The sequence below is a fragment of the Streptomyces longisporoflavus genome, from assembly GCF_014649775.1.
GTDB lineage: Bacteria > Actinomycetota > Actinomycetes > Streptomycetales > Streptomycetaceae > Streptomyces > Streptomyces longisporoflavus.
In genome coordinates this window covers 1-57,671 of sequence record NZ_BMTR01000033.1, presented here as the reverse complement: position 1 = coordinate 57,671, position 57,671 = coordinate 1, and the positions used below count along the sequence as shown (strand labels likewise).

Here is a 57,671-nt window from a genome sequence, read left to right as displayed (position 1 = left end):
GCGTGCGCTGGGGCACGAGCGCTTCGCCCTCGCCGGACACGACCGCGGGGCCCTGGTGGCGTTCCGCACCGGGCTCGACCACCCCGGCACGATCACGCATCTGGCCTGCCTCGACGTGCTGCCCACCCTGGACATGTGGGACGTGATGCACGGCGTCACGGCCGCCGTCGGTTTCCACCTCTATCTGATGGCCCAGCCGCCCGGTCTGCCGGAAAAGATGATCGCCGCGTCGCCCGACGCGTTCTTCGGTCACTTCCTCGACATCTGGACGAACGACACGGGGGCCATCCCCTCCGACGTACGGGCCGCCTATCTGGACGCCTGTCGGGCCGCCGTGCCCTCGATCGTGGCCGACTACCGCGCCTCCGCGGGCATCGACGTCGACCACGACCGCGCCGACAAGGACGCCGGAAACCGCCTTGCGATGCCGGTCGCCGTGCTCCAGCAGGACTGGGGCGCCGCGCTCGGTTTCGACGCGGCGGCCCTGTGGCGCGCCTGGGCGCCTGACCTGCGGCACACGTCCGTCAGCTGCGGCCACTTCATGGCCGAGGAAGCGCCCGCCGAGATCGCCGGGGCGCTGCGGGACCTGCTCGCCCGCTGAAGCCCGGCGTCCGCCCCTTCGCCTCGCGCCCCCTTCACCGGTCGGAGCAGTGGAAGTGCGCACCAACGGCGCATATCCGGTAAGCCGGATAGGCGGGCATACGCGCCTTCGTCTCTGACCGGGTGCGTATGCTCGCCGCAGATTTCCGTTCGCGGATTTCTGTTATCGCCGAGCGCTCACGCGGTCTCCCAGGTGTAAGGCCAGAACGTGCCGACGACGAAAGCGAGTGAGGCAGTCCATGATCGGTGAACACGATCCTCTGGTGACGGCGGCGCAGACCGGGGACCAGCAGGCGCAGGACGACCTGGTGGCCGGATACCTGCCGCTGGTCTACAACATCGTCGGACGGGCGCTCGACGGCCACGCCGACGTCGACGACGTGGTGCAGGAAACCATGCTGCGGGCGCTCGCGGGCCTGTCCTCGCTCCGCGAACCGGCCAGTTTCCGGTCCTGGCTCGTGGCCATCGCCATGAACGAGATACGCAGGCACTGGCAACAGCGCGCGTCCGGGCAGAAGAACCCGAGCCCGCTCCACGAGGAGCACGACGTCGTGGACCCCGGCGCCGATTTCGTCGACCTGACCATCATCCGGCTGGGCCTGGTGGGACAGCGCCGGGAGGTCGCGGAGGCCACCCGCTGGCTGGACACCGACGACCGCGCGCTCCTGTCGCTGTGGTGGCTCGAGGTCTCCGGGGAGCTGACCCGCGCCGAGGTCGCCGCCGCCATGGAGCTGCCGACGCAGCACGCCACGGTCCGGGTGCAGCGGATGAAGACCCAGCTGGAGACGGCCCGGATCGTGGTCCGCGCCCTTGCCGCGGAGCCCCGGTGTCCGTACCTGAGCGACGTGGCGGCCACGTGGGACGGCGCTCCTTCCTCCCTCTGGCGCAAGCGCCTGGCACGGCACGTCCGTGACTGCGCGATGTGCTCGGGGCACGGCGCGGGCCTGGTGCTCGCCGAGCGGCTGCTCGTGGGCGTGGCCCTGGTGCCGCCGACCGCCGCGCTCGCCGCCCCGGGCGCGATACGCGCGGCGAGCGCGGCCGACGCGCACCACCTGGCCGGCTCACCGCACATATCGCCCGACGCGCACACCGCGGCCGGGAACGACGCGCTCACCACGGCCGGGAACACGTACGAGATATCCGGCGCCCGCAGCGCCCCGGCCAGACATGCCGCGCAGCGCCACCACCGGATGCCGCGCAAGGGCCGTACGGTCGCCGCCGGACTTGCCGTGCTCGTCGTCGCGACCGGGGTCATCTACTCGGCCACACGCCCCTCGGACGGCGAAGAGACCGAAGCGAAGACGCTCACCGCGTCGCAGCCGCCCTCCCCGGCCGCTCCCACCACGACGGCGTCCAAGCCGAGCAAGTCACCCTCCGCGTCGCCCGGCAAGACCCAAAAGCCCTCCCCCAAGGCCACGCCGTCGAAGACCAAGTCGAAGGCGCCGAAGCCGAAGGCGACCCCGAAGCCCACCCGCACCAGCAGCCCGCCCCAGGCCCCGCAGGCACCGGCAGGCAACAGCTCGTTCAGCCAAGAGGTCACCCGGCTCGTGAACGCCGAGCGCGCCAAGAGCGGCTGCGGCGCGGTGACCCTCAACAGCAAGCTGAACGACGCGGCTCAGGGCCACTCCGAGGACATGGCGGAGCGCGACTTCTTCGACCACACCAACCCCGACGGCAAGGACCCCGGCGACCGGGTCACGGCGGCCGGCTACCGGTGGTCCACCTACGGGGAGAACATCGCCGCGGGTCAGCGCACCCCGGCGGCCGTGATGGACTCCTGGATGAACAGCTCCGGCCACAAGGTCAACATCCTCAACTGCTCCTTCAAGGAGATCGGCATCGGCTACCGGCAGGGCAGCGGCGGCCCCTGGTGGACGCAGAACTTCGGCGCGCGGTGAGCAAGGCGTTCGCATAGCGTGCAATCAACAGGAACCCCTCATGAGGAGGCCCTCGCGATGTCCGCGTACCCGGAAGGCACGCCCTGCTGGGCGGACGCGATGTTTCCTGACGTGGAGGCCGCGAAGAGCTTCTACGGCGAACTGCTCGGCTGGACGTTCGACTCCGGCTCGGAGGAGTTCGGCGGCTACACGCAGGCGCGCTCGGACGGCAGGGCCGTGGCCGCGGTCGTCCCGCGGATGCAGGGCGTGGAGGGGCCCGCCGCCTGGAATCTCTACTTCGCCGCGGCCGACGCCGCCGCGACGGCCGCGAAGATCCGGGAGAACGGCGCAACCCTCGCCGTGGAGCCGACTCAGGTGGGCGAGTTCGGCACCATGATGACGGCCAGGGAGCCCAGCGGCGCGTACTTCAGCGTCTGGGAGGCCGGTGCCCATGAGGGTTTCGAGAAGACGGGCGAGACCGGCGCGTACTGCTGGGCGGAGCTGACCACCCGGGACCCCGCGGCGGCGGACGCGTTCCTGCCCGCCGTGTTCCCCTTCGAGGTGCGGACGATGGACGTCGACGACGTGGACTACCGCGTCTTCCGGGTCGGCGGCCGACCGGTGCTCGGCCGCCTCGGGATGACCGACGAGTACCCGCCGGACATGCCGCCGTACCTCAACGTGCACTTCGCGGTGGACAACTGCGATGCCGCGATCGTCACCGTCACCAAGCTCGGCGGTCGGCTGCTCTCCGGCCCGATGGACAGCCCCTTCGGCCGCTTCGCCACGGTCGCCGACCAGCAGGACGCCGTCTTCAGCGTCGTCGACCTGTCGACAACCGAAGGCGAGATGCCCTCGTTCGCCTGAGGCGCTCCGTGGTTACGGAGCCCTCACAGCTTCCGCCAGCGCGCCGAGGCGAAGGAGAAGACTCCGAAGAGCACGAGTCCGGCCGCGACGGCGGCAAGCAGCCACGGTCCCGCGGGGGTCTGCGCGAAGCTGCGGAGTGTCGCGTCCACGCCCTTGGCCTCGTCGGGGTCGGCCTGGAGCGCCGCCGTCAGGATGAAGACGCCCGCCGCGGCGAACACGGCGCCGCGCGCGACACCGCCGGTCACGCCCAGGATGGTGACAATCTTCCGCGTACGGCCCTTGAGGGCGCGGAGGTCGAGCCGGCGCAAGAAGCGGCGCATCAACGCACGTACGGCCAGGACCACGCCGACGCCGATCAGCACACAGCCGGCGGCGCCCACCAGGTGTCGGCCGTAGGGCAGTTCGAGCGTGGTCGCCGTCCAGCCCTGCGACTGGGCGTCACCGCTGGAACCCTGGCTTCCGCCGGCGGCGTACACGGCGGTAGCCCAGCAGACGAAGGCGTAGAAGACCGCCCTGCCGCCATCGAGGGCCCGCGATGCCCGCTTGTGGCGCCGGCCCCGCCTCCCCAGCGCGCCGGCGCCGCGCCACAACGCCATGCAGCCGAAGCCGACGACCAGCGCCCACAGCATCGCCCCGCCGAAGGGCTGCTCGGCGACCCGGGCCAACGCGCCCTGCCGGTCGGCCTGTTCGCCACTGCCGCCGAAGGCGATCTGGAGGGCGAGCGCGCCGATCAGGACGTAGACGACGCCTCGGGCGACGAAGCCCGCCCGGCCTGCCGCCGTCAGCGATTCGTGCTCCGCCGAGCGCCGGGCCGCGCTCTTGCCGGTACGGCCTCGTGAGTGCACCCAAGACAGCGCCATCGTGTCCTCCCCGGAAACTTGGCCTCGCGGTACGCGCCGGACCTCCGAGTGCCCCCGTCAACGGCCGGTCATTCCTGGCGGCTCTCGTCCCCGGTGCCTCAGATGACGCCGGAGAGCGTGAGGCCTGCCGCCAACAAGCCGAAACCCACCGGTGCGATCACGAGGAGCCCGAGCAGCGGAACCCAGCCGATCAGTCCCTCGCGGATGGCGCGCCCCGGCTTGAGGCGGCCGTGCGGGCGGCGCACTTCCGTCCGCAGGTCGAGGCGTTCGGCGGCCCGGTCCGACACGACCACGCCCGCGCCCGGCGGCCTGCGCCGCAGAGCCCTGAGCACCAGGGCGTCGACCGTCTGGTCGCTGCCCGCGAGCTTGTCGAGGATGAGCCGCACGCCGTGCGCGTCGGTGAGGATCAGCCGGTCGTCGGTCCGGGTCTGGCCCGGCACCTCCAGGCGGCCGACCTTGGTGAGCCGGGCGAGATCGACGGTGCGCCGCCCGGTCAGGGTGCGGGCGGAGAGCAGATCGTCTCCGTGCAGGCGGGCCCGCCAGCCCATCGGGGCATACGACGCCACCAGGGCGCTGATGATCAGCGAGACCAGATTGAGGAAGAGGAATCCGTCGTCGATCAACCGGGCCCGGACCAGCAGAACCGGCACCACGAAGAGCAGGGCCGGTGTCAGGATCGCGACGGAGTCGGCGATGCGCTGCGCGGTACGCCCTTGTCCGCGAAACACCTCGGCCTGTCCGGCGGGTTGGGCCTGTCCGGCGGGGTCGGTCTGTCCTGCCGGTTCGGTCTGTCCTGCCGGGTCTGCGGTGGTCCCACGGGCGTTGATCGTCACGGCCGTGACGCTATCGCGTGCGGATCGCCCGGCGACAGACAGCTCGGCCCCTTGGCACCCTCCTTGGCCGTCTCAGAGCAGGACCCCGCCCGTTCTGGGCCCCGGCCCCGGTGGCTGAGCGGTGATGTGGGGGCATCCCTCTGCTCCCGGCACGAAGTCCATGCCCGTCTCCTCCGCCATCGCGGCGAAGAACTTGCGGCCCTCGGACGACTGCCGGGAGGTGGACCACGCGTATGTGGGCCAGGGGTCCGCGGCGCGGTGGAGTGCCTCGCGTCCCAGGCCCATGCCCTGCCAGGGTCCTGCGATCGCGATCGTGTTGACGTGGGCGGCGCCGCAGGGATGGCACACCTGGTAGTCGACGTGCCCGATGTCGCGGCCCCTGCCGTCCAGGAGCGTGATGACCTGACAGCCCGCCGCGGTTGCCGCCGGGGCCCATCGGTAGGTGACCGCCCGCGGGCAGGGTGGAGGCGGTCTCCGGAACTTCACGGCGCCGCACTCTCGCGTGCGGGGTGACGGGGCGTGACCGCGTCGGCACGGGGCATGGCGAGCACAGTAGCCACAGGACCCGACACCCGTACATCCCCGTCACGGGTGCTTCTTCGTGCCCCGAGGGGCGCACCGGGGGCCATCAGGCGGGCTGCCGCGGTTCCATCAGGCGGGCAAGCAGGTCGTCCAGGCTGACCAGGCCGGTGAGGCGGCCCGATTCGTCACAGAGCACGGCGAGGGAGGCGCGGCGGCGGCGCAGTTCCTCGACGGCGTGGGCCACGGTGTCGTCGGCGGCCAGTTCCGGGACGGGCCGCGCCAGTTCGCGGGCGGTCAGGGCGCGGCCGCGGGCGCGCGCCACCAGGGCGTCGCGCGCGTGCACCGAGCCGAGGACGGTGGCGCCGTCCCTGACGAGCAGCCGGGTGCGGTCGCTCGCCGCGGCCACCGCGAGGACCTCGTCGATGCCCGCGTCGGCCGGTACGGACGTGATCTGCGCGGCGGCGGTCCGGAGGTCACCGACCGCGGTCAGCGGCGCGGTGAGCGAGGTGGTGATGAGGCCGGAGTCGGTCTCGCTGATGAGTCCGAGCCGCCACGACTCCTGGACCAGGTGCGTGAGTTGCTCGCGGTTGTGGACCGAGGTGAGCTCGTCGCGCGGGGTGACCTTGCACAGGCGCACGAGGGCGTTGCTGACCTTGTTGAGGACGGTGAGCAGCGGCCGTACGACTTTGACCACCGCGCGGAAGGGCGGGGTGAGCAGCATCGCCGAGCGCTCGGGGTGGGCAATGGCCCAGGACTTGGGGGCCATCTCGCCGACGATCATGTGCAGGAACACCACGACGATCATGGCGAGCGCGAAGGCGATGCCGTAGCTGAGCCCGGCGGGCAGGCCGAGCTTGGCCAGGAGCGGATCGAGTTCGTGGGAGATGGCGGGCTTGGAGACCGAGCCGAGGCCTAACGTACAGACGGTGATGCCCAGTTGGGCTCCGGCGAGCATCAGGGACAGTTCGCGCATGCCCGCGAGCGCCGACTTGGCACCGCGCCGCCCTGCGGCGACCGCGCGCTCCATGCGGTGGCGTTTGGCGGCGACCAGGGCGAACTCCGCGGCGACGAAGAACCCGCTGGCGATCAGCAGCAGGACGGTGACGAAGAGTGCCTGCGGGAAGCTCATGCCGTGGTCTCCTCGGCGGTCGGCACGTCCGCGCCGGGCAGGCGCTCGATCCGTACGCGTTCGGGCACGTGCCGGTCGAGGCCGAGCACGACGATGGCGACGGGGCTGCCGTCGGACAGCCGCACGGTCAGGCGGTCGCCGATGGCCGGGAAGCGGCCGAGCCGGTCCACGATGAGCCCGGCCACGGTGTCGTAGTCGTCCTCCTCGGGCAAGTCGATGCCGGTCGCGTCGGCCACCTCGTCCAGGCGGCGGCCCGCGTCGACGAACCATCCCGCGCCGTCCGCGACCGCGAGTTCGACGACGGTGTCGGACTCGTCGGCGATGTCCCCGACGAGTTCCTCGGCGATGTCCTCGTACGTCACGATGCCCGCCACGCCCCCGTGCTCGTCGAGGACGACGGCGAACTCGTCGTCGCGCTCGCGCATCTGCGCCACCGCTCCCGGCAGCGGCAGGGTGTCGGGCAGCAGCAGGGGCCTGCGGGCCTGTTCGCCGGCCGTGGTGCGGTCGAGGCGGTCGGCGGGCAGCCGCATCAGCTCGCGGACCCCGAGGACGCCGGCGACGTCGTCGGGATGGTCGCCCATGACGGGGTAGTTCGAGTGCCCGTGTCCGGCGATGAGCCGGACCGCCTCGTGCGCGGTGGCGTCCTTGCGTACGAACGTGACGTCCGCCCGCGGCACGAGGACCTCGCCCAGCGTGCGTTCGGAGAACTCCAGGGCGTGGTCGAGGAGTTCGGCGCTCTCGCGCGGGAGCTGGCCGTGTTCGCGGGACTCGCCGATGAGGTGGCTGAGTTCTTCGAGGGTGGCGCCGTGATGCAGTTCCTCGACGGGTTCGATGCCGAACCTGCGAAGGAGTCGGTCGGCGGCGCCGTCGAAGACGCGGACGACGGGTCCGACGACCTTCAGGTACGTCAGCGTGGAGGCGGCCAGGGACTTCGCGAGCCGTTCGGGGACGGCCAGCGCGAAGTTCTTGGGGGCGAGTTCGCCCACGACCATCTGGAGCACGGTCGCGACGACGAAGCCGAGGACCACGGAGAGCGTGGAGACCACGCCGTCCGAGAGGCCGGTGCCGTCCAGTGCGGGCTTGAGCAGCCCGGAGACGGACGGCTCGGCGAGGAAGCCGACGACCAGACCGGTGACGGTGATGCCGAGCTGAGCGCCCGACAGCATGAACGAGAGCCGCCCGAGCACCTGCACGGCACGGGCCGCCCGCCGGTCGCCCGCTGCCGCCTCGCGGGCGAGCGCCAGGCGGTCCGCGGCCACGTACGCGAACTCCTGGGCGACGAAGTATCCGGTGCCCGCGGTGAGGACGAGGACGGCGAGCAGACCGAGCACGGCGGACAGCAACAGCGGCTCCGTTCCGATGAAGGGGCGTGCCCGTCATTCTCGGTGCGGCCGGGATGTCCCGCCACGCCGGACGGGACGACCCGGTACCGCACAACGACAGTGGGTGTAGAAGTATGGCTAACTTCTACACCCACTGTAAAAGAATCGCAAAGTGCCGGCTGCTGGCTGCTACGCGGACGGGGTTCCGAGGGCCCGCAGGAGGCCCGGCAGGGAGTGGCGCAGCTCCCTGCTCCAGTACGGCGGGGAATGGGTTCCCGCGTAGAAGTGCGTGGTCACCGGGGTGCCTGCCGCCGTCAGGCGGGCGGCGAGGGTCCGCGACTCCTCGCCCATGATCGCTTCGGTCGGGGAGACGACGTCCTCGGGGAAGGGGTCGGCCGGGTCTTCGAGACCCGGCACATGCGGGTCCGGTTCCGCCCCAGGCGGGTCGAGGGCACCCGCGGTGCCGTCGCCGCTCGACAGATGGACGGGAGTGCCGCGGAGGCGTTCCGCGAGGTAGTAGGGATCGTGCGCCTGCCAGTTGGCGCGTTGCGCGACGGGATCGCCCCAGAGGGCGCGCCAGTCCATGCCCATGTAGTCAAGGCCGGCCTTGACCGCGTGGGGGTGCTGGAGCGGATGGACGTAGCCGCTGTAGCTGGCCACGGCCCGGAACAGACCCCGGTGGCGTGCGGCGTAGGACAGGGCCCCGAAGCCGCCCTGGGACTCCCCCGCGGCCACGCGGCGGGTTCCGGCGCCGTAACGACGTTCGAGGAGCGGGCGCACTTCCTTCAGGTGGAAGGACTCCACGCCGGGCGGGCCGCCCTCACCGTGGTTCCACCAGTCGCTGTAGAAGCCGAACACCGGCATCTCCGGCATCACCACGAGGACATCACGCAGTCGGGGCAACTCGTGCACCGCGTAATCCTGGGTCCAGGCCTCGGGATCGCCGTGGCCGCCGGCGAGCAGATAGAGCACCGGCCAGCGATCGCCGGGCGCCCGCCGCTCCCAGCCGTCGGGGGTGAGCAGGCGCACCTTGGCTTCGCGCCCTAACGCGGCTGAATGCAGGGTGAGTTCGACCAATCGGGGGGCGAGCCGTTTCTCGCGGATCACCTCGGGTGGGCTGCCGCCCGAGTCGTCCACGGCTGCCGCTGCCTGCTGGGGAGCGAGGAGGGCCGTCGTGAACACCGTGGTGAGGGCGAGAAGCAGGCGTGAGAAGAGGGGGCGTGAGAGAAGCGGGCGGGAAAACGGCCGTCGTGGGGTCTGCATGATGTTCCTCCGTGGGGTGTCGTCCATCCGGGCCCCTGGGCCTGGCCCCGGGCCGGTATGTCATGCGTCGCGCCGCCGCAGGCGCCACGCGGCCACGCCGAGCAGCAGCACGGTGTATGCGGCTACCAGGCCGAGCGAGGGCCAGGCGCCGAGGCTGCCTACCGTTTCGGGGCTCGCGTCCGAGGTCTGCGTCAGTTTCTCCAGGGCGGCGGTCGGCACCGCCCCCGCGACCCAGCGCCGTAGATCGCCGAGCAGCGGGCCGAACAGGGACGGCAGCAGCAGGACGCCGACCACGGTGACGACGGCCCCCGCAGAGTGCCTCATGAGGGTGCCGACCGCCAGGCCGAGCAGCCCGACGAGCGCGAAGAGACCGGCGATGCCGAACAGCGCGGGCAGCGGCTCGCCCCCGGCGTACTTGCCGTCCTCCAGGACCGCGCCGCCGACGAGATACGCCGCCGCGCAGGAGACGAGCCCGGTGGCGTACAGCAGGCCGGTGAGCAGCGCCGCCTTCGCCGCGAGCACCCTGCCGCGGCGCGGTACGGCGGTGAGGGTGGCGGCGATGGTGCCGCTCGCGTACTCGCCGCACACGGTCAGCGCGCCCAGCGCGCCCGCGACCATCAGCGAGACGACGCCGAGCGTGAGGCTGCCGCCGAGCACCGTGTCGTCGGGCTGCAGACTGCCGCTCAGGCCGACGAACACCGCGCCGACGACGGTGAGCAGGCCGGTAGCCAGGAGGGTCCAGCGGGTGGAGCGCAGTCCGGCGAATTTGGTCCACTCGAAGGCGAGGGCTTCGCGGAAGCCGGGGGCGGCCGGGGCGGTTGCCGCAGCCGTGCCCGCCGTGGCTGTCGTGCCTGCCTTGGCTGTCGTGCCTGCCGTGGACGCTGCTGTCTTCATCGGACCGGCTCCTTCTCCTCTGCCTCGGCTTCGTACGTCGTCGTGCCCGTGGTCGTGGCCGTGCCCCGGTACTCCACCGAGGCCCGCGTCATGTCGGTGTAGACCTCCTCCAGGGAGGAGAAGACCGGGGTGAGCTCATGGATCGCCAGGCCATGGGTGCGGGCCAGCTCGCCGATCTCCGTGGGTGACAGACCGCCGACCCGCCAGCCGCCGCGCGCGTCGAGACGTACGGACGCTCCCGCCGCGTCGAGAAAGACCCGCATGCGTTGCGCCTCGGAGTCGGGCGTACGCAGGAGGGTGACGCCGCGGGAGTTGCTCTCGATGAAGTCCCTCATGTCCGTGTCCGCGAGGAGCCGGCCGCGGCCGATCACGATCAGGTGATCGGCGGTCAGTTCCATCTCGCTCATGAGGTGGCTGGAGAGGAACACGGTCCTGCCGTCGGCGGCGAGGGATGTGAGCAGGTCGCGGATCCAGCGGATGCCTTCGGTGTCCAGGCCGTTGACCGGCTCGTCGAGGATGAGGACGCCGGGGTCGCCGAGTAGCGCGGCCGCGATGCCCAGACGCTGGCCCATGCCCAGGGACAGTGCCTTGGCCCGCTGTCCGGCGACCTCCGTGAGGCCCACCGCTTCGAGGACCTCGTCGACCCGGCCTCCGGCGATTTTGTTGCTGCGGGCCAAGCCGAGCAGGTGCTGTCGTACGGTGCGTCCGCCGTGCACCGCCCTGGCGTCCAGGAGGGAGCCGACCTCGCGAAGGGGGGCGGCGAGACGGTCGTAGCGCAGTCCGTTGACCGTGACCGCGCCGCCGGTGGGTTCGTCGAGGCCGAGGATCATGCGCATGGTGGTCGACTTTCCGGCGCCGTTCGGGCCGAGGAAGCCGGTGACGCGGCCGGGGCGGACGGTGAAAGAGAGCCGGTCGACGGCGGTCCTGCCGCCGTACCTCTTGGTGAGTTCCCGTGCTTCGATCATGCGGTCGACGCTACGGAGAGCGGGCATCCCGGACATCTGCCGAGGGGAGTCGGCCGCTACTCCGCCGGGAGTAGCCGGCCGCCCGCCGCCGGGTCAGCTCTCGCCCGCCCGGACAAGGCCCGTCTCGTACGCGAGCACCACCAACTGCGCCCTGTCCCGCGCCCCGAGCTTCGTCATCGCCCGGCTGACGTGCGTCTTCGCGGTCAGCGGCGACATGAGGAGACGCGCGCCGATCTCGTCGTTCGCCAGCCCGCGGCCCACCAGCGCGAGCACCTCGCGCTCCCGGTCGGTCAGCGGGTCGAGCAGGCGCAGCGCCTCGGCCTCGGGCGCTTTGAGCCGGGCGAACTCCTCGATCACCCGGCGGGTGACGCCGGGGGCCAGGAGGCTCTGCCCGGCGGCGACGGTGCGGATCGCGGTGCGCAGGTCGTCCGGTTCGATGTCCTTGAGCAGGAAACCGGCGGCGCCTGCGCGCAGGGCCTCGAAGACGTACTCGTCGGCTTCGTAGGTCGTCAGGACAAGGACGCGTACGGCATCGAGGCCCCGGTCGGCGACGATGCGGCGGGTGGCTTCGAGACCGTCGGCCCGCGGCATGCGGACGTCCATCAGGACGACGTCGGGACGGGTGGTGCGGGTCAGCTCCACGGCCGCGATGCCGTCCGCCGCCTCGCCCACGACGGCCAGGTCGTCGGTGAGGTCGAGCAGAGCACGAAACCCCGCGCGTACGACGGTCTGGTCATCAGCCAGCAACACCCGGATCCGCCGCTCACTCATGCCCCCGCCCCCGCCCCTCATACCGCCCCTCCCCGACCGGCAGCACCGCCCGCACCCGCCATCCTCCGCCCATCAGGGGGCCCGCTTCGAGTCCGCCTCCTACCGCCGTGGCGCGCTCGCGCATGCCGATGAGGCCGTAGCCCACGCCCGGCGCCATGGCTGTCGTGTCTGCCGTGTCTGTAGTGGAGCCGTCGTCGGTGATCTCCACCGTGAGGCCGGCGGTCGTCGCGGTGATCGACACCGCCGCGTGCCGGGCCCCCGCATGTTTGATCACGTTGGTCAGCGCCTCCTGGACGATCCGGTACGCCGCCAACTCCACCAGCTGCGGCAGCTCCCGGCCACCGGTGCCGGTGGGCGGGGAGGTGGGCAGGGAGGTGTGCAGAGACACCCGCAGGCCGGTGCCACGCACCCCCTCCACCAGGTCGTCCAGCTGCGCGAGACGGGGCGCCGGGTCCATGGAGGCAGCCCGCTGCCCCTCCCTCAACACACCCACCGTGGCCCGCAGCTCGCGCACGGCCTCCTTGCCCGACGTCCGCACCTGCCGCATCGCCGTCCGTGCCACCTCAGGCCTGCTGTCGAGGGCGTCCAGGGCGAGGCCCGCCTGCACGGTCATCGCCGACACCGTGTGGGCGATCACGTCGTGCAGTTCGCGCGCGATGCGCACCCTTTCCTGGTCGACCTTGCGCCGCGCCTCCCGCTCCCGGTCGGCCTCCGCGCGCTCGGCCCGGTCCGCGTACTCCTCCAGCAACTCCCGCCGCCCGCGCACCACTTCACCGAGCAGCAGCGGCACCAGGGGCCAGAGCATCTCCAGGAGCGGGGCACCTTGGGGCTGCGCCACATCCTTGCCCGCGATGACCGACACCACCCCCGAGACGAGCCCAGCGACCACGGCGGTACGCAGCGTGCGGCGCCGGCCACCCTGCACGGCGAGGGCGTACAGCGCGACCATCACCGGCAGATTGAGCAGCTCCCCGATGTGCCCGTAGAGCGCCCACCCCGCGCAGGCCGCCCCGGTGACGAGGGTGACGGCGACGGGCCACCGGCTGCGCACCAGGAGGGCCGCGACGGACACGGCGTACAGCAGCCAGGTCAGCCAGTCGGCCTGCCGGTGCCCCGCGTCGTTGACCGCTGCGTCCAGACCCGTGAGGAGCGCGACGACCGCGGCCGCGGCCAGGTCCGTGAGCTGTGGCGACAGGGGCCACGCGAGGCGCTGCTGCCGGGAGCGGGAGGCAAGGGGCACGGAACTCACGATAGGAGCCGCGTGCGGAGTGTGCGTACGACAGCGGGAGTACCCCCGAGGGGGTGTCCTTAGCGGACCCCGGGCCGCTGGTTCCCCGGACAGGGAACTCGCCTGAGCAACCCGCTCGGAGTGCCGGGGCCGCCCGCTCGGAGTACCCGCGCCGCCCGCGCCGCCCGCGCATCAAGCGGCCCCGGCGCTCTTCTCCCCCCTCCGCAGGTCGAGGACGCCGAGAACCGTCCGCTCCACCGCGAGCAGCAGGGCAAGAGCAATGGCGGCGACCAGGCCCCACCCCACGTCGGGCAGCCACAGCAGCGCCATCGGGAGCGTGCCGCCGAGAACTGACGGCAGCCACCACAAGAAGGCCGCGACGGCCAGCGAGGCACCTGCCGACGCGAGGCTGGTGACGACGATCCTGCGCCGGGAACGCCCCCGGACCGCGGCACGCCGTCGGGGCAGTCGACGCAGGGCCGGCGCGGCCACGCTCAGGAGCAGCACCGCGCCGAGGGCGGCCGTGACCCACGGCAGGGCGACCGCGAACCCGTCGACCGGAGTGGTGCGGGGAACGGCGCCGGACAGCAGCTGCGCCGTCCCGATCGCGGCATCGGCGAACTCCTTGGCCCGCAACTGGTGGTAGGCGTTCTGCAGGACGATCACGGCGCGGTCGCTGTCCGGCAGCATGACCACCATCGCCTGGTGACCGGGCAGCGCACCGTCGTGCCAGACCATGCGTTCGCCCGTGCCTTCAAGCGTGCCGACCGACCACCCGAGGCCGTAGCGGTCGGCGCTGCTGTCGACGTGGCCGCGCTGGGTGTCGGCGACCCCCTTCGCCGAAAGGACCCGGCGGCCGCCCAAGGCGCCTCCGCCCAGTTCGGCGCTGACGAACCGCGCCAAGTCCCTTACGCTGCCGCCCACATGGCCGTACGGCACCCCCGAGGTGTCGTAAGGCGCGTCGAACCGGACAGGGGTGCCGAAGACGGAGCGGTGACCGGGCGCCACCCGCTCGCGCGTGAAGTCCCGCTCCGTGGCGACGGCGTGTTCCATGCCGAGCGGGTCGAGGATCTTCTCGTGCAGGTATGTGCCGAAGGGCCGCCCCGACACCTTCTCCACCAGCGCGCCGAGTACGGCGTAACCGGCGCTGGAGTAGGCGTAGGAGCCGCCGGGCCGGCCGACTGGCTCGATACGCGCGAGGTCGCGGGCCGCGTCGGCGAGAGCGCCGGGAGCGTTGTCGTAGCGGTCCCCGATCTCGCCGGACGCCGAGGTGGGGATGCCGCTGGTGTGGGTCAGCAGATGCCGGACGGTGATGCGGTCGGACACATCCGGGCCGGAGAGACGGAACCACGGCAGGTACCTGCGCACGGGCGCGTCGAGCTTCACGCGGCCCGCCTCCACCTGCTGCATCACGGCAAGGCCGGTGACCGGCTTGGACAGCGAGCCCCACAGGAAGGGGGTGTCGGGCGTGATGGCCCGGCCCCGGCCGTCCTCGCCGAAGCCCCGCTGGTGCACCACGTGGCCGTCCTCGATCACGGCGAGCGCGGCGCCGGGCGTGCCCGTCGCGTCCAGCCGGCCGCGGACGAACGCGTCGACCTCGGACCAGTCCGGCGCAACGGCGGCCGCGGCGGTCGGCGCGGTGCCCGACACCACACCGGCGACGAGCACCAGGACAAGCGTCAACTTCCTCAAGGGTGCGCGCCATTGGCGCCATCGCGCCCTTACTGCCCCTGCGTTCACCGCAGCCCTCCCCTGATCGGCGTCCCACGTTTTTACCATATGAACATATGGTAAAAACGTTCCGCAAGGTCGGCGGCGGCCACGCGGCGGATACCCTGACGGCATGCCGAAGGTCGTCGATCACCGAGCAAGGCGCATCCAGGTCGCCGACGCCGTACAGAAGTTGGTCACCGAAGAGGGGCTCGACCGGGTCACCGTGGCGCGGACCGCCGCGACGGCGGGCTTCTCGGTCGGCCACGTGCAGCACTACTTCCCGACCAAGGACGAGATGCTGCTGTTCACCCACGAACGCGTCGTCCGGAAGATCCTCGACCGGGTCTCCGCCCTGGGAGAACGTGCCACCCGGCAGCAGCTGCCGATCCGGGACGTGGTCGTCGAGGGGCTGGGTGAATGGCTCCCGGTGGACGCGCGCCGCCGCTCGGCTCACCGGGTGGTGCTCGCCTTCCTCGGCCGCACCGTCGACAACCCCGGCCTGGCCCGGTCACACGCCGAGACGGGCAGGCTCATCCGCTCGATGCTCGCCACGGCCGTCCACAACGGAAAGGAGTGCGGCGAGGTCCCGGCCGACACCGACCCGGACCTCGCCGCACTCGAACTCCACTCTCTGACCGAGGGCCTGGCCCTGCAACTCGGATCCGGCGCCGACACCGACACCGATCCCGGCGCCGCCGAATCACAGGCCGCCCTCGGCCTTGTCACCGCGCGCGTCCGGGCCGTCTTCCCCGGCCGCTGCCGTCAGTACGGCTGACCCGCCCCGGAGTCAGTCGGTGAGTGTGACGCAGGGCAGGCCCACGCTGTCGCCGCCGCGGAAGCCTTCCGCGCAGAGCCGGGTGCCTGCCGGGAAGTGGCGCTGCGGGTAGGCCTGGTCCCGGTAGGTCCTGAACGCGGCGACGTCCTCCACCTTGGTGTGGGTGCCCCAGCCGTTGGTGGTCCACACGCGGGCGCTGATGCGGTGCGGCTGGTTGGTGTTGACGACCGACACCTCGACCCTGCCGAGATAGGTGCCGCTGTCGTACGTCTCGATGCAGACCGAGTTGTTGCACCACTTGCCGTCGGCCGCCGCCTGCGGCGCGCTCACGACGACACAGCCGAGTGCCGCGGCCATGGCGCCGGTCCACGCGACGATCTTCCTGGTGATGCCGTGCGCGTTGAGCAGGATGTGCATGATGAGCCCCTCAGCCTTGGACATGGCCCGGCGGACATGCCGGGCCCCCGCCGACCAACGCCAGAGCAAGATCATCGGTTACGCGGCTTCCCCCACACACCCCGTAAGGGCCCGCATCAGGTCAACCTGTCAGCGCGCACCGCCGTCCGGGATCCACGAGCCGTGGATCATCGCCGGCACCCGGCGCGGGAGACGGACGGTCGCCACCGGTGCGGCCGACAGGTCGAACGCGTCAAGGACGAGCATCTTCGACGCGTCGGCGTTGAGGTCACTGACGACGGTCAGCAGATATCCGGCGTCCTCCTCGGTGGCGCCATCGGCCTGCACGAAGACGGCCTCGCCGGGAAGTTGTCCGTTGCCGAAGGGCAGCTGTTGGCGGCCGCCGGTGCGCCTGTCGTACTTGACCAGGGTGTGGTTGCCGATGCCCAGGTCGTCGGGGAAGGACAGGGCGTACTGATAGCGGTGTTCACGGCCCGTGTACGCCTCGTTGATCGTCGGGAACTCCACGGTGAGGTCGTCGATCTGCTCCTCCCGCACCCGTCCCGCCGCCAGATCGACGGTCCAACGCCGCGCTCGTGAACCGGAGGTGGGCTCGGCGCCGCGGTCGGGCGCGCCCACCCACCAGTTCCAGGAGCGCTGCCAGGCGGAGCGGCCCACGGTCGGGCCCTCGATGACGATCCGCCCGAGGGCGTCCTCGTACGCGTTGGCGAAGTGCATGGCGAAACCCGGCTCGACGCCGAACCAGCGGACCTCTGGAGCGCCGCCCGCCTCGCGCGGCATGACGCCGATCCGGGACTCCTGGGTCTCGCTCCACGCGTACGGGATGCCCGAGTGTTCGGCCGCGTCGAAGGTGACGGAACCCTCCAGGAACACGACGTGGTGCTCGGTGATGACGAAGTCGTGCTTGAGCGCGGCACTCGCGCCCGGCACTTCCCGGCTGCGCAGGACCTGGCCGTCCGGAGAGGAGACGTGGTGGATCAGATAGGGCGGGAAGGGCGAGGAGGCGAAGAAGTGGAGCTCGCCGGTGACCGGGTCCTCCTTGGGGTGTGCGGTCATCGCGGAGGTGAGCTTGCCGTCCCAGTCGAAGGCCCCGACGGTCTCCAGATCGGCCGTCAGCTCGAAGGGGAGCGCGGACTCGCAGAGGGCGAGCAGCCGTCCGGCGTGCTCGATGACGTGCGTGCCCGCGGTGGAGGCGGTCAGGTCGGGGCCGTGCTCGGTCATATAGGGGGCGCCGTCCAGGGCGGGCGTGTGGACCCACCGGTTGCGGTACCACTCGGCGCGGCCGTCGCGCAGCCGGATGCCGTGCACCATGCCGCTGCCCTTGAACCAGTGGGTGGGGGTGATTCCGGGCTTGGGGTTGTGGCTGTTGCGGATCAGCCGTCCGGTGAGCTCGGGCGGCAGTGTCCCCTCCACGACCAGGTCGGTGGCGGTGGTCTCGTCGGCGACCGGGGCGTAGTGGCCGGTCAGGTAGGGCTCGTTCATCGTGGCTTCCTTCTCTTTGAGATGCGCTGATGTGTTCGCGTACGGGGTATGTACGGGTATGTGGGTGTGCTCGCGTGCGGGGGCACGGCGGGGTCACTCCTGCTCGGCCGCTGCCTTCAGGTGGCGCAGCCACCGCTCCAGGGAGTGCGTGAGCATCTGGTGGAGTTCGCCGGGCCGGGCGTCGACCGGCGGGCCGCTCCAGGACTCGTCGGTGCGGACGGTCACAACGCCGTCGGACTCCTGGAACGTCCAGGCGTGGATGCCGTCGATGCCCTGTGCCGGACCGCCCCAGACGATGCGACTGCCGGGCACGACCTGCTGGACGGTCGAGGTGATGTCAAGGCCGTGGGTGAGCCAGTTGAACCGGGCGCCGGGGGCGAGCGGTCCTTCGAGCGCCGCCCGGTCGACGTCCGGGTTCCAGTCGGTCCAGGCGTCGATGTCGGTGTGCAGCGCCCATACGCGGGCGAGCGGGGCGTGCACGGCGATGGACAGCCTGACGATGACGGGCGCTTGTGCGTCGACGGCCTGGATCGGGTCCGGGTTCCGGACAGGGGTGGTGTTCATCGCGTGGTCTCCTTCGTACGGGCGGGCTTGGGTGTACGGGTGAGCAGCGGGGCGAGGGCGGTTCCCGCCGCGGCGACTGCCGCCGAGACGAGGAACGCGGTCCGGTACCCCTCGGTGAGGGCCATGGCGTGGGAGGTGCCGGGGCCTGCGGACGCGGACGCGGTGCGGGAGGCGGCGAGAGTGGCGAGCACCGCGAGGCCGAGTGCCCCGCCGAGCTGCCGGGTGGTGTTGACGAGGCCGCCGGCGAGACCCGCGTCCCTGGCCGGTACGCCGGTGACCGCGGCGCCGGTGAGCTGGACGAAGGCGACCCCGAGGCCGAGCCCGATCACGACGGTGGGGCCGAGCACGTCGCCCGTGAAGGTGCCGTTCGCGGAGATCCCGGAGAGCCACAGCAACCCGCCGGACAACGCCGCCATCCCGGCGACCAGGGTCACGGATGCTCCGGCCCTGCGGGCGATGCGCGGCGCGAGGAAGGCTCCCGCCATGTTCGCGGCGGCGAGCGGGAGTTGGGTCAGCCCTGTGCGCAACGGGCTGTCTCCGAGTACCTGTTGCTGGTAGAGCGGGAGAAAGAAGAACAGTCCGACCCAGACGGCTCCGAGCAGCGCCATGACGAGGTTGGCGGGGGCGACAGAGCCCCGCGTCAGCAGGCTCGGCGGCAACAGGGGTGCGGAGTGCCGGTGTTCGACGACGGCGAAGAGGGCGAGCAGGACGGCGGCGGCCGCCGCCGTGCCGAGCACCAGGGGATCGGTCCAGCCGGTACGCCCCGCCGTGGTCAGGCTGTAGACCAGCGCCACCAGGCCCAGCGTGACCGTGAGCGCGCCGGCGAGGTCCAGCCTCCGCAGGTCACTCCCTTCGCTCGCCGCGCTCGGCAACCAGCGCACCCCGGCCGCGAGTACGACTGCCGCGCCGAGCGCGGTCGCGTGGAAGACCGAACGCCATCCCATGCTCTCGGTGAGCACACCACCCAGCAGGACACCGGCCGCGCCGCCCGCGCCGGACACCGCTCCCCACACCCCGAGGGCCCGGGCTCGCCCTGGCCCCGCGGGGAAGACGTACATGAGCAGGGACAGCGCCGCGGGGGCGATCGCGGCGGCCCCGACGCCCTGGGCGGCGCGAGCCGCGATCAGCAGCCACGGCTCGGTGGCCAGTGCGGCCGCGAGGGAGGCCGCGACGAAGACCGAGAGGCCGGTGAGCAGGACGCGGCGCCGCCCGGCGAGATCGGCTGCCCGGCCGCCCAGCAGCAACAGTGCGCCGAAGGCGAGACCGTAGGCGTTGATCACCCAGGCCATGCCGGTGCCGGAGAGGCCGACTCCGTCACGGACCGAGGGGAGCGCGACGTTGACGATCGAGGTGCTGAGCACCACGACGAACTGCGCCGCCGCCAGAACGCCGAGTACGGCGGCGGGCCGATCGGTGCCGGACATCTGATTCTCCTCTGCCGTCAGGTTGCGCATGTGTGGTCGACCACTCACTCGTCACTCCAAGGAAGCGGCACGCAAGGCGAAGCCCGCGCGACCGGGATATCTGTGGTTGGTTAATCACTCACTGCCGGGCGCGAAGAAAAACGCGCTCGCGAGCCGCGCATACGGGGCTCGCGTCGCGCCGCCCGGCACGCGCCGCTCTCAGTAGTGCCGGATACCCGCCGTGAGAGTGCGCGTCCAGGGGGCATCCACCGACGCGGCATCGATGGCGGACACGAGATGACAGAGCATGCCCACCGCGAAGAACTCCTGGATCTGCGTCTCGCCCGCCCCCGAGGCCCCTCGCACATACTCCACCAGGCGCGCATAGCCCGCCCGGACCGCTTCCCGGACCGCGGGCTCCGAGACCGCCGCGGCCTGAGCGTGGATCTGCACGAGCAGCAGGTCGTTGTCGCTGATCAGGCGGGCATACGCGTCACCCATCGCACCGAGCACCGCCTCCGGCGCGGTGCCGGACGCAGCCGCCGCCCCCTCCTCCAGGCTCTGCCTGACCCGTACGAAGCAGTGGTCGACGACCGCGACGAACAGACTCTCCTTGTTGGGAAAGAGCCGGTAGACGTACGCCTGCGAGATGCCGGCGGCCTTCGCGACCGCCGTGGTCGTGGTGCCGAAGTAGCCGCGTTCCGCGAACGCGCCGATCGCGGTGCGCAGCACCGTCTCGCGGCGCTCGTCGGCGGTGGAGAGCTGGCGTCGTGATTCCGTCTGCATGTGAGTACTCAATCACTCACACCTCTTCCGGGTCAAGATGCGGGGTCGGGGACGACAAAAGCCAATCCATCCCGCCCCCGGCGACGAATCGTCTCTGTCCGACAGGGTTGTGAGGGGCCCGGCCCGGACGAACGGAGGTGGCGACGGGCGTAGGTGATCCCGGCGGAGTGTCGAGGCCTGAGCCTCCTCCGCCCGGACGCTGCCGTCGCCGCCTCCGCCCTCGACAGCCCGTCCGTCCCCGGCCGCCTCCGTTCGGCCCCAGCCGACACAGTTGAGAGTGAAGCGACCAATCCGTGCGGCCGTCGGTGCCGGATTCCCCCTGTGATGACAGAGCGGGAAGTCTTGCGACGGCATATCGACTGGTGGCGGACGTCGGCGGGCGCCCTGAGCGGGTTGCTGGCGGGGTTCGCCGCGCTCGCGGTCGCGGAACTGGTTTCCGCGTCCGTGCGACCCGAGGCCGGCCCGGTGGTCGCGGTCGGCGGCGCCGCCATCGACCGCGCCCCGGCGCCCGTCAAGGACTGGGCGATCCGGCAGTTCGGCACGGACGACAAGCTCGTACTGCAGTCGGGCATCCTCGCGGTGCTCGCCCTGCTCGCGATCGTGCTGGGGCTCATCGCCCTGCGCCGCCGACGGCTCGGCGCGGCGGGAGTGCTGCTCTTCGGCGTGATCGGCGCGCTGGCAGCCACCGGCCGCCCCGACTCCGCCGGGATCACCGACGCGCTGCCCTCAGTGGCTGGGGCCGTCGTGGGCGCGGCACTGCTGTACTTGCTCGCCGGGCGCCTCGCTCCTCGCCCCGTACCGCCAGCTCCGGAGCCGACGTCGGTCCCGGCAGACGCCGGTCAACCGGCATGGGATCGCCGGGAGTTCATCATCGCGGCCACGGCCGCCGCCGCGGCGTCCGCCGGAGCCGGAGTCCTCGGGCGGTCGCTGAACGCCGCGGGCGGACAGGACGCCATCGCATCGCGCAACGGCATCAAGCTGCCCGCCCCGGCGTCGGCCGCCTCGCCCACCCCTGAGGGGGCGGCGCTGCGGATCAAGGGCGTGAGCCCGTTCATGACGCCCAATGAGGACTTCTACCGGGTCGACACCGCGCTGGTGGTGCCCAAGGTCGACGCGACCTCGTGGCGGCTGCGGATCCATGGCAAGGGCGTCGCGCGCGAGACGACCGTGAGCTTCGCGGAGCTGCTGCGCATGCCGCTGGTCGAACGCAACATCACGCTGGCCTGTGTCTCGAACGAGGTGGGCGGCCCGTACGTCGGCAACGCGCGGTGGATCGGCGTGCGCCTGGCCGACCTCCTGACGCGGTGCGGCGTAAGGCCGCCCTCGAAGGGCGGGCCCGCTGACCAGCTGGTCGCGCGGTCCGTGGACGGGATGACCATCGGCAGCCCCGTCGAGGACGTCATGGACGGCCGCGACGCGATGCTCGCCCTCGGCATGAACGGCGAGCCGCTGCCCTTCGCGCACGGCTTCCCGGTGCGCATGGTGGTCCCCGGCCTGTACGGATACGTGTCCGCCTGCAAGTGGATCAAGGACATCGAGCTGACCACGTTCGACGACTACGACCCCTACTGGGTGAAGCGGGACTGGGCCCGCGAGGCCCCGGTCAAGACACAGTCCCGGATCGACACCCCGAAGCCCTTCGCCCGCCCGGAGGCGGGCACCGTGATGGTCGCCGGTGTGGCCTGGGCCCAGCACCGCGGTATCGACAAGGTCGAGGTGCGAGTGGACGACGGCCCCTGGCAGCGGGCCGAGTTGGCCGCCGAGGACACCCGCGACACCTGGCGCCAGTGGTCCTTCCCGTGGCGGGCCACCTCCGGGGGACACACACTCACCGTCCGGGCGACCGACCGTACCGGCGAGGTCCAGACGGAAAAGCGGACCCGCACGATCCCCGACGGAGCGAGCGGACGGCACTCGGTGGTGGTCACCGTCGGCTGACCGGCCCGGGCGGCTGCCTGGTTGCTGCCCGACGGCTGCGCGGCGCCTGCCCGACGGCTGCCCGTCGGCTGCCCCGTGGCTTCGCGGCGACAGTACGACGGCTGCCGGCGGCTGCCCGGAGACTCCCCACGGCTACGCGGCGACTGCCCGGCGACCGCCCGACGGCTGCCCGGCGACTCCCCACGACTACGCGGCGACTGCCCGCCGACAGCACGACGCCTGCCCGACGAGCGCCCGGCAACCGCCCGACGGCTGCCCGGAGACTCCCCACGGCTACCCGGCGACAGCCCGCCGACAGCACGACGACTGCCCGACGAGCGCCCGGCGAGCGCCCGGCAATCGCCCGACGGCTGCCCGGAGACTCCCCACGGCTACCCGGCGACTGCCCGTCGACAGCACGACGGCTACCCGGCAGCTGCCCCGTGGCTGCGCGGCGACAGCCCGGCGGCTGCCCGGCGGCTGCCCGGCGACTCCCCATGGCTGCCGGTGGCTGCCCGACGAGCGCCCGGCAACTGCCCGATGGCTGCCACTCCCCATGGCTGCGCGGCGACTGCCCGGCAGCTGCCCGGGGCTGCCCGGGGCTGCCCGATGGCAGCACGGCGGCGGCGCGGCGGCGGCGCGGCGCCGGCCCGGTTACCGTCTGGTGGCTGCCCGGTGGCAGCGCGGCGGCTGTGACCATCGCACGATTCACTCGTTTGAACGTGGTCAGGACGCAACGTCGTCAGCCTTTGGAAGGCTTTTGATCGATGAGCACATCGCAGCGGCGCTCGGCGAGAGTGTCCGGGCGGGTGGCCCTTGACCAGGCCGAAGCCGTCATCGTCGACCAGTACACCCGGCTCGTACGCCTCGCCTACCTCACACTCCCCCACACCCTCACCAGGCACAGGCGGGTCCTCGTCGCGCACGCGCTGGTACAGCGCGCCCTGCCCGGATTCCGCATAGCGCGAGCAAGCCGGCGCGTGCCGGGGCAGCGCAGGGGCGCACCCGACCCGGCACTGGCGCGCACGCGAGCGAGCGTCCTGCGCGCGGCACTCGCCCATGACCGCCGTCCGCGCGGCTGGCCGGGCTTCCTGCCGCCTCCCCGCACGCTGCGCCCCATGCTTCCGGTGGTCTGGGGGCTACGGCTCTTCCCCCGCGCGGGCGGCGGCGAGGAGATCGCGCTGGGGCAGGTCCTCTCGGAGGCTCCCGCAGCCGCCCGTGCGGCATTCGTGCTGCTCCAGGTCGAGGGCCTGTCCCGCCCCGAGGTGAGCGAACTGCTCACCGCCGCCGGTGTGCCCGGGCCGGAACTGGCGCTGGACACCGCCGCCGGCCTTGAGACGAGCGCGGGCGTGGCGACACAAGCGCTGCTGACTTCGCGGGAGTTCGACGCCTGCTCCGTACAGACCCGCCCCACCGATCTGCTGCGCCGCAGACGCCGGTTCCAGCTCGCCTGGCTCAGCGCGGGCATCGTCGCCCTCTGTTGTGCCGTACTGCTCACCGCCGTCGGGAGCTCCCCCTCGGACCAGCCCGCCCTGACAGTGGACGTCAGCCCCGCGATCAGCGCCGACCGGTTGGTCCGCACCCCGCGTGACGTGTGGGCCGACACCTCGCGCGTCGACTTCACCGCGTGGCCCGCACGCGGCACACGTGTCTCGGACACCGCGCTGATCACCCGCGCCCTCGCCACATGGACCGACCCGCCGCGCGGGACCCGGGTCAGGGTCGCGGAGGCCACCAGTGACGAACAGCCGCCGGGCAACACCCAGTTGCTGTACGCGGGTGATGTCGGCGGGGAGGCGGTCGTACTGTTCCACGACGGCCGGCGCGTCGTCCGCTACGGCGAACCGCCCTCTCCTCTGGACCCCGCCTCCCTGGACATCTCCCGCGCCGACGAGGCCGACGTGACCACGGCAGCCTCGCTCGTCGTCAGCCGCGGGGAAGGCAAGGTCCGCTACCTCACCGCCCCCTGGATCGCCGAGGCACAGACACGCGACCTGCTGGACCCCGACTCCCCCGGCCGTCCGCTCGACGTGTCCGACGAGGGCGTCACCGATGCCGTCCCTGAACTACCGGGCAAGGGAGCATGCGACAGCCTGCCGGTGCTGCAGCTGCGCTCCTCCAGCAAGATCGTGGAGAAGCACGCCTTCCTCGTCGCCGACCTGGGCGGCCTCACTCCCGTACATCTCAGCTACACACCCCTGCCCGGCACCGGCGCACCCCCGCGCCAGCCCCGCGAGGCCACCAGCACGGCGGCGTTGGAGAGTTGGGCCCGCACCGGGTGCCGGCTCCCCGGGATGCGGCAGAGCGGGGTACGGGCCGTGAACCAGTGGGACTTCGCCGAGCAGGACCTGCCCGAGCGAGGAGGCGGGGCGGTGTGGTCCTGCACCCGCGCCTCCACCTGGCGCGGCCCCGGCAGCGTCCTCGTGCAGTTCCGCACCTCCAAGGAGTCCGCCACCGCGCCGGCGAAGATCGTCGGACGAGCACGCTCGACCGCGGCCTGCAGCCGGTTCGGCCAGCACATCGTGGCCAGCACCCCCTGGACGGCGGGCTCCGGGCGCCACTACCTCCTCGCCGCCGGCAGCCGCGAGGTCACCGGGATCGACGTGACGGGTGACATCGAGGCGGACAAGAAGGGCGGCACCTTGGCCGTCAAGGCTCCCGAGAGCCCTGAGGTGACCGTGCGGGCGAGGCTGAAGGACGGTGAGATCCTGGACGAGGTCGGCTCGCGCCCCTAGGCGGGCCGGCCGGTCGCCGACATGTCGAGGAGACCCTGTGCCCTTCCGCGAAGACCACCGCCCGGCGCTCGTGCCGAGAGGACCACTCGTGCGGAGAGGACCGCTCGTGCCGCGAGGACCGGTCGACAAACCGCTCGCCGCCGTGCTCATGCTGCACGGCGGGCGGGAGCACGGGATCGACGCGCCCCCGCCGTGGAATCTGCCGGGCGCGCGGCTGCGTCTTTTCGAGGGCGCCATCCGCCGGTCCACGGCGGGCGGCGGCGTGCTGATCGGGCGGGTGCGCTATCGCCACCGCGGCTGGAACGGCGAACGGGAGGATGCGGCGCGGGACGCCAGCCGGGCCCTGCGAGAGCTCGAAGAACTTGCGGGTGACGTGCCGACCGTCCTCGTGGGGCATTCGATGGGTGCCCGCGCCGCGCTGCGGGCCGCCGGGGACCCGCTCGTACGCGGCGTGGTCGGCCTCGCTCCCTGGTGCCCCGCCGAGGACCCCGTGGAGCAGTTGCGCGGCCGTCGCGTGGCGCTGCTGCACGGCGACCGGGATCGTACGACCGACCCCCGGTCCTCCCTGGAATTCGCGGCCCGCGCCCGTGCCGCGGGCGCGGAGGCGGCCGGCGTTCCGATGGTCGGCAGTGACCACGCCATGCTGCGAGGGGCCGCCGCTTGGCACGAGTTGACCGCCAGGACAGTGGCCGGGTTTCTGGGCCTCGCCGAGCTACCGCCCGTGATCGCCGATCAATTCGCGGCCTTTCCGGAGCCGCCGAGGTAGCGGCCATCCTGCTTTCAACAGAAAGAATAGGAACCGGTTAACTGCGCCCCTTGCCATTCTGCGACCGAATCTGATCGGTATGTGTCCTATATGAATCAGCCGATCGCGGTAATGTGGAGAGGATTCCGTGAATTCCTCAACTGGAGCATGAACGCGGTTCTGTTGCTGGCATTGGGCGACCGTCGACAAGGGGGACAGTGGTTCCGTCGCCAGCGGGACATGTCTCCCGGTCCCTTGCGGCCGGCCCCTCACACCGTGCACGGAAGGGAGAGGCGGCATGACCGCCATGTCCGAAGGGCAGCGCGAGAAACGGCTGGCGTCCGCGTTAGGGGAGCTCGCCGCCCCACCGGTACGCGTCGTGAGCGCGACCGACGTCCTGCACACCCTGACGGAACACTGCGTGGACCTGCTTGACGTGTCGGCGTCCGGGGCTCTGCTCGACGTTCCGCACGGCCGCGGCGCGGAAGTTGTGGCCTCCGACGAGCACACCCGCGCGCTGGAACTCTTCGGTCTCGAATGGGACGAGGGCCCGTGCATGGACTGCTGCCGCTCCCCCCGTACTCGCATTTCCGAGACCCGCCTCGACGCGGGGGACGCCTGTCCGCGGTGGCCCCGGTTCACGCCGCGCGCCCTGCTCCTCGGCTTCACCTCGGTCGCCACCGTTCCGCTGCGCTACCAGGACACGGTGGTCGGCGCGCTCAGTCTCCTCCACGACCGTCAAAGACCCCTGGACGAAGGCGAGTTGCGACTTGCCCGCGCACTGGCAGACAGTGCCGCCGTCTGCGTGATCCAGCAGCAGGTCGTGCACGAACAGAGGACGCAGATCGCGCGAATCCAGAACTCCCTCGACTCCCGCATCGTCATCGAGCAGGCCAAGGGCTACCTCTCCAACTCCCGTGGCTGCACCGCGGATCAGGCGTACACGCGCATGCGGACGTACGCCCGGAACCGGCAGCTCAAGCTCTCCGACGTGGCCCACCAGGTCCTGAACGGCCAGGCCGGGGCGACGCTCCTCGATCCCGAGCGCTGATCCCGAGCGCTGAGCCCGCCCCCCGCGCTCAGCGGCTCTTGAGAGTGCGCCTGAGCAGGATGCCGAGTCCCACCAGGGTGATCGCGGCGACTCCGACGCCGAGCAGAGCGATGTCGCGTTGCCCGCTCTCGGCCAGCTCGTCGGGGTCGGAACCGGGATAGGTGGGAGAGGGGGATTCCGGGCCGCCACTGTCCGAAGGTGCGGGGGTGGGGGTGGGCTCCCGTGTCGTAGTGGGGGTGGGATCGTCCGTGGGCTCCGGATCGTCCGTGGGCGTCGGGGCATCTGTGGGTGTGGGCGCGGGGTCGTCTGTGGGCGTGGGCGTCGGTTCATCTGTCGGCGAGGGCGTCGGGTCGTCTGTGGGGGCCGGGGTGGGATCGTCCGTCGGCGTCGGCGTCGGGTCATCCGTGGGCGTAGGAGTCGGATCGTCCGTCGGCGTCGGCGTCGGATCGTCCGTCGGGCTCGGCGTCGGCGTCGGATCGTCCGTCGGGCTCGGCGTCGGCGTCGGATCATCCGTCGGCGTAGGGGACGGATCATCCGTCGGCGTAGGCGTCGGAGTACCGGCCGGGGTGACGTCCGTAGTGGCGCAGGAGCGGTTGTTCTCGGTGTTGTTCTCCCGCGAACCGGTGTACACCTGGGCGCAGTTGGTGATGGTCTGGCCGGCAGCTTCGGGCTTGGCCCGCATCGTGACGGTGAACGTGCGCGTCTCGTCCGGGCCCAGCGTACGAAGCGGGCAGGTGATGGTGAGACCGGAGTCCGGGCACTCCTCGGGGCGCTCCACGATGGAGGAGAGGTTGCCGTCCGTGGGGTCCTGCACGGTGACGTCGACGGCGTTGGACGGGCCGTGGTTGGTCACTGTCACGGTGAAGGTGTAGGTGCCGTCGGCCTCGACCACCGGGGTCGCCGTCTTGGTGATCTCCACGTCCGTCAGGGTGGCGGCCTGCGAGATCAGGGTGGTGGAAGCCTGCGACGAGCCGTCCTGGCGGACCTCGGCCTGGTTCCTGATGTTGGTCCCGTCGGAGAGGGACGGATCGACGGAGACCGGGATACGGAACTCGCGTGTGCCGCCCGCCGGGACCGTGACGCCCGAGCCTCCGCAGGTGACCGTCCGGCCCTGCGCCGCGCAGGAGTCAGGAAGGTCTCCGACGCTCACCCCCTCCCCCAGTTCGTCGGTCACCGTGACACCCGAGGCGTCCTGGTCACCGCTGTTCGTCACGGTCACGGTGTAGACGGCGTCGTCGCCGATGACCAGTGGATCCGGCGTCACCGACTTCGAGATCTGCAGATTGGGCGCCGCCGCCCGGACACCCATTCCGGCGGCCCCACCGTGAATCGCCTGCCCACCGGGAATGGCCTGCCCGACGGGAATGGCTTGCCCCGTGGAGGCGACTGCGGACATCACCACCGCGGCGGAAATCGTCGCTCCGCGGCTCAGTTTCGCAAGCCTCACGTGTACCTCTCGCTCGGGGGATCTCATGCGTGGGTCTCTCGTTCCGGGCAGCCCTGAGTGCGAGAGGTTTTACGGCACTACATATAGACGGATAATTCGCAACTTGGGTAGCGACACTCCAGGAGCCCGACCGGAAAGGCGTACTCCTCGTCCGGCGGGACCAAACCCGGCCCCGCGCTGGCAGATCTCCCCGGGAGAAGGATGAACACACAGGTCAGAGCCGGTGCACGAGATCCGCTGAGTGGCGCAATACTCCGGCAACACCACGGCCGGGGCGGCATCGGTATGGTCCCTCGCATGCCAGCCGAACGTATCCGCGAGCACACTGTGCCGGTCGCCGCCGCACGACGGCGCCGCCTGCGCGCGGACCAGGCACGGCAGCTCGCCGACCTGTTGCGTCACCAGGTGCGCACCGGGGGCTTTCCCGGCGGTGTGCTGCCGCTGGAGGGCGCGATCGGCCACGACTACCGCGTCTCCCGGAACACCGTCCGGCAGGCGCTGGATCTGCTCCGTACGGAAGGGCTGCTCGAACGGCAGCCCGGTGTCGGCACCGTAGTGGTGTCCGAGAAGTACCCGCACGGCCTCGACCGGCTGCAGGGCCTCGCCGAGACCCTGCACGAACACGGCGACGTCACCAACGAAGTCCGTACGGTCGGCCCTGTCCCCGCGCCCGCACCCGTGGCCCGGCGGCTCGGCCTCGTGGAGCACGCCGACGTGCTCTACATCGAGCGGCTGCGCAGACTGAACGGCCTGCCGCTGTCACTCGATCTCACCTACATCCCGATGGACGTCGGCGCCGGCCTCATCGGCTGCGACCTGGAGAACACAGACGTGTTCCGGCTGCTCGAAACCCTGACGGGGCAGCCGCTCGGCACCGCCGAGATCACCCTGGAGGCCGTCAACGCCGACGTGCACTCCGCCGCCGTTCTCGAAGCCCCGCGCGGTGCCGCCGTGCTCATGCTCGAACGACTCACCTCGCTGTCCGACGGACGCCCCGTGGACCTGGAGTTCATCCGCTTCCGCGGTGACCGCATCGCCATGAGCGGGCTGCTGCACCGCACCCTCTGACCTTCCGCGCCCTCTGAGACCTTTCGCACCTTCCACACTTTCCGTACCTTCTGCTTTTCCCCGCCACCTCTTTCCGGGAGACAGCCATGCCTCTGGCCCCCCAGCGCGCCGACGTGCCCGTGACCATCGACGAGTCGAAGTGCATCGACGGCTGCACGCTCTGCGTCGACATGTGTCCGCTCGACTCGCTCGCGATCAACCCGGAGAGCGGCAAGGCCTTCATGCACGTCGACGAGTGCTGGTACTGCGGGCCGTGCGCGGCCCGCTGCCCCACGGACGCGGTCACGGTCAACATGCCCTACCTGCTCCGGTGAAGCCACCGACGAAGGCCGCCGAAGGCCGAGAGGTTCCCACTCCCATGAAACGCACGGCACTCAACTACAGCCTGGCAGTCCTCCTGATGGTCCCGCCGGCGGGCTGTGGCGGGGCGAGCGCGGACGACTCCGGCACCATCACCGTCACCATCGGCTATCAGTCCAAGACCATCAACACCGTCACCGCAGGCACGCTGCTGCGCTCGCTCGGCTACTTCGAGCGCGAGCTCGCCGCGCGCGGCAAACGCGAGGGTGTCACCTACAAGGTCAAGTGGCAGGACTACGCCACCGGCGCGCCGATCACCGCGCAGATGACGGCCGGGAAGATCGACATCGGTTCGATGGGCGACTTTCCGCTGCTGATCAATGCCGCCCGCGGCACCCAGCTGAATCGGCCGACGAAGCTCGTGTCGGTCACGGGCTACAACCTCCGCGGCGGCCTCAACACCATTGTTACGGCTCCGGATTCGAAACTTTCGTCGCTGGCCGACCTGCGTGGCAAGAAGGTCTCGACGAGCGTCGGCTCGGCCGCGGACGGCACTCTCGTACGGGCGCTGCGGCGGGCGGGCATCGACCCCGAGGAGGACATCAGCAAGCTCAACCAGCAGCCGGCGGTCGGCGCCTCCGCTCTCCAGGCGGGCAGCGCCGACGCGCTCTCGCAGTTCGTGGCGTGGCCGGGTCTTCTCGCCTACCAGGGCCGGGCCAAAGCGCTGTACGACGGCGCGGAACTGAAGCTGCCGACCTTCCACGGAGTCACCGCGCGCGAGGACTTCGCGAAGAAGCGGCCCGGCGTCCTGGAGGACTTCCTGCGCGCCCAGAACAAAGCGACCGGCTACCTCAACAAGCGCCCGGTCGCCGCGGCCGAGTCGGTGGCCGAGGCCACCGGGCTGCCCGCCGAGGTGGTCTACCTCTACAACGGCGCGCACGGCATCGCCACGTTCGACACCAGCATCAAGCCCGCGCTGGTGGCCGCGTTGAAGAAGGACGTGCCCGTGCTGAAATCGGCGAAGCTGGTGGGCGACGTGGACGTGGACGGCTTCGTCGACGAGCGGTACGTGAAGAAGGCGTACGGCGACGGGTACGCCTCCGCGCTGAGCGCCACCCCCGAACCGCCCCGCAGCCAGCTCTGGCTCAAGGGCGAGAGCAGGACCCGGTCCTTCGCCACCCCGGCGAAGATGCTGCGCCAAGCGGCGGCGCGGAAGGGCGAGGTACGGACGGCGTACGTCCCCGACACCACCACCGGCACTCCCTGGTTCGCCGACAAGGCGGTGTGGGTGGCGGACGGCAAGAAGCTGCTGCCCTTCGTCACCCCCTCCACCGCCGCTGCCTACACCGAGGCGCATCCGGGTTCTCGTACGCTCTCGTACAAGAAGGCGCTGGAGCAGGTGTCATGACGGTACGTCACCTCCTTCGCCTCCTGTCTCTCGTCGCCGCGCTCGGACTGTGGCAGCTCCTGACCGCGTTCGACGTGAGTGTGTGGCTGCGCTTCGAGCAGTTCCCGACGGTCGTCGACGTCGCGCGGGAGTTCGGGGAGCGCGTCGGCAGCGAGGCGTACTGGCAGGACCTCACCGACAGCCTCAGCCGGATCGTCACCGGCTTCGTGCTCGCGGCGGTCGCCGGGGTGGCCGCCGGCACGGCGATCGCCCGCTCGCGCCTGGCCGCCGACCTGCTCGGTCCCGTACTCGAAGTGCTGCGGCCCATACCGGCGATCGCCCTCGTGCCGGTGGCGATCCTGCTCTTCCCCAGCAACGAGCAGGGCATCGTCTTCATCACCTTCACCGCGGCGTTCTTCCCCGTCATGGTCTCCACGCGGCACGCGGTGCGCGCCCTGACCCCGGTGTGGGAGGAGGCGGTCCGCACGATGGGCGGCGGCCGGTGGCGCGTCCTCGGCTCGGTGGTCCTGCCGGGGGCGCTGCCGGGCATCCTCGGCGGGCTCTCGGTGGGCATCGGCGTCTCGTGGATCTGTGTGATCTCGGCGGAGATGATCTCCGGTGAGTACGGCGTGGGCTACCGCACCTGGCAGGACTACACGGTGGTCGACTACCCCGGCGTCCTCGTCGGGATGGTGACGATCGGTGCGCTCGGCTGGCTGACGTCGACTGCGGTGGAGGTCCTCGGCCGCCGTGTCACGCGGTGGCTCCCCCGGACGGAGTCCCGCGCCGAGGCACCGGCGCCGCGCCGCTCGCCGTCGTGGGGCCGGTCACTGGCCGGGGCTGCGGACCCCGGCCCCCTCACCTCGACGAAGGAGGCATGAGCCATGACCACTCCCCCCGAGACCACCACCGCCTCCACCGCCCCCGCCCCCGTCCTCGCCCCGCCCCGCGGCACCCGGCTCACGCTGCGCGACGCGTCGATCGGACGGCAGGGCACCCCCGTACTCGAAGGGCTCGCACTGGACATCGCCCCCGGCGAGATCCTCACCGTCGTCGGCCCTTCCGGGTGCGGGAAGTCCACCCTCCTGCGTACCCTCGCCGGACTGCTGCCGCCGCTCGCCGGGGAGGTCGACCGGGACGGCATCCCCATCACCGGGCCGGACGCCGAGCGGGCACTGATCTTCCAGGACGACGCGCTGCTGCCCTGGCGCACCCTGCGGGCCAACGTCGAACTGCCCCTGGCCATCAAGGGGGTGGGGCGCAGGGAGCGTCGCGCCAGGGCCGAGGGCTGGCTGGAGCGGGTCGGCCTCGACGGACACGGCGCCAGGCTGCCGCACCGCGTATCGGGCGGGCAGCGGCAGCGGGTCCAGCTCGCCCGCGCGCTGGCGGGCGAACCGCGGGCCGTCCTCATGGACGAACCGTTCGGCGCGCTCGACGCGCAGACCAGAGCCGGGATGCAGCAGCTCCTCGCCGAGGTCCTCCGCGGCACGGGCGCGACCGTCGTCTTCGTCACCCATGACGTGGACGAGGCGCTCTTCCTCGGCGATCGCGTCGCCCTCCTCGGTACGGGCACCGGCCGTGTCCCCCACGTACTCGACGTGCCGCGCCCCCGCGACCGTACGGCCCACGACGACCCCGCCACCGTCGAGCTGCGCCGCACCGTCCTGACGTCCCTCGGCACCTGAACCTCGGCACCTGAGAGGCCACTTCCATGCAGATCCCCGCAGTCACCGACGCCATCGAGCTCTCCTGCGACGTCCTCGTCATCGGCGGCGGTACGGCCGGCACGATGGCGGCGCTCACCGCGGCCGAGCAGGGCCGGGACGTCCTGCTCCTGGAGAAGGCGCACGTCCGCCACTCCGGTGCGCTCGCCATGGGCATGGACGGCGTCAACAACGCCGTGATCCCCGGCCGCGCCGAACCCGACGACTACGTCGCCGAGATCACCCGCGCCAACGACGGCATCGTCGATCAGTCCACGGTCCGCCAGACCGCCACCCGCGGCTTCTCGATGGTGCGGCGCCTGGAGTCGTACGGCGTGAAGTTCGAGAAGGACGAGCACGGCGAGTACGCGGTGCGCCAGGTGCACCGCTCCGGCTCGTACGTCCTGCCCATGCCCGAGGGCAAGGACGTCAAGAAGGTCCTCTACCGGCAGTTGCGCCGCCGCGAGATGCGCGAGCGCATCCGCATCGAGAACCGCGTGATGCCGGTGCGGGTGCTGACGGCGGAGGGCAGGGCCGTGGGCGCGGTCGGATTCAACACGCGTACGGGAGAGTTCGTGACCGTACGCGCGGGCGCGGTGATCCTGGCGACGGGAGCGTGCGGCCGGCTCGGCCTGCCCGCGAGCGGTTACCTCTACGGCACCTACGAGAACCCCACCAACGCGGGCGACGGCTACGCGATGGCCTACCACGCAGGCGCCGAGCTCACCGGCATCGAGTGCTTCCAGATCAACCCGCTGATGAAGGACTACAACGGCCCCGCCTGCGCCTACGTCGCCAACCCGTTCGGCGGCTACCAGGTCAACCGGCACGGCGAGCGCTTCGTCGACTCCGACTACTGGTCGGGCCAGATGATGTCGGAGTTCGCCGCCGAACTCGATTCCGACCGCGGGCCGGTGTATCTCAAGCTCAGCCACCTGCCGGAGGAGTCCATCAGCGCCCTGGAGGGCATCCTGCACTCCACCGAGCGGCCGACACGAGGCACCTTCCACGCCAACCGCGGCCACGACTACCGCACCCACGACGTCGAGATGCACATCTCCGAGATCGGCCTGTGCGGCGGCCACTCGGCGTCGGGTGTCCGCGTGGACGAGCACGCGCGGACCACCGTGCCCGGTCTCTACGCCGCCGGGGACCTGGCCTGCGTCCCGCACAACTACATGATCGGCGCCTTCGTCTTCGGTGATCTGGCGGGCGCGGACGCCTCCCGGTTCAGTGCGTACGAGGGCGAGTTGCCCGCCGCGCAGGTGCGCGAGGCGCACGATCTGGTCTACCGCCCGCTGCGCCATCCCGACGGCCCTCCGCAACCGCAGGTGGAGTACAAACTGCGCCGCTTCGTGAACGACTACGTGGCCCCGCCCAAGTCGGGTGCCCGGCTCTCGCTGGCCGTCGACCACTTCGAGCGGATGCGCGGCGAGATCGACGGGATGGGCGCCAAGACCCCGCACGAGCTGATGCGCTGCGCCGAGGTGAGCTTCATCCGGGACTGCGCCGAGATGGCGGCCCGCTCGTCCCTTGCCCGCACGGAGTCCCGGTGGGGGCTCTACCACGAGCGCACGGATCACCCGCAGCGTGACGACGACGGCTGGCTGCACCATCTGGACCTGCGCAAGTCGCCCTCGGGAGCGATGGAGTTCACGGCGCGGCCCGTGGAGCCCTACCTGGTCCCGGTCGAGGAGTTCACACCGGTCGGCGGCGCCGCACGTCATCTGGGCGAGGTGCACCCGCAGAACGTGGCCACCGCCGGGGAGCGCGACCTCGCCCCGGTCGGTTCCGGCGCCCGCGCGGGCGCAGACACTCCACGCGGCGCCTCCGCCGCCTCCCACTCCCCGCGCATCCTGGAACTGCTCTCCCTCGCCGACGACGAGCCCGAACTCCCGCTACTGCGGCCCTTCTTGAGCGACCCGGACCCCGCGGTGCGCCGGGCGGCCGTGGCCACGCTCACCGAAACAGTTCCCGCGGGCACGGGCCCGGCACTCGCCGAGACCCTCGCGGACCCGGACCCCGGCGTGCGCGCCGCCGCTGCCGCCTCGCTTCTCGAACTGGTCGAAGTCCTGCCCCCGGACAGGGACTTGTCCCGTGGCCTGCATACCGCCCTCGCCCACGAAGACGCACTGATCCGGGCGACCGCCCTCGACGTCCTGCGGGCCCTGCGCCTCGGCGGGGAGGCCGCCTACGCCCGCGCGCTCTCCGACCCGGCCATCGAGGTCCGTATCGCCTCGGTCCGCGCCCTGGTCTCGGTCGGCGCCCTCGACGCCATCGCCCGCGCGGGCGCCGACCCGGCCCGCGAGGTCCGCGTCACGGTGGCCCGCGGCCTCGAGAGCCCCGAGGCGCTCGCGCCCCTGCTCCACGACACGGACGTCCTGGTCCGTGCCGCCGCGCTCACCACCCTGGCCACCGCGGGCTGCCCCGCCCCGTACGACGAGACGGCGCTCGACGCCCTGGCCGCCCCGTCCTGGCAGGTCCGCGCGGGCGCTGCGGCCGCACTCGGCGCGGCTGCTCCCGCACGCGCCGTCCCCGCCCTGGCCAAGGCACTCGGCGATCCCAACGCAGACGTCCGCAAGGCCGCGGTCCTCGCCCTCCTCGAACACGCGACGAGCGAGGAGGCCCGCGCGGCACTGGCCACCGGGGTCCTGGACCCGGACGCCGACGTGCGCGCCTACGCGGCCCGAGCGGCGGCGCCCGCCTGACCGACCGGCGGCCCCGCTCATCGCCCCAGTTGCTCCCGGCACAGCGCCACGGTCGCGGGGTCGGCCACGCCGTTCGCCATCCGGCACACGATCTTGCCGTCGTACGTCTGCCGCGGGCGCACGGGACGCGGTGTCACCGGTTCGGGGCGGCGCTGGGGCTGCTGGGTCACGGGCCGGGGCGGCGCCGGTGTGCGGCGGACGGGGGGAACGGGGGGACGTGGCGGGGTCTGCGCCGGGTGCCGGTAGTCGACGGCGGCGGGCTTCTTGGGGGCCGGCGTCTTCGACCGGGGGCTCTGCGCCTTCGCCGGCTTCGGCTTCCGCGTGCTGCTCTTCACCAACGCGTCACGCGCCGAGGGCTGCACGGCAGGCGGTGTGCGGGGCCCGGAGAGCGACGGGGGGCCGCCGCCCGCCGGCGCCGGCGGCTGGCGGGGCGGCAGCCGGTCCGGCGGCGTCACGGAGGTGCACCCGGCGGTGGTCAGCAGGGCGAGGGTTACGAGGGTCACGATCCGGCGTTGCACGCGGCCACTCTCCCCCATCACCGGGCGGAAACCGGGACCGTCGCGGCCGGGCCACCGGTCCGGGTGGTCCGGGGTGCGACCGGTCGACGCCGCTTGGTCCGACTGGCCCAGTGGCACGCTCCGTGCGCGCGGGTGGGTGTACCGCGGTTGTGCCCGCTCCGTGGGCGGCGGATTCTGTAGGGAATGAACGGGGCTGGTGTGGCGCCATGACGGCATGGAACGCGGAGCAAAGAACTGACTTTCGTAGCCCCCTCGACGTCACCAGGGCGGCCACGGCGGTCGTCGACGTACGGGACACGGTCGTCGGCTGGAGCCCTGCCGCGGAGCGGCTCCTCGGCTACCGGCCGCAGGAGATCATCGGCCGGCCCGTGGCCACGTTCCTGACGCCAGGACCGGCGCCCTCCGATCTCCCCGTCCCCGCCGAGCTGCGGAGCAACCAGATCCGCGTCGCCCGGCACCGGGACGGGCACGAGCTGAACGTCGCCATCGCGGTGTGCCCGCTGCCGGGCGCGGGGACGGTGGAGCGCGTTCTCGTCGCGACGGAGCTGAAGGACCTGCGGCTGTGGGAGTCCCGTCTCGCCCTGCTGCACGGCCTGACCACGCAGTCACCCGTGGGCCTGGCCATCTACGACACCGATTTGCGTCTGACCTGGTGCAACGCGGCGTACGAGAGGGAGATCGGACGGCCTTTCGCCGAGTTCCGCGGGCTACGGGCCGATGAGCTGTACTCCGAGGGCAAGTTCGTGAGCCAGGGGCATCCGCCGACCCTCGAAGCCGTCATGCGGCACGTCCTCGACACCGGGGAGTCCTTTCTGGACCTGCACTTCCAGGGGCGGCCGCCCAGCGACCCGGAGACGGACCACCTCTGGTCCTGCGCCTACTACCGGCTCCAGGACGCCGACGGACACGTCTTCGGGGTGTGCGAGGACGCCTACGACATCACTGATCGTTACCGGGCGCAGCGGCGGCTCGCCCTGCTCGTCGAGGCGGGTCGCGGCATCGGGAACGTCCTCGACGCACTGGCCACCGCCAACAAGATCACGGAGGTGGCGGTACCGGAGTTCGCCGCCGCGGTGACGGTCGACCTCGCGAGGGTGGTCCTCGCGGGCGGGGTGCCGGCCACCAGCGGCTCCGCGGCGGGCTCTCTCGTACGGGCCGCCCGCCGCCCGGCCGAGGAGGCCGGCCGCGCGACCGCGGACGACTCCCCCGAGGACGTGGAGTACCCGCCCGGCTCACCGCAGCAGCGCAGCCTCTCTTCCGGCCGAACGGTCCTGGACGGCAAGGTCCTGGTGGTGCCGCTGCGGGCCGGCAAGAGCACGCTCGGTCTGGTCACCTTCGTCCGCGACGCCGCTTCGGCCAGCTTCGACAGCGGCGAAGTGGCACTGGCCGACGAGTTGGTCGCCCGGACTGCCGTGTCCATCGACAACGCCCGCCGCTTCACCCGTGAACGCACCGCGTCCCTGGCCCTCCAGCGCCAGCTCCTGCCGCAGCACGTGCCGGAGCAGTCGGCGCTCGACGTGGCCCACCGCTACCTCCCCACGGACGACGTGACAGGTGTCGGCGGCGACTGGTTCGACGTCATCCCGCTGTCCGGGACCCGGGTGGGACTCGTGGTCGGCGACGTGGTCGGCCACGGCCTGCAGGCGGCGGCCACCATGGGGCGGCTGCGGACGACCGTGCGTGCCTTCGCCCAGATGGACATGGACCCCGTCGAGCTGCTCTCGCGCCTCGACGACCTGGTGGCGCAGGCGGCGGACGAGCAGCGCGGCGAGCTGGGAGCGCCCGACGGCAACTACGCCGACGTGACCACCGGGGCGACCTGTCTCTACGCGGTCTACGACCCGGTCACGCGGCGCTGCGTCATGGCCAGGGCCGGCCATCTGCCACCGGCGGTCGTCGACCCCGAGGGCCGGGTGTCCTTCCCGGACCTGCCCGCGGGCCCGCCGCTGGGCCTCGGCGGCCTGCCCTTCGAGTCGACGGAGCTCGAACTGCCGGTGGGCAGCCTCCTCGCCCTCTTCACCGACGGTCTGGTCGAGGCGCGCGACCGCGACATCGAGCGCGGCATGGAGACCCTCGGCCAGGTGCTCGGCGACCGGCACGCATCGCTCGAAGAGCTGTGCGACCGGGCCGTGGCGGAACTCCTGCCGGGCGGCTCGACGGCCGACGACACCGCGCTGCTGCTCGTGCGTACCCGCGAGCTGGGCAGTTCACGGGTCACCGAGTGGGAGCTGCCCGCGGAGCCGCTCGCCGCGGGCCGCGCCCGTGATCTGGCCACCGAGCAGCTGCACGACTGGGGCCTCGAAGAGCTGTCCTTCGCCACCGAACTCGTCGTCAGCGAGCTGGTCACCAACGCGGTCAGGTATGCCGCTGGCCCGGTCCACGTACGCCTCATCCGTGACCGCACCCTGCTGTGCGAGGTCGCCGACACGGGCCACACCTCACCGCACCTGCGCCACAGCGGCGAGGAGGACGAGGGCGGGCGCGGCCTGTTCATCGTCGCGCAGCTCGTCCAGCGGTGGGGTACGCGCTACACCCCCTCCGGCAAGACGATCTGGACCGAACAGGCCTTCCCCTCGACGGACTGAGACGGCCTCCTGCCGCTACGCCTGAAGTGCCTCGCCCATGTTCTCCGCGCGCCAGCGGCGCAGCAGTTCATGGAAGGCGACAGCGCCGTGCGGATAGGCCGTCGGGCCGTTCGGCCGGCCCCGCCCCTCGGCGTTGTAGTAACCGGGAGTGCACTCGGCGTGGAACCAGGCGTGGTCGGGGGCGTCCTGCGCGCAGACGCCGACCCAGGCGTCCTCGGCCTCGGGGGTGGGTTCCACGAGGGCGCCCTTCTCCCGCGCGGCGGCGACCAGGGCGGCGGCGTGCACGGCCTGCTCGTCCAGGATGTGCGTGTAGTTCACGCTGCTGGCATTTTGCAGCGAGCCCATCCGGATCAGGTTCGGAAAGCCCCGGCTGGTGAACCCGTGCAGGGTGCGCGGGCCCCGCTCGGCCCAGGAGTTCAGGAGTTGGACGCCGCCCCGGCCGGTCACCGGAAGCTGCCCTGACGTGATGCCGGAGACGCCCACGGAGAACCCGGTGGCGAACACCAGGCAGTCGACCTCGTACTCCACGCCGTCCACGACGACTCCGCGCTCGGTCATCCGCTCGATGCCGTGGGTGTCGGCCGTGTCGACGAGGGTGACGTTGTCGCGGTTGAAGGCGGGCAGGTACTTGTCGGAGAAGGTGGGGCGCTTGCACGCGTAGCGGTACCAGGGCTTGAGGGCCTCGGCGGTGGCGGCGTCGGTGACTTCGGCGGCCACGCGTGCCCGGATCTCGTTCATCGTGGCGTGGTCGGCGGCCTCGTAGGCGACCTCGAACTCAGGCTCTCCGTGGCGGCGGAAGCTGGGCAGGAGCTTCTCCAGGAGGGCCGCCGACGCGGTCCACCGGTCCGCGACCAGGTCCTGCTCGGCGTGTTCCCCGGAGCAGATCCGCAGGAAGTTCTCACGGCGTTCGGCGGCCCAGCCGGCCCGGTCCGCGCCGACCTCCGCCGGCGTCATGCGCCGCTGGCCGCGCACGTCCACGGCGGAGGGGGTGCGCTGGAAGACGTACAGGTGCCCGGCGTCCTCGGCCAGCATCGGAATGACCTGCACGCCGGTGGCGCCGGTGCCGACGACGCCGACCCGCTTTCCCGCCAGGCCCGTCAGGCCGCCGTCGGGGCTGCCGCCGGTGTACGCGTAGTCCCAGCGTGAGGTGTGGAAGGTGTGGCCCCGGTAGTCCTCGATGCCGGGGATGCCGGGCAGCTTGGGCTCCGAGAGCGTGCCGGTGGCGGTGACGACGTAGGTCGCCCGGAACGCGTCGCCCCGGTCGGTCGTGACCGTCCACTGCCGGGCCGCCTCGTCCCAGTCCAGGGACGTGACGGCGGTGGAGAACAGGGCGTGCTCGTACAGACCGAACTGTTCGGCGATGCGCACCGCGTGCCGGCGGATCTCCTCGCCGGGGGCGTACTTCCACTCGGGCACGTATCCGGTCTCGTCGAGCAGCGGCAGGTAGACGTGCGACTCGATGTCGCAGTGGATGCCCGGGTAGCGGTTCCAGTACCAAGTGCCGCCGAAATCACCGCCCTTGTCGATGATCCGCACCTTCGCCACGCCCTCCCGGCGCAGCCGCGCGCCCGCCAGGATCCCGCCGAACCCGCCGCCGACGACCGCGACGTCCACCACGTCGCGCAGCGGCTCGCGCTCCGCCACCTCACCGGCGTACGGGTCCGCGGCGAAGTAGCCGAACTCCGCCGCCGTGGCGCGGTACTGGCCCGTGCCCTCGGGGCGTACGCGGCGTTCCCGCTCCCGGCGGTAGCGCTCGCGCAGGGCGTCGGTCTCCTGCGGCGTCGGGGGGTTGGAGCAGTGCGGCAGAGGCATGGTGAGGCGTCCTCTCGTGGGGGTGCGTCCGGCTGCGCGCAGGCGTGATCACCGCCCTCGCCGGGGCGTCCCGCGCGGTCCCAGGTACCGTAACCCAGCAACCGGACACTGTTGTCCGGTTGGGGGGTCGTTCGCCCACGGCCCTCCCCAGCGCCCCGACCCGAAAGGCCCGCGATGTCGAACGTCACCCCCGCCTCCCCGCTGCGCGACTGGCTGGCGGAGCCCACCGCCGGGCAGGTCCTGCGCGGCATGCTGGCCGCACAGGGCCAGAGCGAGGAGGCCCTCGCCCCCGCCCTCGGGCTGCCGCTCGAGCAGCTGGTGAAGATGTCCGGCGGGAAGTTCCCGCCCGAGCTCGTGGACGTGCTGGTCACCGCCGCCGAGACCGGACAGCTCCCCGAAGGCCTGCCGACCGCGCCCCCGGCCAAGGCCGCCGCGTCAGTCGAACCCGACTCCGGCATCGAGATCGGTGCCCCCGAACCGTGGACCGAGCAGGTCACGCCCGGCCGTTTCGGCGGTCAGACCGTCGTCGTGACGGGCGCCGCTTCCGGCATCGGCAAAGCCGTCGCGTCCCGCATCGCGCGCGAGGGCGGCCGGGTGGTCGCCGTCGACGTCTCCGCCGACGGGCTGGCGGCGCTGGCCGCCGATCTCGGAGAGGCGGTCGTACCCGTCACCGCGGACATCACCGACCCCGCGTCCGCCGAGGCGGTGCTTGCCGCCGCGGACGGCCGCGTGCACGCCCTGGCGAACGTCGCGGGCGTGATGGACGACGACGCGGCCGTGCACGAGGTCGACGACACGACCTGGGACCGCGTCATGCGCATCAACGTCGAGGGACCGATGCGGCTGATGCGCGCCGCCGTGCCCGGCATGCTCGCCGCGGGCGGCGGCCGGATCGTCAACGTCGTCTCCGAGGCGGCCCTGCGCGGATCCGCCGCGGGCGCCGCCTACACCACCTCCAAGCACGCCCTGGTCGGCCTGACGTTGTCGTCGGCCTACCAGTACGCGGGCACCGGCGTGCAGATCAACGCCGTCGCCCCGGGTGCGGTGGCCACCGGCATCCCGGTGCCCGCCGCCGCCCCGTACGGCTCGGCCCGCACCGCGAAGATGCGCGTGGCGATACCGAGCCTGGCCATGGCGGAGGAGCTGGCCGCCTCGATCACGTTCCTGCTCAGCAGGGACTCGGTGAACATCAACGGCGCCGTCCTGCCTTCTGACGGCGGCTGGTCGGCGGCCTGACGGTTACTGGCCGGCGACCTGACAGCTGCTGACCGGCGGCCTGACGACACCCGGGCCCGGCCCCCGGAGTTTTCGCGTCTCCCCACATCCCCCCGCATCTCCTCCCTCTGCCCCCTCTCCCCCCTCTCCCCGGAAGGAGCACCTCCCCCGCATGCCCTCGTACCGCACACTCCTCCCCCACCCCCGCGCCGCCCTGACGGGTGTCGCCGCCCTCGGTCTGCTGGCCCTGACCGGCTGCGGCACCCAGACCACCGCCTCCCCGGCCGCGCACCCCGAGTCGTCCGGCGAGGGCCGGACCATCCGGGCCAGCCGGGTCGCGCACGTGACCGACCCGCACGAGGCCACCGACAGGACCCTGCTGGAGGGTCCGGTCCTCGACGAGAACGGCGACCTGTACGTCGTGGACGTCACCGCGCCCGCGGGCGCGCCCAAGGTCCTTTCCGTCGACCCGGCCACCGGCAAACACAAGGGCATCTACACCGACAAGACCGGCGCCTACACCTCCGCGCAGCTCAGTCCGTACGACGGCCGCCTCTACCTGACCGACTACACGGGCCCGGTCGTCAGCATCGAGCCGGACGGGTCGGACCCGCGCACGTTCTTCTCCGGCGAGGTGGACGGCTCCGCCATGAATCCCGACGACATCGCCTTCGACGACGAGGGCAACCTCTACGTGAGCGATCTGCACGGCATGAAGCCGGGCGAGGCCGAGGGACGCATCGTGCGCATCGACCGCGACGGCGAGAAGACGACCGTCCTCGCGGACGAACTCGCCCACCCCAACGGAGTGATGTTCGACCCCGCGACGCGAGGCCTGTGGATCAGCGAGCTCGCCGAGAACACCGTCTCCTACCTGCTGCTCGACGCCGACAAGACCGCCGTGGCCTCCCAGCACGAGGCCATACATGTCAACGCCGGCGTGGCCCAGACCGACTCCATCGCCGTGGACGCCGACGGCAACCTCTACCAGGCCCTGCACGGCCGGCCGGCCATGGCCGTCTACAGCCCGGACGGAGAACGCCTGGCCACCGTCGAGATTCCGGCCAAGGCCGCCAAGGGCCTGGAGTCGGCGACCAACGTCGCGATCTCGCCGGGCGGCAGGAAGGCGTACATGACCGTCAGCGGCCCCGACGGCGGCTACATCTACGGCTTCACCGCGCTCGCCGACGGCATACGACAGTCCAACGGCGGCTGACGGCAGCGGACCGCTGCGGCCCGGCGGCCCGCGGCGGCCCGCCGCCGGGGATCACGCGTCCTCGGCGGCCGTCCCGACGGGCCGCAGCGGCCCCACCTCGACGCCGAGCAGGCTCCAGGCGGCCAGGGCGCGGCGTTCGCGCTCCTGCGGGGTGGGGCCTGCGACGGCGCCGGAGACCATCGCGACGGCGAGCATGACGTCGTCGGCGGACAGGCGGTGCTCTGCGGGCAGGCACCGGGACAGGACGGTGTGGACACGCCCGGCCAGCGCCCGGGCGTGCTCGTCGTCACCCCGTATGCGCAGCAGGTCGACGAACGCCGTCGACCGGGTGATCTGCCAGGTGATCACGCCCAGGACGCTCGCGAGGTCGGCGCCGGGCTCGGCGGCGGCCTGTTCGACGTGCTGGACGTTCTCGTCGAGGACGGCGGTGGCCAGCGCGACGCGGTCGGCGAAGTGCCGGTAGAGGCTGCCCTGTCCCACCCCCGCGCGGCGGGCGACGGCCGACAGCGGGGCGTCGAGGCCCTGTTCGGCGAAGACCTCGCGGGCGGCGGCGATGAGGGCGGCTCGGTTACGGGCCGCGACCCGCCGCCCCTGGTTGGCCGGCCGGCCCGCGTCCTGCGGCCCCTCGGGCTCGGTGGGGTTGATCACGCCCAAAGGGTAGTACGACCACGAAACGCCCACGCATCCTCCTCATCCGCCCCGCCTGAACAACCTGGACGCAACAGCCACGCATCGAGCAAGCTCGTCACGAAGGGCAGGCCGTCAGAAGAACAGGAACGGGGTGGGGGCTGTGGCGACGCGTCGGACAGTGATCAAGGCGGTGGGGGCCGGGACATTGGCGACCGGGTTAGCCACACCGGCCGTCGGTGCCGCCGGTGCCGCCGGTGCTTCGCGGGCGGCGCAGGGCGACGTCCTGGTGGTGGTGGAGAAGAGCAGCCACTCGCTGGGCTTCTTCGACGCGGCGACGGGCCGGCGCCTGAAGACGGTCAGCCTGCCCGACTACCCGCATGAGATGGTCGTCGACTCGCGCGGACGGTTCGCTTACGTCGGGCACTACGGAGTGCGCATGGCCTCCACCGTCGGCGAGGGCGGCTCCGCCGTCTTCGTCGTCGACCTGGCCGAACGGTCCCTGGCCCGGACCATCGACACCCGGCCCTTCAACCGCATCCACGGCATGGGCATCGACCGCCACGACCGGCTGTACGCCTTGAGCGAGGAGAAGGCCGTACTGCTCGGCTTCGACGATCCCTCCACCGACCAGGCACCCACCAGGGCGGTGCCCACCCACGGGGTGAAGACTCATCTGTTCACGCTCAGCCGCGACGGCGAACGTGCGTATGTCACCGGCCTGTTGTCCCACACGGTGAGTCTCGTACGCCCCCACGACGCCTCCGTGGCACCCGTCCTGGTCACGCCCGGCCAACTGCCCGAGAGCAGTTGCCTGAGCCGGGACGAGAAGACACTGTTCGTCGGCGCCCGCAAGAGCTCCTCACTGGTCGCCGTCGACGCCCGCACCATGAAGGTGCGCCGGACCGCGAAGACGGGCGGAGACCCGCTGCGGGTCTACACGCTCGACGACGAACGGCTGCTGGTGACGGACATCGTCGCCAACACCCTCACCACATGGAGCACCGATCTACGGCGGCTCCGCACCCTTCACCTGCCCGGCACCCCGTCCGCGGTGACGCTGCACCCCGCCAAACCCCTGGCGTACGTGTCCCTGCTGAGCACCGACCAGATCGCCGTCGTCGACCTGAACCGCTTCGACGTCATCGACGGCTTCGGCACCCGGCGGGAGCCGGACTCCGCCGTGTTGTTGGCGCGGCAGTAGCTCGCTCAGTGGCCGCGGAACGCCTCCTCAAGCCACCACGATCCCCGCTCCCGCACGACCTTGGCGTCGACGAGCAGCGGTGCCGTCCGCGGCCCCGCCACCCAGTCCCGTACGGGCTTCAGGTCGGCCCGGGTGCGTACGGTCACCGCCTCGAAGCCGTAACCGCGGGCCACGGCCGCAATGTCGGTGGGCGGGAACTCGACCGTGCCGAGCGGGAAGCCGTCCGGGCCGAAGTGATGGACCTCCGCTCCGTAGGCGTCGTCGTTGTACACGACGATCACCATGGGCAGTCCGAGACGGCGCACCGTGTCGAGTTCGACGGCGCTCATCAGCGCTCCGCCGTCGCCGAGCGCGGCCACCGCGAGCCGGTCCGGGCGCGCCAGGGCCGCGCCGATCGTGGTGGCGAGGCCGAGACCGATGGACTGGAACGCCTGTGTGAAGCACAGGCCCTGTTCGTCGGGCACGGACAGGTACATCGTCGGATAGCCCATGAAGTTGCCCGAGTCGACGCCGATGACGCGTTGGGCGGGCAGGATGTCGTCGAGGGCGATGCTGAGCGTGCGCGGGTCGATGCGGTCCCGGGTGCCGGTGTCCTCGTACGGGATGTCGCGCCAGCTCAGTCGTGCGGCGAGGGCGTCGGCGGTCTCCGGGGTGCGGTAGCCGAGGGGCCGGTGGTCGAAGGGCCGGTGAACGGGAGCGCCGTCGTCGCGCAGTGCGATGTGTGTCTTCTCCGCCGTCAGGCGCACGTCGCCGGTGATGCCGAGGTGGACGGGGCGGTGCGCGCCGATCGCCGCGGGGTCGTCGTCCACCTGGACCAGGGTCGTTTCCGGACCGATGAGCGCTCCGTGCCGCGTCGTCCACATGGTCAGCGAACAGCCCTGGGCCACGATCACGTCGGCGCCCCGGATCAGCTCGGCGGCGAGCGGCGAGGAGAACCCGCCCGCCACGTCGAGCGACCAAAGGTTGCCCCTGAAGAGGCCGCGGGCCACCGCCGACGTCGCCAGCAGCGCACCGCAACGCTCGGCGAGCGCCTCCAGGGCCTGGCGGCAGCCGGGGCCGCGCGCGCCGCGTCCGGCGACGAACACCGGGCGCTCGGCGTGCGCGAGGATCTCGACGAGGGCCGCGATGTCCTCGTCGGCGGGTTCGGCGGCGGAGCGCGGGGTCGGCGGTACGACGGCGGCCAGGGCTCGTTCCGCGTCGGGAACGTCCAGCGCCTGTATGTCGAGCGGCAGATTGAGCACCACCGTGCGGCGCTCGCGGGCGGCACGGTGCACGGCGGCCGAGGCCTCGGCGACGGCCTCGGCCGCCGACGTCACGCGATGGCTCCGGGCACCGACCGCCTCCGCCAACGCCCTTTGATCCACATGGAAGTTGGAGCGGTGTTCGGTCGCCTCCGCCGCGAGCACGACGAGCGGCGTACGGCTCTTGGCCGCCTCGCCGATACCGGTGAGGGCATTGGTGAGCCCGCACCCCTGATGCACGCTGACCACCGTCACGGCCCCGCTGATCCGGGCGTACGCGTCGGCCATGGTGGCGGCACCGCCCTCGTGGCGGGCCGCGACGAACCGCGCGCCCGCATCGACCATCGCGTTGGTGGCGTGGAAGTTCCCCGAGCCCACCACGCCGAAGACCTGGCCGGCCCCGGCCGCGACCAGGGCCCGCCCGACCGCTTCGGCGACCTGCACGGCTACCGCCCCGCCCGCTCGACGAGCGCGAGGACCCGCGCCGGCGCCCCGGAGCCGGTGACGATGGGCAGCGGCCCCGCGATCACGACGGCTCCGGTCGGCGGGAGTTCCGCCAGGTTCTGCAGCTGCGTCAGTCCGTACTTCCCGCTGCCCATGAGGTACGAGTGGCAGGGGAACACGGGGTCGAAGGTGTGCGCCCGGCCCGCGTCGGTGCCCACCGTCTCCACGCCGAGCCCGATGACGGGCGTCTCCTCGGCCACCCAGCGGGCGCAGGCGGCGGACAGGCCGGGCGTGTGCGGGCCGTTCTCGTCGGCGTTGAGGAACGGCTCCTGCGCGTACGACCTGCTGTCCCATCCGGTCCGCACCAGGAGCCAGCCACCGTCGGGCAGCACCCCGTACCGGTTCTGCCAGGCCTGTACGTGCTCGACCTCGATCAGGAAGTCGGGGTCCTTGGCGGCCTCGTCGGTGACGTCCAACACCGCTGCGGGCGCCACCAGTTGACCGGCGGGCACCGAGGCGACGTCGGCGAGGTCCTTGCCGGTGATCCAGTGATTGGGGGCGTCGAAGTGGGTGCCGGTGTGTTCGCCGGTACGGATGTTGTTCCAGTACCAGGCGGGCCCCCGGTCGTCGTACCGGCTGATCTCCTCCAGCTCGAACACCTTGGTCTGCCCGAACTCCGGCGGCAGTTCGAGCACCGGCGTGGCGGCCGACAACGGCGCGGTGAGGTCGACGACTTCGATCCCGCCACCACGCAACCCCGCCACCAGGGCGGCGAGAACGGAGGGTGACGAAGGCCCGGACGCTGCTGCGGATGCTGACGTTGACTCAGGCATGCCTGCATCCTGAAGGCGCGGGCAACCCCGCACAAGCGCCCCGGCGGCCTCACCCGGCGGGGCCGTCACCCGGCGCATATCGCCGGTGTAGCAAAAACCGCATACGTACCGACAACACCGTGCTGCCTTGACTGGCGGCATGACTCGAATACTGCAAGCAGCACCCACAACTTCCCGCCGGACGCGCCGACTTCTGGCTGCCTTCGGCCTGATCGTCGTCTTCGCCACGATCTCTCGGTCCTCGGCTATCTGGCGGTGAAATCCTCGTCCTCCTCCGCGTCTTCCTCGGCCGCCTCGGCCTCCAGCGCTTTCCGACGTGATCACCGTGGCGCACTGGGCGAGGCCGACGGCATCGTCCCCGACGGCGTGACGGTCTTCGACGACGCGAAGCCCGCCGTCACCAAGCTCGATCCGGATTTACGCAAGGCCCTGCGCAAGGCCGCGACGGCTGCCGCGGACGACGGAGTCGAGTTCCACGTCAACAGCGGCTGGCGTTCCCCGGCGTACCAGAATCAGCTTCTTCGCGAGGCGGTCTCCGAGTACGGATCCGAGGAGGAGGCCGCCCGGTGGGTGGCCACCGCGGCGACTTCACCGCACGTGTCGGGGGACGCGGTCGACGCCGGGCCGTCCGACGCGACGGAGTGGCTGTCCGAGCACGGCTCCGCGTACGGGCTGTGCCAGATCTACGAGAACGAGCCCTGGCACTACGAACTGCGCACCACCGCGATCGGCCACCACTGCCCGCGCATGTACGCCGACGCCACCGAGGACCCGAGGATGCGGCATTGAGGCATCACGCGGGACCTGGCCGCACCGTGCGGGACCCGACCGCACCGTGCGGCGGCCGCTCGGCTCACACCGACTCACACCGGCTCACACCCGGCGACTGAACGTCCTCGGCCGGGTCACGGCCCCGTACAGCACGCGCCGCATCCGCCTGATGGTCCGCATGATGTGGTTTCCCCTCTTCCGATCCGTGACATCGTTGCGCCTGCCTCGCCGGGCAACCCTCCTTCAGTGCCCCGCTTCGGGGTTCTCTAACAGGCCGAAGGGGCCGAATGTTCACCGCTCGGCGCTGCCACCGTCGCCGTTGGCCGGGTGCGCGCGACGTCTGCCCCTGCGTACGGACAGCAGGATCATCAGCGGCGTGACGACGGAGCCGATGGCCAGCTGGGACGGCACCGCGTCCGGCACCTGGAGGACCGTGAAGAGCGCGGCGAGGGCAAGACCCAGGACCGCGAGTACCAGCGCCTGCCGGGCCGGTTCGCGCACCGCGACCGCCACGGTCACCGACGCGGCGAACAGCACCAGGCACAGCGAGATGATCGGATCACTGCCCAAGACGCTTCACCTCTGACTCTGCTGTATGTCCGCGCCGCTCATCGCGCCGCGTCCGCTTCATCCACCACGCCTGCCCGACCCGACTTCGCAGGACTGGCTGCCCGTCAGGCGCGGCACAGACAGAACGGATGGCCCGCCGGGTCGGCGTAGACCCGGAACCCGCGCTGTCCGTCCTGGTCGTCGAGGTCGAGCGGCACGGCACCGAGCGAGAGCGCCAGCGACTCGGCCGCCGCCATGTCCGTGACTTCGAAGTCGAGGTGCAGCTGCTGGGAGTTGTCCCCGCGCGGCCACTGGGGCGGCTGCTGGTCCTCCGCCCGCTGGAAGGCGATGCGGTGACCGCCCGGCGCGTACAGGTCGTACCAGTCGTCGCTGTCCTGCTTGAGGTCGCCCCCGAGGAGCGCGGCGTAGAAACCCGCCAGGGCAGCGGGGTCAGGGCAGTCCACGGCGACGAGACAGTAGGTGGCTACGGGCATGGTGTTCTCCTAGGGCACGGCACGTCTGCGACACGTTCTCTCGCGGCTCCGGAGTACCCCGGCGCCGGGCTCGCACACGGAGGCGCCGCCACAGATTCCGCGGCCACGCGACAAAGCCGCTTCGCCGCCCTCCGGCGTTACGGGAACGACGCGTCGGCCCGCGGGCCCCTACGCGGTCCGGTACGCGCGGAGGAAGGTCCGCACTCCCTCGACGACGAGCGGCCGGACGCGGCTGTCCTCCGCGGCATTCGCCGAACCGAGCCTGTCCAGCGCGACGCCGAAGGTCAGCGCGATGAACTGGTCGGCCGCGAGGCGGGGGTCGGGGGCGTGCAGCAGACCGGCGTCGGCGAAGGCGGCGAAGCGCTCGGCGATGGCCTCGTCGGGCGTATCGGCCATGGAGTTGTAGCCCCGGTGCGGCAGGTTGCCGGATTCCGCCCGGACCAGTCGTTGCAGCGTCGCGTACTCCGCCGAGCCGAGCATGTCGGTGGCGATGCGCATCGAGAACGTGACCAGAGCATCCTCCAGGTCGGCGTCATCGGCGAGGCCGGTCAGGGTGTCGTCGAGGGTGCGCCGGATCGTCGTGATCATCGATTCGCCGACGGCGTCGACGACCGCTTGCAGCAGCGTCTGCTTGTCGCCGAAGTAGTCGTAGACCGTCCGCTTGGACACCTCGGCGCGGGCGGCGACCGCGTCGACGCTGGTCCGGTCGAAGCCGTCGGCGAGGAACAGTTCACGGGCCGCCGCGAGGATCGCGGCCCGCTTCTGTGCGGATCCCGCGCGCAGTGTCTTCGTGGTCGGCGTCTTCGTCGTCGGCATGGGCTCATCTTAGCCACGCATCGACCTACACTGCACGGTGTAGTGTAATACTGGCCCGGCGGACGACGCGGCGCTCGTGCACCTGCTCCGCGCCGAATCCGGACCTGCACGGCACCTGCACGGCACCTGCTCCGCCCCTGCTCCACCCCGCGCCGACCGCGGACTGACGGGCCCCTATGCCTACGACCGACCGACCCCGGCCCACTCGCCACGCCCACTCGCCCGGCCCACTCGCCGGGGCACGACGGAAGGACGTCCATGACCGCAACTCTGGCTCCACCGGTCCGCATCGGAAGGGGCGCCGTCTGGGCCCTCGGCTTGCTGGCACTGGCCACCGGCGCCCTGGAGTCGGTGGTGACGCCGACGCTCCCGCTCCTGCAACGCGAGTTGGACATGAGCCCGTCCGAAGGGGCGTTACTGAGCATCGTGCTCCTCATCACCGGCGCGCTCATCACCCCGGTCGCCGGCAAGTTCGGCGACCGCTACGGCGGAAAACGGGTCCTGATCCGGCTGATGGCGGTGGTCGCGACCGGCGGTCTGGTGTCCGCCCTGGCCCCGAGCCTGCCGGTGCTGCTACTCGGTCAAGTACTGCAGGGGGCGATGGTCGGCGCGCTGCCCCTGTCGTTCATCCTGGTGCGCAAACACCTCCCCGCGGGCGATTCGAAGGTGGCCATCGGGGCGGTCAGCGGGCTGTTCGTCGGGGGCGGGATGGCGGGAACGCTGTCGGCCGGCCCCGTGGCCGAGGGTCTGTCCCGGCACTGGATGTTCGCGCTGCCGACGATCGCGGTCATCGGGGCGACCATCCTGGTGAACAGGCTGATGCCGCACGATCCGCCGGGCCGGTCGGACGACGCCGGAATCGACTGGGCCGGCCTTGTCCTCCTGAGCGGGACGCTGGTCACGCTCATGCTCGTCCTCGCCCTCGCGCCCGACCTCGCCCCGCGGCAACCCCTCGTGCTCGGCGCCCTCGTCGTGGTCCTCGCCGCCTTCGTGACCGGGTGGACCGCCGTCGAGCGTCGGGCGGCCTCACCCATGGTCGATCTGCGCATGCTGGCGCGGCCCGCGGTGTGGAAGTCGTGTGTGCTGACGTTCGTGATCTGCGTCGGCACCTCGGTGCCGGTCTATCTCGTTCCGCAGCTGTTCGCGGTGCCCGCCGACGCGTACGGATTCGGGGCCGGCGCCACCGAGATCGGCTTCTTCCTGCTGCCGGGCGCCGTCGCCGCGTCGCTGGCCGGCCCCATCGGCGGGATCGGGGCGCGGCGTTTCGGCTCGCGTGCCGTGGTCACCGCCGGGATCGTCATCATGGTCACCGGCCTGACCTCCCTGGCAACCGTGCACACCGAGGTCTGGCACCTCGTCGTCGGCAAGATGCTGATAGCCCTCGCCAACGGCCTGTGCGTCACCGCGATGGTCACAAGGACCGCCACATCCGTCGAAGAGAGCGACACCGGCATCGCCACCAGCCTGGTCCTGGTGACGCGCGTGCTCGGCTTCGCCGTGGGTTCCCAGGCCAGTGGCGCGATCCTCACCGCCGCGACCCCCGCCGGGTCGGATGTCCCGGCCGAATCGGCCTTTGTCACCGGCTTCGTCATGGCCAGCGTCGTCACGGCACTGGCCCTGCTTGTCGTCCGCACCATGAGCAAAGGAGTCAAAGAATGACCCGCACCGTTCTGCCGAGGGACGTCACTGCGACGCCGACGGATGTCACTACGACGCCGAGGGACGTCACTACGACGCCGAGACGCAAGGTCCTGATATCCGGGGCAAGCATCGCGGGGCCCGCCCTCGCATACTGGCTCGCCCGGCACGGATTCGCGGTCACGGTGGTCGAGAAGGCGAGCGCACTTCGCGGCGGCGGCTACCCCATCGACGTACGCGGCACCGCGCTTGAGGTCGTCCGGCGGATGGGCATCCTGCCTCAACTACGGGAAGCGCACATCGATTTGCGCCGGCTGACCTTCCTCGGAGCGGACGGCGACGAGATCGCCTCGATCGATCCGCACACCGTCACCGGCGGAGTCGCGGGGCACGACATCGAGGTACGGCGCGGGGACCTGACCGACGCCCTTTACGCGGCGGTCCGCGACGACGTGGAGTTCATGTTCGACGACTCCATCGACACCCTCGACCAGTCGTCCGGCCACGGCGTCGACGTCACCTTCCGCGGGGGCGGCAGCCGTACGTTCGACATGGTCATCGGCGCGGACGGCGTGCACTCCCGCACCCGCGAGTTCCTGTTCGGCCCCGAAGAGCAGTTCCACCGCTACCTCGGCTACTGCTTCGCCGGATTCACCATGCGCAACACCTTCGGGCTCTTTGACGAGCTCATGATGTGGAACACCCCGGGCAGGGCCGCGGCCCTCTACGCCGTGGGGGGCGACGACGTGCACGCCTTCCTCAACTTCGCCCAGCCCGGGCCGCCCTACGAAGCGTTCCGTGATCCGCAGGCTCAACGGGACCTTGTCACCGATGCCTTCGCCGACGCGGGCTGGGAGGTCCCCGGCATGCTTGCCGCCCTGCACGACGCGGACGACCTGTTCTTCGACGCGGTCAGCCAGATCCGTATGCCCCGCTGGTCGAGCGGCAGGGTCGCGCTGGTGGGCGACGCGGCGTACGCGCCCTCGTTCCTCACCGGGCAGGGCTCCAGCCTCGCGCTCGTCGGCGCGTACATGCTCGCCGGTTCGCTGGCCGGCCGGGATCACGGAGCGGGTTTCGCCGCGTACGAACACAGCACGCGTGGCTTCGTGACCGCGAACCAGGATCTGGTCGGCAAGGGTGATGCCGCGCTCTTCCCGACCACCGCGCGGGCCCTGGAGCAGCGCAATGCCATGCTGCGAAGGCTCAGCGCCGAGTCCGCCCCCTCCCCCGCGACCGCCGCATCTTCCGCGTCGGGACGACCCGCACATTCCGCCCTCACGCTGCCCGAGTTCCCTGGCTCTTAAGAACTTCTTACGCCCGGCCCCGATGCTCTCCCCCGTGAAGCATGTGGAGAGCAAGAGGACTCAGACCTACGAGGCACGGCACAGTGACGTCGCGGGCGCGACCCGCCGGCGCCGCGTCCGTACGTACGGCATCGCCGCGGCTGTCGTGCTGACCGTCACCACGGCCTCGGCCGGGTACCTGGCCATGGCCGAGCCGTCGGCCGACGGCGGCACGCGGACCGGGCCACCCCAAGTGCACGGCAGCACGGTCGACTTCACCGTGCACGGCGGCGTCGCGCGCGTGGACACCGGGTCGCTGGGCGTCACGGCGCGCACCGACGACGGGGCCTCGCTCCCGGTGTCAGGGGCGGCGGCCGGGCAGCAGCTCGGCAAGCCGGGCAAGGTGACCGTGGACGGCCGCACGGCCCGCTGGTCGTACCCGGCCAGGAAGCTCACCGTCACGGCGGTCAGTGATCGCGGGCGGCTGCGCATGACGGTGCACTCGGATGCCGACCAGAAGCTGTCCTGGCCCAGTACCGCGCCCGACGCCGGCGGAGCGTTGCAGATACCGCGCGGCGAGGGACTGCGCGTCCCGGTCAGTGACACCTTCTGGAACTCCGCCGCGGCCGGGCTGAAGGACTCCGAGGCCGAGCTGTCGGGCGGCCTCACCCTGCCCGCCTGGGGGTACACGCGGGGCAAGCACGGCGTCAGCTACATCGTGCCGGAGGAAGTCGGTACGTCACTGGGTTTCGCCTCCAAGGGCGGCCGGATCAGCTCCACGGCGCGGCATGAGTTCTCGCGGCGGGAACAGACCCGCGACTACACGGTGCACTTCTCCCTCACGGGCCCCTCCCCGGTCTCCTCCGCGACCGACTACCGCGCCTACCTCGATGAACACGGCATGCTGAGCTCCTTGAAGCAGAAGATCAAGGAGAACCCCGAGATCACACGAATGCTCGGGGCCATGCACGCCTACGCGTGGGGCGACGCCCGTACGGCGAAGGGCGTGAACGAGTTGCGCAAGCTCGGCGTCTCCAGGCTCTGGCTCGGCTACGACGCCGACGACCAGCCGATGGACAAGCAGGCCGTACAGGCCGCGAAACGACACGGCTACCTGGTCGGCCCGTACGACTCCTACGCCAACGGCCAGCCCGCCGAGAGCGCCGACAACCCCTCCTCGAAATGGCCCGGCTCGGTCTACCCCGACTTCTGCATACGGAACTGGAAGGGTGAGATCAAGGAAGGCTTCGGCGGCCGGGGCTGCTATGTCAGCTCCCAGGCGTTCAAGCAGGCCGAGCGCGGCAAGCACTACCTGGCCGACCGGGCCGGGAAAATGACGGCCAACGGCGCCGACAGCTACTTCCTGGATGTCGACGCGGCGGGTGAGCTGTTCTCCGACAGCGGCAAGGGCCACCGCATGAACAAGAAGCAGGACCGCGCCAATCGTCTGGAGCGCATGCGGAAGCTCGCGTCCGAGGACAAATTCGTCCTCGGCTCCGAGTCCGCCGGCGCCTGGGCCGCCCCCGTGCTCACCTTCAACCACGGCGGACAGACACCGGTCGCGGACGGTCTGTGGAAGCTGGAGAACGACAAGGAGAAGTGGGGCGGCTACGCACCGCAGGGCGAGCCGGCGTTCTTCTTCAAGCAGGTCAAGCTGCCGCCCGCACTCGCGAAGGCCATGTACGACCCGCGCTGCCGCCTCCCCTTGTACGAAACCGCCCTGCACGGCTCCGTCATCAACACCGACCGCTGGGAGATGCCGTACAACAAACTCCCGGACCAGAAGACCGACCGGGCGTTGATGTCCGCCCTCTACAACACCCCGCTCAACTTCACGCTCGGGGACGAAAACCTGACGTCCACGGGCAAGGAGATGGCGGCGCTCCAGCGCTACTTCGCCCCGCTGCACAAGGCCGTCGGCACTGAGCGGATGACGGGTTACCAGCGGCTCACCGGTGACGGGACGGTACAGCGCTCGGAATTCGGCGACGGCAAACTGACCGTGACGGCCAACTTCGGTGCGAAGCGATACGGTTCACTGCCGGGCGGCTGCGTGACCGCCAAGCTCAAAACCGAGGCGAAGCCCCAGCGCCTCTGCCCAGCGAAACTGCTGTCCTGACGGTCCTATGCGCCCGGCTCACCCCGTGCCGGCGACGTCCTGCCGGATGCTGTCGCCGCGGTTGTTGGTTCCGACGCTGGTGGCCAGGCCGGTGAAGTTACGCAGGACGCCGCCCGCCCCCTTGTCGGCGGGCAGCAGGGCGTGGAGAGGGCTGTCCGGGGCGAGGTACTCGGCGAGTTGGGCCTTGTAGGCGTTGTAGGACCTGGCCGTGTAGCTGGGGTCGGTGACGGCCCGCGCCCGGTGGTCATTGGTGACCGCGATGGTGGCGAGGTCCATCAGGTAGGTGTCGATGAGGTCGGTGACGTCCTTGGGCTTGGCACCGGCCACGCCCACCCGCGCGTGTTGCGCCAGTACTTGGGCCATCTCCACCACGATGTCGCGATAGATGCCATGCCGGATGGTGGCCGGGAAGGCAGCCATGACATGGTCCGCCTGTCCCGCGCCCACGGTGTTCATGAAGCGGGGCGTCTTCAGCGTCTCCAGGCCCGGGACTCGCAACGGCATCCCCGCATACAGGTCTTCCTCCTCGGGAATCTTGGTGTTCGCGGAGGCCAGCGGGTGCAGGCCGATCTCATGGGCCAGCATGCCCATCACGTAACCGATGTCGTACTTCTCGAAGTAATAGCTGGCGAGATTGATCTCGACACCCGCGTCACCCCGGTCATGCACATCGGCGGGGGCCTCCGTCGTGCGCAGGCGCAGCGTGATCCGCACCGGACGGCCGCCGACAAAGTCCTTGATGGTGCCGTGCTCGTCCAACAGCTCGACGATCCGCATCGCCTTCTCGACGTACCTGTCCGTCTGATTCAAGTTGGTGAACTCATAATTCCCCATCCTGAAGGCACGAAGGACCGGTTCCTCCGGTGAGGCGGGTGCCGCGTCCGCGTCCTGGGGAGCCAGGGCCGGGACCTCGGTGTCTGCCGTGCCGTCGGCGGTCCGGGGCAAAGAGACCGGGTCGACCCAGATGGACTCACGGGGTTCCCCGGCGGCGCCCTTCCGGGCTGCGGCCCAGCTCTGGTCGAGCTGGTCGTGGTTCTGCTGGGGCGCCGGGGTTACGTCGCCGATGAGCGCTCCGAGGAGGGCCAGGTGCCGGTCGCGCAGGCCGGAAGGGGCGAGGGACGGGGCCTCGGGAGCCTCGTTGAGGTCGCCGAGGAGGCTGCCGAGGATGTGGGGGCGCTGCGGGGAGTCGGTGTCCCGGTACTCGTCCCGCAGGCCCAGCTGGTGGGTGAGCTCATGCACCAACTGCACCGGGGCGGCATCGGCCCACCAGGTGATCTGATCCATCGCCTCGTCGCGGTCCACCAGGTTCACGGTCAGGTGCGGGGCATCGGCGGTGTCGACGTACTCGACGGTCACGTGCAGCCGGTCGCCGTTGAACAGGCGGTACTCCGGGTCGTTCAGGAACTCCTCGACCCCTGAGCGGAGTTGATCGAAGACATGGGTGACCTGGTCGTTCGTGCCGCGCAGCGCGACACGAACGGTGAGGTCGGTGACCGGCTCGCCCCGGTACGAGAACCGTCGGACGTCGAAGCCCGAACGCAGCACGAATCGGGGGCGGCTGTCACGCGGCCCGCTGGTCGGCGGGGTAGCGGACGGCGCGGTCCACGGGAGCCGGGGGCGTGCCTCGCCGGTGTCGGCCACTGATTCCGGGGCGGCGGGTGGCTGGATGCTGTCGCCGCGGTTGTTGGTCGCGATGCTGGTGGCGAGTTGGGTGAAGGACCGTGCGACGCCGAACAGGCTCTTGTTCGACGGCAGAAGGTCCCGAAGCGCAGGGCTTTCCGCCAACTGGTCGTGGAGCATCTCCTTGTAGGCGTTGTAGACCCGCGCCGTGTAATTGGGCTCCTTGACGGCATTCACCCGGTAGTCGCTGGTGACGGCGATGGAGGCGAGATCCATCAGATAGGTGTCGAAGAGGTCGGTGACGTCCTGGGACTTGGCTCCCGCCACGCCGACGCGAGCGCGCCGCGCGAGCACCGTGGCCATCTCTATGACGATGTCGCGGTAGATGCCGTACCGGATGGTGCGGGGGTAGGCGGCCATGATGTGGTCGGCCTGACCCGCTTCCTCGGTGTTCATGGTGCGCGGGGTCGCCAGGTCAGTCAGTCCCGGCACGGGCAGCGGCATGCCTTGGTAAGCCTGCTCCTGCTCGGCGATGTCCGTGTTGCGGGACGCCAGAGGGTGCAGGCCGATCTCGTGGGCCAGCATTCCCATCACGTAACCGGTGTCGTACTTCTCGAAGTAGTAGCTGGCCAGATTGATCTGCACACCGTCGTCACCCAGGTCGCGCACGTCGGCCGGGGTCTCGGTCGTGCGCAGGTGCAGGGTGATCCGGACAGGGCGGCCGCCGACGTAGCTGTTGATGGTGCTGTGCTCGTCGAGCAGCTCGATGATGCGGACCGCCTTGTCGATGTACCGGTCCGTCTGATTCAGGTTGGTGAACTCGAAGTTCCCCAGCTTGAAGAGGGCCGGGGTGTCGGCTCTCGCCGTGCTGTCGGTGTTGGTCTGAGGCAGCCTGGGGCGTGCCTCGCCCGGGTTGCCTCCGGTGTTGGTGCCGGCGTTGCCTCCGGTGTTGGTGCCGGGGTCGGTGCCGGTCTGGCCGAGGGCCGCCGGTTGTCGGATGCTGTCGCCGCGGTTGTTGGTTCCGACGCTGGTGGCCAGGGTGGCGAAGTCGCCAAGGACACCGAATCTGCCCTTGTCGGCGGGCAGCAGGGCGTGCAGAGGACTGTCCGGAGCGAGCTGCTGTGCCAGTTGCGCCTTGTAGGCGTTGTAGGACCTGGCCGTGTAGCTGGGATCCGTGATCGCCCTCGCCCGGTGGTCATTGGTCACCGCGATCGACGCCAGGTCCATCAGATAGGTGTCGATCAGATCGGTGACGTCCTTGGGCTTGGCGCCCGCCACCCCCACCCGCGCATGCTGGGCAAGCACCCGGGCCATCTCCAGGACGATGTCACGGTAGATGCCGTGCCGGATGGTG

The 57,671-nt window shown here is 71.4% G+C and carries 48 protein-coding genes (1 of these 48 running past the window's edge); 22 read left to right on the top strand and 26 right to left on the bottom strand.

Features of this window, described 5'->3' with window-relative positions:
• The 3 genes from IE226_RS38065 to IE226_RS38055 form a co-directional block, all read left to right on the top strand.
• Positions 1-601, top strand: partial view of an alpha/beta fold hydrolase gene (locus IE226_RS38065; protein ID WP_190086087.1) — the 3' portion only. It extends 278 nt beyond the left edge of the window; 601 of the gene's 879 nt are visible here — the last part of the coding sequence; its start codon lies off the left edge, out of view; its stop codon occupies positions 599-601.
• 238 nt (positions 602-839) lie between these two features.
• Complete coding sequence (locus IE226_RS38060; RefSeq protein ID WP_229871804.1) at positions 840-2,498, top strand: sigma-70 family RNA polymerase sigma factor; 1,659 nt, start codon at positions 840-842, stop codon at positions 2,496-2,498.
• 57 nt (positions 2,499-2,555) lie between these two features.
• Positions 2,556-3,344 carry a VOC family protein gene (locus tag IE226_RS38055; protein WP_190086086.1) on the top strand — a complete coding sequence of 263 codons (789 nt, stop codon included), beginning with the start codon at positions 2,556-2,558 and terminating at the stop codon, positions 3,342-3,344.
• Positions 3,345-3,367: 23 nt separating this feature from the next.
• On the opposite strand, the gene IE226_RS38050 is transcribed toward IE226_RS38055, so the two are convergent.
• The 11 genes from IE226_RS38050 to IE226_RS38000 form a co-directional block, all read right to left on the bottom strand.
• Positions 3,368-4,204 carry a DUF1206 domain-containing protein gene (locus tag IE226_RS38050; RefSeq protein WP_190086085.1) on the bottom strand — a complete coding sequence of 279 codons (837 nt, stop codon included), beginning with the start codon at positions 4,202-4,204 and terminating at the stop codon, positions 3,368-3,370.
• Positions 4,205-4,302: 98 nt separating this feature from the next.
• Positions 4,303-5,037 (bottom strand): hypothetical protein, encoded by a 735-nt coding sequence (locus IE226_RS38045; RefSeq protein ID WP_190086084.1) that lies wholly within the window; start codon positions 5,035-5,037, stop codon positions 4,303-4,305.
• 72 nt (positions 5,038-5,109) lie between these two features.
• Positions 5,110-5,523, bottom strand: a complete 414-nt coding sequence (locus tag IE226_RS38040; RefSeq protein ID WP_190086083.1) for an N-acetyltransferase — start codon at positions 5,521-5,523, stop codon at positions 5,110-5,112.
• Positions 5,524-5,665: 142 nt separating this feature from the next.
• Positions 5,666-6,688 (bottom strand): hemolysin family protein, encoded by a 1,023-nt coding sequence (locus IE226_RS38035; RefSeq protein ID WP_190086082.1) that lies wholly within the window; start codon positions 6,686-6,688, stop codon positions 5,666-5,668.
• A complete protein-coding gene (locus IE226_RS38030; RefSeq protein ID WP_190086097.1) occupies positions 6,685-8,028 on the bottom strand; it encodes a hemolysin family protein in 1,344 nt (447 codons plus the stop codon). Before IE226_RS38030 ends, IE226_RS38035 begins: the two co-directional genes overlap by 4 nt.
• Positions 8,029-8,199: 171 nt before the next feature.
• A complete protein-coding gene (locus IE226_RS38025) occupies positions 8,200-9,273 on the bottom strand; it encodes an alpha/beta hydrolase (protein WP_190086081.1) in 1,074 nt (357 codons plus the stop codon).
• Between the two features lie 60 nt (positions 9,274-9,333).
• Positions 9,334-10,167 carry an ABC transporter permease subunit gene (locus IE226_RS38020; protein WP_190086080.1) on the bottom strand — a complete coding sequence of 278 codons (834 nt, stop codon included), beginning with the start codon at positions 10,165-10,167 and terminating at the stop codon, positions 9,334-9,336.
• On the bottom strand, positions 10,164-11,132 hold the full coding sequence (locus tag IE226_RS38015) for an ABC transporter ATP-binding protein (RefSeq protein WP_190086079.1): 969 nt from the start codon (positions 11,130-11,132) through the stop codon (positions 10,164-10,166). Before IE226_RS38015 ends, IE226_RS38020 begins: the two co-directional genes overlap by 4 nt.
• Positions 11,133-11,225: 93 nt before the next feature.
• Positions 11,226-11,903: a response regulator transcription factor gene (locus IE226_RS38010; protein WP_190086078.1), complete on the bottom strand. Its 678-nt coding sequence runs from the start codon at positions 11,901-11,903 to the stop codon at positions 11,226-11,228.
• Positions 11,896-13,143: a sensor histidine kinase gene (locus IE226_RS38005; protein ID WP_308429587.1), complete on the bottom strand. Its 1,248-nt coding sequence runs from the start codon at positions 13,141-13,143 to the stop codon at positions 11,896-11,898. The genes IE226_RS38010 and IE226_RS38005 overlap by 8 nt, the downstream gene beginning before the upstream one ends.
• A gap of 180 nt (positions 13,144-13,323) precedes the next feature.
• Positions 13,324-14,814, bottom strand: a complete 1,491-nt coding sequence (locus IE226_RS38000; protein ID WP_190086077.1) for a serine hydrolase domain-containing protein — start codon at positions 14,812-14,814, stop codon at positions 13,324-13,326.
• Between the two features lie 160 nt (positions 14,815-14,974).
• Here IE226_RS38000 and IE226_RS37995 point away from each other — a divergent pair, with 160 nt between their 5' ends.
• Positions 14,975-15,619, top strand: a complete 645-nt coding sequence (locus IE226_RS37995; RefSeq protein ID WP_190086076.1) for a TetR/AcrR family transcriptional regulator — start codon at positions 14,975-14,977, stop codon at positions 15,617-15,619.
• A gap of 12 nt (positions 15,620-15,631) precedes the next feature.
• Here IE226_RS37995 and IE226_RS37990 read toward each other — a convergent pair whose 3' ends face one another.
• The 5 genes from IE226_RS37990 to IE226_RS37970 all read right to left on the bottom strand — a co-directional run bounded on the left by IE226_RS37990 (position 15,632) and on the right by IE226_RS37970 (position 20,271).
• Positions 15,632-16,060: a hypothetical protein gene (locus IE226_RS37990; protein WP_229871803.1), complete on the bottom strand. Its 429-nt coding sequence runs from the start codon at positions 16,058-16,060 to the stop codon at positions 15,632-15,634.
• Between the two features lie 105 nt (positions 16,061-16,165).
• On the bottom strand, positions 16,166-17,518 hold the full coding sequence (locus IE226_RS37985) for a carotenoid oxygenase family protein (protein ID WP_190086075.1): 1,353 nt from the start codon (positions 17,516-17,518) through the stop codon (positions 16,166-16,168).
• A 93-nt stretch (positions 17,519-17,611) separates the two neighbouring features.
• Positions 17,612-18,082 (bottom strand): SRPBCC family protein, encoded by a 471-nt coding sequence (locus IE226_RS37980; protein ID WP_190086074.1) that lies wholly within the window; start codon positions 18,080-18,082, stop codon positions 17,612-17,614.
• The gene (locus IE226_RS37975; RefSeq protein ID WP_229871802.1) at positions 18,079-19,506 is read right to left on the bottom strand and encodes an MFS transporter; all 1,428 of its coding nucleotides are present in this window, start codon (positions 19,504-19,506) and stop codon (positions 18,079-18,081) included. Before IE226_RS37975 ends, IE226_RS37980 begins: the two co-directional genes overlap by 4 nt.
• Before the next feature lie 198 nt (positions 19,507-19,704).
• Entirely contained in the window at positions 19,705-20,271 is a 567-nt protein-coding gene (locus tag IE226_RS37970) for a TetR/AcrR family transcriptional regulator (RefSeq protein ID WP_190086073.1), read from the bottom strand.
• A gap of 324 nt (positions 20,272-20,595) precedes the next feature.
• On the opposite strand from IE226_RS37970, the gene IE226_RS37965 reads away from it, so the two are divergent.
• The 4 genes from IE226_RS37965 to IE226_RS37950 all read left to right on the top strand — a co-directional run bounded on the left by IE226_RS37965 (position 20,596) and on the right by IE226_RS37950 (position 26,719).
• Positions 20,596-22,209 (top strand): sulfite oxidase, encoded by a 1,614-nt coding sequence (locus tag IE226_RS37965; protein WP_190086072.1) that lies wholly within the window; start codon positions 20,596-20,598, stop codon positions 22,207-22,209.
• Between the two features lie 746 nt (positions 22,210-22,955).
• Complete coding sequence (locus tag IE226_RS37960) at positions 22,956-24,923, top strand: hypothetical protein (RefSeq protein ID WP_190086071.1); 1,968 nt, start codon at positions 22,956-22,958, stop codon at positions 24,921-24,923.
• A 106-nt stretch (positions 24,924-25,029) separates the two neighbouring features.
• Positions 25,030-25,689 (top strand): alpha/beta fold hydrolase, encoded by a 660-nt coding sequence (locus IE226_RS37955; protein WP_373307102.1) that lies wholly within the window; start codon positions 25,030-25,032, stop codon positions 25,687-25,689.
• A 277-nt stretch (positions 25,690-25,966) separates the two neighbouring features.
• Complete coding sequence (locus IE226_RS37950) at positions 25,967-26,719, top strand: GAF and ANTAR domain-containing protein (RefSeq protein WP_229871801.1); 753 nt, start codon at positions 25,967-25,969, stop codon at positions 26,717-26,719.
• A 28-nt stretch (positions 26,720-26,747) separates the two neighbouring features.
• On the opposite strand, the gene IE226_RS37945 is transcribed toward IE226_RS37950, so the two are convergent.
• On the bottom strand, positions 26,748-28,028 hold the full coding sequence (locus tag IE226_RS37945; protein WP_190086070.1) for a COG1361 family protein: 1,281 nt from the start codon (positions 28,026-28,028) through the stop codon (positions 26,748-26,750).
• A 435-nt stretch (positions 28,029-28,463) separates the two neighbouring features.
• Here IE226_RS37945 and IE226_RS37940 point away from each other — a divergent pair, with 435 nt between their 5' ends.
• From IE226_RS37940 to IE226_RS37915, 6 genes are all read left to right on the top strand, one after another.
• Positions 28,464-29,234 (top strand): GntR family transcriptional regulator, encoded by a 771-nt coding sequence (locus IE226_RS37940; protein ID WP_229871800.1) that lies wholly within the window; start codon positions 28,464-28,466, stop codon positions 29,232-29,234.
• Positions 29,235-29,320: 86 nt separating this feature from the next.
• Positions 29,321-29,548 (top strand): 4Fe-4S dicluster domain-containing protein, encoded by a 228-nt coding sequence (locus IE226_RS37935; RefSeq protein ID WP_190086068.1) that lies wholly within the window; start codon positions 29,321-29,323, stop codon positions 29,546-29,548.
• A gap of 44 nt (positions 29,549-29,592) precedes the next feature.
• Positions 29,593-30,942 (top strand): ABC transporter substrate-binding protein, encoded by a 1,350-nt coding sequence (locus IE226_RS37930; RefSeq protein WP_190086067.1) that lies wholly within the window; start codon positions 29,593-29,595, stop codon positions 30,940-30,942.
• Positions 30,939-31,802, top strand: coding sequence for an ABC transporter permease (locus IE226_RS37925; RefSeq protein WP_190086066.1), 864 nt, complete (start codon positions 30,939-30,941; stop codon positions 31,800-31,802). Before IE226_RS37930 ends, IE226_RS37925 begins: the two co-directional genes overlap by 4 nt.
• 3 nt (positions 31,803-31,805) lie before the next feature.
• Positions 31,806-32,606 carry an ABC transporter ATP-binding protein gene (locus IE226_RS37920; RefSeq protein ID WP_190086065.1) on the top strand — a complete coding sequence of 267 codons (801 nt, stop codon included), beginning with the start codon at positions 31,806-31,808 and terminating at the stop codon, positions 32,604-32,606.
• A gap of 26 nt (positions 32,607-32,632) precedes the next feature.
• On the top strand, positions 32,633-35,332 hold the full coding sequence (locus IE226_RS37915; RefSeq protein WP_190086064.1) for a fumarate reductase/succinate dehydrogenase flavoprotein subunit: 2,700 nt from the start codon (positions 32,633-32,635) through the stop codon (positions 35,330-35,332).
• A 17-nt stretch (positions 35,333-35,349) separates the two neighbouring features.
• On the opposite strand, the gene IE226_RS37910 is transcribed toward IE226_RS37915, so the two are convergent.
• Complete coding sequence (locus tag IE226_RS37910) at positions 35,350-35,835, bottom strand: hypothetical protein (protein ID WP_190086063.1); 486 nt, start codon at positions 35,833-35,835, stop codon at positions 35,350-35,352.
• A gap of 221 nt (positions 35,836-36,056) precedes the next feature.
• Here IE226_RS37910 and IE226_RS37905 point away from each other — a divergent pair, with 221 nt between their 5' ends.
• A complete protein-coding gene (locus IE226_RS37905) occupies positions 36,057-38,435 on the top strand; it encodes a SpoIIE family protein phosphatase (protein ID WP_190086062.1) in 2,379 nt (792 codons plus the stop codon).
• A gap of 15 nt (positions 38,436-38,450) precedes the next feature.
• Here IE226_RS37905 and IE226_RS37900 read toward each other — a convergent pair whose 3' ends face one another.
• Positions 38,451-40,247, bottom strand: coding sequence for a flavin-containing monooxygenase (locus IE226_RS37900; RefSeq protein WP_190086061.1), 1,797 nt, complete (start codon positions 40,245-40,247; stop codon positions 38,451-38,453).
• 174 nt (positions 40,248-40,421) lie between these two features.
• On the opposite strand from IE226_RS37900, the gene IE226_RS37895 reads away from it, so the two are divergent.
• Positions 40,422-41,483 carry an SDR family NAD(P)-dependent oxidoreductase gene (locus tag IE226_RS37895; RefSeq protein ID WP_190086060.1) on the top strand — a complete coding sequence of 354 codons (1,062 nt, stop codon included), beginning with the start codon at positions 40,422-40,424 and terminating at the stop codon, positions 41,481-41,483.
• Between the two features lie 151 nt (positions 41,484-41,634).
• Positions 41,635-42,678 (top strand): SMP-30/gluconolactonase/LRE family protein, encoded by a 1,044-nt coding sequence (locus tag IE226_RS37890; protein ID WP_190086059.1) that lies wholly within the window; start codon positions 41,635-41,637, stop codon positions 42,676-42,678.
• 51 nt (positions 42,679-42,729) lie between these two features.
• Here IE226_RS37890 and IE226_RS37885 read toward each other — a convergent pair whose 3' ends face one another.
• Positions 42,730-43,326, bottom strand: coding sequence for a TetR/AcrR family transcriptional regulator (locus tag IE226_RS37885; protein WP_373307101.1), 597 nt, complete (start codon positions 43,324-43,326; stop codon positions 42,730-42,732).
• A gap of 142 nt (positions 43,327-43,468) precedes the next feature.
• Here IE226_RS37885 and IE226_RS37880 point away from each other — a divergent pair, with 142 nt between their 5' ends.
• Positions 43,469-44,509, top strand: a complete 1,041-nt coding sequence (locus IE226_RS37880) for a YncE family protein (RefSeq protein ID WP_190086058.1) — start codon at positions 43,469-43,471, stop codon at positions 44,507-44,509.
• Positions 44,510-44,514: 5 nt separating this feature from the next.
• Here the strand turns inward: IE226_RS37880 and IE226_RS37875 are convergent, their stop codons facing one another.
• Together IE226_RS37875 and IE226_RS37870 are read right to left on the bottom strand one after the other, a co-directional pair.
• The gene (locus tag IE226_RS37875) at positions 44,515-46,194 is read right to left on the bottom strand and encodes a thiamine pyrophosphate-binding protein (RefSeq protein WP_190086057.1); all 1,680 of its coding nucleotides are present in this window, start codon (positions 46,192-46,194) and stop codon (positions 44,515-44,517) included.
• 2 nt (positions 46,195-46,196) lie between these two features.
• The gene (locus tag IE226_RS37870; RefSeq protein WP_190086056.1) at positions 46,197-47,027 is read right to left on the bottom strand and encodes a cyclase family protein; all 831 of its coding nucleotides are present in this window, start codon (positions 47,025-47,027) and stop codon (positions 46,197-46,199) included.
• 255 nt (positions 47,028-47,282) lie between these two features.
• On the opposite strand from IE226_RS37870, the gene IE226_RS37865 reads away from it, so the two are divergent.
• The gene (locus IE226_RS37865) at positions 47,283-47,816 is read left to right on the top strand and encodes a M15 family metallopeptidase (protein ID WP_308429586.1); all 534 of its coding nucleotides are present in this window, start codon (positions 47,283-47,285) and stop codon (positions 47,814-47,816) included.
• Positions 47,817-48,089: 273 nt separating this feature from the next.
• On the opposite strand, the gene IE226_RS37860 is transcribed toward IE226_RS37865, so the two are convergent.
• The 3 genes from IE226_RS37860 to IE226_RS37850 all read right to left on the bottom strand — a co-directional run bounded on the left by IE226_RS37860 (position 48,090) and on the right by IE226_RS37850 (position 49,657).
• Positions 48,090-48,368: a hydrogenase subunit MbhD domain-containing protein gene (locus IE226_RS37860; RefSeq protein WP_190086055.1), complete on the bottom strand. Its 279-nt coding sequence runs from the start codon at positions 48,366-48,368 to the stop codon at positions 48,090-48,092.
• Between the two features lie 104 nt (positions 48,369-48,472).
• On the bottom strand, positions 48,473-48,841 hold the full coding sequence (locus IE226_RS37855; protein ID WP_190086054.1) for a VOC family protein: 369 nt from the start codon (positions 48,839-48,841) through the stop codon (positions 48,473-48,475).
• Positions 48,842-49,009: 168 nt separating this feature from the next.
• Entirely contained in the window at positions 49,010-49,657 is a 648-nt protein-coding gene (locus tag IE226_RS37850; RefSeq protein ID WP_190086053.1) for a TetR/AcrR family transcriptional regulator, read from the bottom strand.
• A gap of 258 nt (positions 49,658-49,915) precedes the next feature.
• Between IE226_RS37850 and IE226_RS37845 the strand changes: the two genes are divergently transcribed.
• Genes IE226_RS37845 through IE226_RS37835 form a run of 3 tightly spaced genes read left to right on the top strand, consistent with a single transcriptional unit; the run spans position 49,916 to position 54,697 of the window.
• On the top strand, positions 49,916-51,316 hold the full coding sequence (locus IE226_RS37845; RefSeq protein ID WP_190086052.1) for an MFS transporter: 1,401 nt from the start codon (positions 49,916-49,918) through the stop codon (positions 51,314-51,316).
• Positions 51,313-52,599 carry an FAD-dependent monooxygenase gene (locus IE226_RS37840; RefSeq protein ID WP_190086051.1) on the top strand — a complete coding sequence of 429 codons (1,287 nt, stop codon included), beginning with the start codon at positions 51,313-51,315 and terminating at the stop codon, positions 52,597-52,599. Before IE226_RS37845 ends, IE226_RS37840 begins: the two co-directional genes overlap by 4 nt.
• A gap of 34 nt (positions 52,600-52,633) precedes the next feature.
• On the top strand, positions 52,634-54,697 hold the full coding sequence (locus IE226_RS37835; RefSeq protein ID WP_229871799.1) for a glycoside hydrolase: 2,064 nt from the start codon (positions 52,634-52,636) through the stop codon (positions 54,695-54,697).
• An 18-nt stretch (positions 54,698-54,715) separates the two neighbouring features.
• Here the strand turns inward: IE226_RS37835 and IE226_RS37830 are convergent.
• Positions 54,716-57,671 (bottom strand): hypothetical protein (locus tag IE226_RS37830; protein WP_190086050.1); only part of this gene is annotated, 2,956 nt, incomplete at its 5' end.

Excerpts from the sequence above, each read along its gene's own strand:
- IE226_RS37990 (WP_229871803.1), bottom strand. The coding sequence starts at position 16,060 with ATGTCCAAGGCTGAGGGGCTCATCATGCACATCCTGCTCAACGCGCAC.
- IE226_RS37975 (WP_229871802.1), bottom strand. The coding sequence starts at position 19,506 with ATGTCCGGCACCGATCGGCCCGCCGCCGTACTCGGCGTTCTGGCGGCG.
- IE226_RS37870 (WP_190086056.1), bottom strand. The coding sequence starts at position 47,027 with ATGCCTGAGTCAACGTCAGCATCCGCAGCAGCGTCCGGGCCTTCGTCA.
- IE226_RS37855 (WP_190086054.1), bottom strand. The coding sequence starts at position 48,841 with ATGCCCGTAGCCACCTACTGTCTCGTCGCCGTGGACTGCCCTGACCCC.
- IE226_RS37980 (WP_190086074.1), bottom strand. The coding sequence starts at position 18,082 with ATGAACACCACCCCTGTCCGGAACCCGGACCCGATCCAGGCCGTCGAC.
- IE226_RS38025 (WP_190086081.1), bottom strand. The coding sequence starts at position 9,273 with ATGCAGACCCCACGACGGCCGTTTTCCCGCCCGCTTCTCTCACGCCCC.
- IE226_RS37890 (WP_190086059.1), top strand. The coding sequence starts at position 41,635 with ATGCCCTCGTACCGCACACTCCTCCCCCACCCCCGCGCCGCCCTGACG.
- IE226_RS37930 (WP_190086067.1), top strand. The coding sequence starts at position 29,593 with ATGAAACGCACGGCACTCAACTACAGCCTGGCAGTCCTCCTGATGGTC.
- IE226_RS38015 (WP_190086079.1), bottom strand. The coding sequence starts at position 11,132 with ATGATCGAAGCACGGGAACTCACCAAGAGGTACGGCGGCAGGACCGCC.
- IE226_RS37950 (WP_229871801.1), top strand. The coding sequence starts at position 25,967 with ATGACCGCCATGTCCGAAGGGCAGCGCGAGAAACGGCTGGCGTCCGCG.
- IE226_RS37960 (WP_190086071.1), top strand. The coding sequence starts at position 22,956 with ATGAGCACATCGCAGCGGCGCTCGGCGAGAGTGTCCGGGCGGGTGGCC.
- IE226_RS37970 (WP_190086073.1), bottom strand. The coding sequence starts at position 20,271 with ATGCAGACGGAATCACGACGCCAGCTCTCCACCGCCGACGAGCGCCGC.
- IE226_RS37925 (WP_190086066.1), top strand. The coding sequence starts at position 30,939 with ATGACGGTACGTCACCTCCTTCGCCTCCTGTCTCTCGTCGCCGCGCTC.
- IE226_RS38010 (WP_190086078.1), bottom strand. The coding sequence starts at position 11,903 with ATGAGTGAGCGGCGGATCCGGGTGTTGCTGGCTGATGACCAGACCGTC.
- IE226_RS38060 (WP_229871804.1), top strand. The coding sequence starts at position 840 with ATGATCGGTGAACACGATCCTCTGGTGACGGCGGCGCAGACCGGGGAC.
- IE226_RS37840 (WP_190086051.1), top strand. The coding sequence starts at position 51,313 with ATGACCCGCACCGTTCTGCCGAGGGACGTCACTGCGACGCCGACGGAT.
- IE226_RS37895 (WP_190086060.1), top strand. The coding sequence starts at position 40,422 with ATGTCGAACGTCACCCCCGCCTCCCCGCTGCGCGACTGGCTGGCGGAG.
- IE226_RS37845 (WP_190086052.1), top strand. The coding sequence starts at position 49,916 with ATGACCGCAACTCTGGCTCCACCGGTCCGCATCGGAAGGGGCGCCGTC.
- IE226_RS37850 (WP_190086053.1), bottom strand. The coding sequence starts at position 49,657 with ATGCCGACGACGAAGACGCCGACCACGAAGACACTGCGCGCGGGATCC.
- IE226_RS37985 (WP_190086075.1), bottom strand. The coding sequence starts at position 17,518 with ATGAACGAGCCCTACCTGACCGGCCACTACGCCCCGGTCGCCGACGAG.
- IE226_RS37915 (WP_190086064.1), top strand. The coding sequence starts at position 32,633 with ATGCAGATCCCCGCAGTCACCGACGCCATCGAGCTCTCCTGCGACGTC.
- IE226_RS38020 (WP_190086080.1), bottom strand. The coding sequence starts at position 10,167 with ATGAAGACAGCAGCGTCCACGGCAGGCACGACAGCCAAGGCAGGCACG.
- IE226_RS37935 (WP_190086068.1), top strand. The coding sequence starts at position 29,321 with ATGCCTCTGGCCCCCCAGCGCGCCGACGTGCCCGTGACCATCGACGAG.
- IE226_RS37900 (WP_190086061.1), bottom strand. The coding sequence starts at position 40,247 with ATGCCTCTGCCGCACTGCTCCAACCCCCCGACGCCGCAGGAGACCGAC.
- IE226_RS37995 (WP_190086076.1), top strand. The coding sequence starts at position 14,975 with ATGCCGAAGGTCGTCGATCACCGAGCAAGGCGCATCCAGGTCGCCGAC.
- IE226_RS38035 (WP_190086082.1), bottom strand. The coding sequence starts at position 6,688 with ATGAGCTTCCCGCAGGCACTCTTCGTCACCGTCCTGCTGCTGATCGCC.
- IE226_RS37905 (WP_190086062.1), top strand. The coding sequence starts at position 36,057 with ATGACGGCATGGAACGCGGAGCAAAGAACTGACTTTCGTAGCCCCCTC.
- IE226_RS38055 (WP_190086086.1), top strand. The coding sequence starts at position 2,556 with ATGTCCGCGTACCCGGAAGGCACGCCCTGCTGGGCGGACGCGATGTTT.
- IE226_RS37945 (WP_190086070.1), bottom strand. The coding sequence starts at position 28,028 with ATGGGTGTCCGGGCGGCGGCGCCCAATCTGCAGATCTCGAAGTCGGTG.
- IE226_RS37920 (WP_190086065.1), top strand. The coding sequence starts at position 31,806 with ATGACCACTCCCCCCGAGACCACCACCGCCTCCACCGCCCCCGCCCCC.
- IE226_RS38050 (WP_190086085.1), bottom strand. The coding sequence starts at position 4,204 with ATGGCGCTGTCTTGGGTGCACTCACGAGGCCGTACCGGCAAGAGCGCG.
- IE226_RS37940 (WP_229871800.1), top strand. The coding sequence starts at position 28,464 with ATGCCAGCCGAACGTATCCGCGAGCACACTGTGCCGGTCGCCGCCGCA.
- IE226_RS37965 (WP_190086072.1), top strand. The coding sequence starts at position 20,596 with ATGACAGAGCGGGAAGTCTTGCGACGGCATATCGACTGGTGGCGGACG.